This window comes from Aquamicrobium sp. YD-1-mutant5 (assembly GCF_059509755.1).
On sequence record NZ_JCAKKP010000001.1, the window covers coordinates 336489 to 393322 of the forward strand.

Consider the following 56834-nt stretch of genomic DNA (forward strand, 5'->3'; position numbering starts at 1 on the left):
TCATGGTCTCCTTCACTGAGCCGTACTTCCTCGGCCGCCGCATTGCCGCTGGTTTCGATGTCTTCAAGTCCACGCGCGAGTACAGGCGCTATAACAGCGAAGTGACCGGCGCAACCGTCCGCTTCGGCCTGCCGATCACCGAAAACATCACGACGCAGCTTGCTTATAACTACTCGCAGGAGAAGTATAAGTATAATAAGAACTGTGTGACGACCACGGGCTACGATCCTAGTTGCGGAACTCTTCCGCAGGCTATCCATGATGCGATTGCGGATGGGACTTGGAATAAATCATCGGTCAGTGCCAATCTGGTGTACAATACCATCGATGATATGAAGAATCCGCATTACGGTATTTTTGCTAATGTTGGCGCTGAGGTTGCGGGTCTTGGCGGCGATGCCAAATTCGTTAAGTTTACTGCCCGTGGATCGGTTTATCACACTCTGTCTGAGGAGATGGATATTGTGGGTCTTGTGACCGCTGGTGCTGGTCATATCGAGGGCTATGGAAGTAAGGAACTTCGAGTATTCGATCACTTCAAGAGCAATGATCGGATCATCCGCGGCTTTGACTACAACGGGATCGGTCCTTACGATAAAGCAGACTATGACGGCCACCTAGGTGGTACGACCTACTTCCATGCTTCTGCTGAAGCGCAGTTCCCGTTGCCGGCCATTCCCGAAAGCTTCGGCCTGCGCGGAGCGGTCTTCGCTGATGCTGCCACCCTCTATGGCAACAAGACCACCGCAAATCTGGCTTCAGAAGACATGAAGTGGCGTGCCTCTGTCGGTGTGGGCCTGATGTGGGCTTCGCCTTTCGGTCCGCTGCGCATCGATTACGCGGTTCCTGTAGCCAAGGAATCGACCGACAAGGTGCAGGAGTTCAACTTCGGCATGTCGACACGCTTCTAAAACAGCGGATAACGGCGGCTCCGGGCGATCGCGCCCGGGCCGAACTGTCCGGGCAAACAGGATAATTGCTCTCGAATGACCGATCCGGTGTTTTTCGTGCCCGCGCGCCGCTATACGGCGGGTGAGGTGGCCACTCTTACCGGATCGACGCTGGCGAATCCGGCCTATTCCGACACGGTTATCGAAACCATCGCCTCAGCCCTCGAAGGCGGAGACCATGCGCTGGTGTTCGTCGACGGCAAGCGCAATGAAGCGCTGATGTCGAACCTGCACGCCGCTGCCGTTCTCTGCCCCGTCGAACTGGCCGACAAGGCGCCGACAGGCGTGGCTGTTCTCGTCAACCCGCGTGCGCAGCAGGCTTTTGCCCATATCGGGCGGCTGATGTTTCCGGCTGCCGCAACACCCGTTCCGTCTACGTCCGAGCAGGGTGTGTCGCCGCAGGCGCATGTTGACCCCACAGCTGCCATCGAGCCCGGTGCAATCGTTGAGGCGGGGGCGGTCATCGGGCCCGGCGTTGCAATCGGATCGGGGACTGTCATTGCCCCTAACGCGGTGATCGGCGCTTCCTGCCGGATCGGCCGCAACAGCTATATCGGCCCGAATGTGGCCGTTCAGTATGCCCTGATAGGTGACCGCGTCATCATCCATGGCGGTGCGCGCATCGGGCAGGACGGCTTTGGTTTCGTTCCCGGCGCGAAGGGCCCGGAACGCATGCCGCAGATCGGGCGGGTCGTTATTCAGGACGATGTCGAGGTCGGTTCCAATACGACGGTGGATCGTGGCGCGATGGCCGATACGATTATCGGTGAGGGCACGAAAATCGACAACCTCGTCCAGATCGCCCACAATGTGCGCATCGGGCGAGGCTGTGTGATTGCCGGCCAGTGCGGCATTTCGGGATCGGTCACATTGGGCGATTTCGTCATGCTGGGTGGCCGCGTTGGCATTGCGGACCACATCAGCGTAGGTGACCGGGTGCAGGTCGCCGCGTCCTCGGGTCTGATGTATGATATTCCCGCAGGAGAGCGCTGGGCAGGTATGCCGGCACAGCCGATGCGGGATTTCTTCCGTGAATTGTCGGCCATCCGTGCATTCACCAAGTCATCTAAAGGGGAAAAGAATGGCTGACGTTGCCGGCTCCGTGCTTGAGGCCGTTGATATTCAGGAACTGCTCAAGCTCCTGCCGCATCGCTATCCGTTCCTGATGATCGATCGGATCGTTGAGATCGATGGTGACGATTCTGCTGTTGGCATCAAGAACGTCACCGTCAATGAGCCGCATTTCCTCGGCCATTTTCCTGGTCAGCCGGTTATGCCGGGTGTGCTCATTATCGAGGCCATGGCGCAGACCGCCGGTGCGATCTGCATTCGCCTCGCCAATGCGGACCAGCCGTCGCTCGTCTACTTCATGACCATCGACAACGCCAAGTTCCGCAAGCCAGTGGTTCCGGGTGACCAGCTGCGCATTCATGTGCGCAAGATCAAGAAACGTGGCAACATCCTGAAATTCGCTTGCGAAGGCATGGTGGACGGCGCAAAGGTCGCCGAAGCCGAAGTCTCGGCGATGATGGTCGAGAACAGCTGACGAGGCACAATGGAAAACCAGACGATCATACATCCGTCCGCCGTCATCGAGAGCGGTGCCCGGATTGGCAGCGGTGTGCGTATCGGCCCGTTCTGCCATGTTAGCGCGGATGCAACGATCGAAGACAATGTCGAACTTGTCGGACATGTTTCTGTGCTGGGGGCCACCACTCTGGGTTCCGGCACCAAAGTCTTTCCCATGGCAACTCTCGGAGCGCCTCCCCAGAATGCCAAGCATACAGGCGGTCGCACCACGCTGATCGTCGGTGCGAACTGCACGATCCGCGAAGGCGTGACGATGCACACCGGCACCGACACCAGCCGCGGCGAGACGGTCGTTGGCGAGAATGGCAATTTCCTTGCCTACGCCCACATCGCCCATGATTGCGTGGTCGGCAAGAACGCAACCTTTGCCAATGGCGCTACGCTCGGCGGTCACTGCGAGATCGGCGACAATGTCAATATTGGTGGTCTTACCGCCGTTCACCAGTTTGTCCGCATCGGTAACAACGCCTTTATCGGCGGCTGCTCGGCCGTGGTGGGTGATGTCATCCCGTTCGCGATTGCTGTCGGCAACCGCGCCAAGCTGCGCGGGCTTAACATCATCGGGCTGAGGCGCTCAGGGTTGCCGCGCGCTGAAATCCATCTGCTGCGTCGCTGCTACCACACCTTGTTCGATCATAGTCGGCCGGTCGCGGAAAATATCGAGATTGCAAAGTCCGAGTTTTCCGGCTCGCCGACTGCCATGAAGATCATCGACTTCATCGGAAGTCGCGGAAAGCGACACTATACGGTCCCCCCGCTGAAGGGCGGGGCCGGCGACGATGGCGATGACGAGGACTGAGAGCAATCCTCGCGGTCGTGCCGGCGATCCTCACAGCAGGGTCTGCATCATTGCCGGCGGCGGAAACCTTCCCGGTGCGATAGCTGAAGGCCTGGCAAACACAGGCCTGAAGCCGTTTGTCCTGATGGTTGAGGGCGAGCCGGATGCCGAAGCCGGGCTTGAGCGCTACGATCACGAGACAATCGCGCTGGAAGACGCGCCATCGCTTGTTGCGCGCCTTCGCCGGCGTGGCATCACCCACGTGGTGATGGCGGGAGAAATCAAGCGCCGCCCGCGTGTCGCCGCAATGCGTCCCGGAATAGGACTTCTGCGCTTTGTTCCGTCACTCATCCGGGCTCTGGCCAAAGGGGACGATGGCCTTCTGCGCTTCGTGGTCGAATGGCTGGAGAAAAGCGGCTTCAAGGTCGTCGGGGCGCATGAAATCGTTCCGGATCTGGTTGCCGTTGAAGGGACTTTCGGCAACCATTCTCCATCCGAGGCAGACTGGCGCGACATCAAGGCGGCGCGCATCGCTGCGGACGCCATAGGCGCGCTCGACATAGGGCAGGGTGCAGTCGCCATAGGCGGCCGCGCGATCGCGCTGGAAGGCATTGAGGGAACCGACGCCATGCTGGAGCGCGTCCGCGACCTGCGGGATCATGGGCGCCTCGCGGGAAAGAAGCGCGGCGTGCTGGTCAAGTGCGCCAAACCGGGGCAGGAGGCCCGCACGGACCTGCCCTCCATCGGCCCGCGCACGGTGATCGGAGCGCATGCGGCAGGACTGGCGGGCATTGCGGTGGAGGCCGGTCATTCGCTCGTGCTGGACGGGCCGGATATGATCGAACAGGCCGATGCGCTTGGCCTGTTCGTCATCGGCCTGCCGCCTAAGGATACGCCATGAAGGAGCAGCGACCTCTGCGCATCGCCATCGTGGCGGGTGAAGAATCCGGGGATCTTCTGGGCGCGGACCTTATCCGGGAACTGGAAAAGCAGGCCGGACGCAAGGTCGAGCTTGTTGGTGTCGGCGGACGTCATCTGGAGGGGCTTGGGCTGAAATCTCTGTTCAGTTCGGGCGAGATCGCGCTTATGGGCGTCAGCGCCATCCTGCGCGATCTGCCTCGCCTTATCCGTCGCATTGGTCAGACTGCGGCAGCGATTATCGCCGCAAAGCCGGACTGCCTGATCACCATCGACAGCCCCGATTTCTCCCTGCGCGTCGCGAAGAAGGTGCGTTCTGGCGCTGCCTCGATCCCGATCGTTCATTACGTGTGCCCAAGCGTGTGGGCCTGGCGGCAAGGCCGGGCGGCGGCGATGCGACCTTATGTGGACCGCATTCTGTGCATCCTGCCCTTCGAGGTTGGGGAACTGGAGCGCCTTGGTGGCCCCGCCGGCACCTATGTGGGGCATCGGCTGACTCAGGATGCGGGTGTCAGGCTTGCCGCAGCGGGGCAAGACCAGCCGCGGGATATGTCGGCCGGGAACACCAGAACGCTGCTTCTGTTGCCAGGCTCACGACGCGGAGAAGTGAGCCGTTTGCTGGAGCCATTCGGTGAAACGGTGAATGAGTTGCGCGCACGCGGCCACAAGCTGCGGCTGGTTTTGCCAACTGTTCCGCATGTTGCTCCGACGATCGGGAAGTCGACACAGAACTGGGACCAGAAACCGGAAATCGTGACCGAGCCGGATGCCAAGTGGCAGGCCTTTGCAGAGGCTGATGCGGCGCTGATTGCATCGGGAACGGTTTCTCTGGAGCTGGCTTTGTCGGGGGTGCCGATGATCTCCTGTTACAAGCTCGATCCCGTCATCCGGCCTGTTGCGCCGCTTCTGCTGAAAATCTGGTCCGCATCGCTTCCCAATCTGATCGCCGACCGGGCCATCGTGCCTGAATTCTACGATCGCTTTGTGCGGCCCGGAATATTGGCCCGGCAGGTCGAGGCACTGCTTATCGATGGGGGCATGCGCGATTGGCAGAAAGCCGGCTTTGCGGAAGTGCGCCGCCGCATGGCAACCGATCGTCCGGCCGGAGCAATTGGAGCCGAGGCAGTCCTGAACATGATCCAGTAAGAGAAATCAGGAAGACAAGCTCTTATTTCAAAAGAAAAAGGCCGCGAATTTCGCGGCCTTTTTCGTATCCGGTCAGCGCTTGGCGATCGGAATGTAATCGCGCTCGGGCGAGCCGGTGTAGAGCTGGCGCGGACGGCCGATCTTCTGGCGCGGGTCCTCGATCATTTCCTTCCACTGGGCAATCCAGCCCACCGTGCGGGCGACGGCAAACAGAACGGTAAACATGGTGGTGGGGAAGCCCAGTGCCTTCAGGGTGATGCCCGAGTAGAAGTCGACGTTCGGGTACAGCTTCTTCTCGATGAAGTACTCGTCGGTAAGAGCGATCTTTTCCAGCTCCATTGCAATGTCGAGCAGCGGATCGTCCTTGATGCCGAGTTCACCCAAAACCTCATGCGCGGTCTGCTGCATGATCTTGGCGCGCGGATCGTAGTTCTTGTAGACGCGGTGACCGAAGCCCATGAGGCGGAACGGATCGTTCTTGTCCTTGGCACGGTTCACGAATTCGGGAATGTTGTCGACGTGGCCGATCTCGGCCAGCATGTTGAGGGCAGCTTCGTTGGCGCCGCCATGAGCCGGTCCCCACAGGCAGGCAATGCCGGCGGCGATACAGGCGAACGGGTTGGCGCCCGACGAGCCGGCCAGCCGAACGGTCGAGGTCGAAGCGTTCTGCTCGTGGTCGGCATGAAGGATGAAGATGCGCTCCATGGCGCGCGCCAGAACCGGATTGACCTTGTATTCCTCGCAAGGCACGGCAAAGCACATGTGCAGGAAGTTGGCAGCAAAGTTCAGGTCGTTCTTGGGATAAATGAACGGCTGGCCGATGTGATATTTGTAGGCCATGGCCGCAATGGTCGGCATCTTGGCGATCAGACGCATCGAGGCGACCATGCGCTGATGCGGATCGGAGATGTCGGTGGAGTCGTGATAGAAGGCCGAGAGTGCACCGACGACACCGCACATGACCGCCATCGGGTGCGCATCGCGGCGGAAGCCTGAGAAGAATTTCGACATCTGCTCATGCACCATCGTGTGGCGCGTGATGCGGTGATCGAAATCCTCTTTCTGGCTCTTGGTCGGCAGTTCACCGTAGAGCAGGAGGTAGCAGACTTCGAGGAAATCGCCGTGCTCGGCGAGCTGGTCGATGGGATATCCGCGGTGCAGCAGAACGCCTGCGTCACCATCGATGTAAGTGATCTGCGATTCGCAGCTTGCCGTCGAAGTGAAGCCGGGATCGTAAGTGAAGGCGCCGGTGGTCGAGTAGAGCGAGGCGATGTCCACGACGTCCGGTCCGATCGTGCCACTTCGGACCTGGAGTTCGTGAGTTTTGCCGCCAAGCTCCAGTTTCGCAGTTGATCCGGTCATCGCAAACTCCTTGTCAAGTCTCATGCCCAAGCGGCAAAAATCGTTGGTCGATGTTAAATCCGAAATACGGGAATGTTCAAAAGTGCAGCCTGTATAAGGTGCCGAACCGTTTCGGTTCGCGCGCTAATGTTGCACCGCAACACAGGCCTTTCAACGTCAATTTTCGTAGCCGTGTCCCTTAATCGATTTGATCCCCAATGCGTGCGAGGCTTTCTTCACGCCCAAGCACATCCAGCACATCGAACACGCCGGGGGACGTCGCCCGGCCGGTCAGCGCAGCGCGCAGCGGTTGTGCGATCTTGCCCAGTTTCAGCCCGGAACTCTCAGCGTATTCACGGATTGCCGCTTCGGTCGTCTGAGTATTCCACTCGCTGATATCCTGAAAACGGGCCAGCACATCCTTCAGCACGGCCCTTGCGGCGTCATCGAGTATGGTCGTCGCTTTTTCATCCAGCTGGAGAGGCCGCCGGGCGGTCAGGTAATAGGTGTTGTCCGCAAGCTCGATCAGCGTCTTGGCGCGATCCTTGAGCCCCGGCATGGCGCGCAGCAGCCGTTTTCTGGCCGCGTCGTCAAATCCTGCGGCAAGGGCTTCGCCATCCGGCAGATATGGCAGGGCGGACAGGAGAGCTTCGGTGAGTGCCGCGTCATCCATCGAACGCATGTGAATGCCGTTCAGCGCTTCCAGCTTGGCGAAGTCGAAGCGCGCTGCCCCCTTGTTCACATCGGTGATGTCGAACCATTCGATCATCTGGGCAATCGACATCACCTCGTCGTCGCCATGGCTCCAGCCGAGGCGTGCAAGGTAGTTGAGCAGGGCCTCGGGCAGGTATCCCATTGCCCTGTAGGCTTCCACGCCGAGCGCACCGTGGCGCTTGGAAAGCTTTGCGCCATCTGCACCGTGAATGAGCGGGATATGCGCCATCTCCGGCACCTGCCAGCCCATGGCATCATAGATGATGGTCTGCCGTGCCGCGTTGGTGAGATGGTCATCGCCGCGGATGATGTGGGTGACGCCCATGTCGTGGTCGTCCACCACCACTGCATGCATGTAGGTTGGATTTCCATCCGAGCGCAGAATGATGAAGTCGTCGAGATCCTTGTTCGGGAAGCGCACATCGCCCTGAACGAGATCGCGCACGAGGGTTTCTCCCTCGATGGGTGCCTTGATGCGGATTGCGCCGGGAACGCCCGCGGGCGCTTCGGAAGGGTCACGATCGCGCCAGCGGCCGTCATAGCGTGGCGGGCGCCCTTCGGCGCGTGCCTTTTCGCGCATTTCTTCCAGTTCCGCCGGCCTGGCGTAACAGTAGTAGGCCTTGCCCAGACGAACGAGCTCTTCCGCCACCTCGCGGTGCCGGCCGGCGCGCTCATACTGCGATACGGGATCGCCTTCCCATTTCAATCCAAGCCAGCTCAGGCCTTCGAGAATCGCAGCGGTAGCTGCATCTGTGGAGCGTTCCCGATCCGTATCCTCGATGCGCAGCAACATGGTGCCGCCGGTGTGGCGGGCATAAAGCCAGTTGAACAGCGCAGTGCGCGCACCGCCTATATGCAGGAAGCCCGTAGGCGAGGGGGCGAAGCGGGTGACGACCTTGTCAGACATTCAGTTCTCGCGAGGTGACGAAAGCCAGCTGCCGGACTTTCGCTGTTTGCGCGTTCATGTAGCATAGGAGGTGAGGGGTGCAAGGGGGAGGCTTGGTGACTTTGTCGTCGGCCGGCAGTCACGGCGCAAAGAATGCGCCTTTTGACGTCAGTGAGCGAAATCTTTTTGCTCTGCCGGAGGCAACGGCATCGCCGGCGCCGCAGGTGCCCGCCCTTCCGCAGGATACTTCTCCCGCACTTTCTTCCGAGCCTGCTCCACTGCCTTCACGGCAATCGCGATTCCTGCAGGCAGCACATGTCACGCTGCAACTACGCAGATTCGGACGATCTGCTTCAATGGCGTTTGCGCTGGAAATGGAGCGTGGAGCCGGCTTTCTTCTCGTGCCCGTGTTCCTGTCCATTGGCGTCGTATTGTACTTTTCGATGTCTCATGAACCTCGATGGACTGTGCTGCTTGGTCTGACCGGGGCTTTTGCGTTTTTGACATGGGCCGTGCGCAGACATCACAAAATTCATCTGTGTTGCCTGGCTCTTCTGTTTTGCATTTCCGGTGTCACCCTCTCCAAATTTCAGACATGGCGTCTGGATACGCGGGTAATTGGCTCCGACATCACCGTCCGACTCACCGGGAGGGTCGTGGAAATTGAGGACATGGCGAGCGGGCGCAAGCGTCTGACGATCGATGTCGTCTCCACAGAGAGGCCGAAACTACGCTACCAGCCGGAACGGGTACGAATTTCCGCCCGCAACCTGCCGCCGGAGATAGCAGCGGGCTCGGATGTGACCGGTCTCGTCCGCCTGCTGCCGCCGAGCGGGCCGATTCGGCCGGACAGCTACGACACATCCTTTTCCAACTATTTTGGTGGCATTGGCGCGAGCGGTTTCTTTCTCTCCGGACCAAAGCTGTCCGAGCAGACTGTCGCGCCGCTGGCTACCCGCGTCAGTGCAGCGATCGAGCGGGGGCGGCAGGCGGTTGCCGGGCGCATCAGGCACAGCATCGGCGGGCCAGAAGGCGAGATCGCGGCAGCGCTGATCGTCGGGGTGCGGGCGGGCATTCCAGAAGAGATAAACGAGGCAATGCGCAAGACCGGCATCTATCACATCATCTCCATATCCGGCCTGCATATGGCGCTGGTGGCGGGTACGGTGATGGGATTGATGCGCGGATTGTTCGCCGCATTCCCGGATTTTTCCTCCCGTCATCCGGTCAGGAAATATGCAGCCCTTACCGCGCTTTTTGCGATTTTCGCCTACCTGCTGATATCCGGCATGGTGGTGGCTGCCGTGCGCTCGTTCATCATGCTGGCCGTGATGTTGGTGGCCGTGCTGTTCGACCGCAGCGCGCTGACCATGCGCAATCTCGCTATTTCGGCGATCATCGTCATCCTGGTCACGCCCCATGAGGTGGTGGGGCCGAGTTTTCAGATGTCGTTCGCGGCAACGGCGGCGCTGGTCGGCGCCTATGCGGCATGGTCGGACTACAAGGCGCGCCGACCTGTTGCGCGGGTTTACAAAAAGTCCGGTCTCGCTCGGTCGCTGATCCGCGCTCTGGTCACCATGATGGTTGGCCTTGCCGCAACGTCCGTGGTTGCCGGCGTTGCCACGACCCTCTACGCGGCATGGCATTTTCAGCGCATTGCACCGCTCAGCCTGCTGGCCAATCTGGCGGTGATGCCCGTCGTCTCGATCATCGTCATGCCATTTGCCGTTTTTGCATCGCTCGCCATGCCTTTCGGGCTGGATGGCCCTCTCTTGCAAATCATGGGCAAGGGGCTGACGGCAGTGATTTTCCTTTCCGAAAAGATCGCGGACATGTCGCCAGTCGACGCGATCGGGCTGATTCCACCCGAGGCAGTGCTTCTGGCGACGATTGCGCTGGTGATTGCAACGATGACGACAACATGGCTGCGCCTTGTCGCACTGCCATTCGCCATAGGCAGTATGCTGACGCTTGGCTCTGCCCGAACGCCTGACATTCTCATTTCAGAAGATGCCCGGCTGATTGCCGTCGCCATGGAAGGGGGGCAGGTTGCGGTCAACCGCCCCCGCCCGAGTGCCTTCACCATGGATAACTGGAGCCGGGCGATGGATGCAGAAACGATATTGCCGCCAACCCGCGTAAAGCCGCCGGACGAGGGTATTTTTCTGCAGGATTTTATCGCTCCTGCGAGGCAGGAAAGCAAAGCAGCAGGGTTTGTATGCTCCGAGAAAACATGTGCTTTGCGCAGTCCCTCTGGTCTGCTTGTCGTGCAGGTTCAGGATGCGGGTATGGCCGCCAAAGCATGTGCCCATGCAACAGTCATCGTGATCGAGGACGCGGTGATGCGTAACCCGTGCCGAAAATCTCAGGCAATTGTGGTGACCCGTCGGAAGCTGGCGCAAAAGGGAAGTGCCGAAGTCTATCTGGAAAAGGTCGACGCTGCTTCTGGTGTTCCAGTCGGAAATTCATTGCCAATCATCGGAGAGCCAAAGGTGCGCTTCGCAATCGAAGGGGATTATCGGCCATGGCACACCCAGCGCCGATACTCGCGGGAAGCACGTGGCTTGCCGCCCTATGAGAGAAAAGTTGCCTCAGCACCTGCGGAAACGCCTGTTCTCTCAGCCCCGGACAAGATCGAATAAGCGATAAAGACAGGGCGTATCCGGAACGGTTTCCGCCTCGTCTGGCAGGTCCGTTTCTGCGGGTGGATCAAATGCAGACCCAGTTACGCAGGAAAATCGACCATCGTGACAGATAGCTGGACGGGCCGCTCGCCTATGGAGCTAAAATCTGCTCACCGATCGTACAGGTCGTAAAGTGCCCTTTAGCTATCGGCGATCAACGCTTTGAGAGCGCTCAAATGGCGACCTCAACATTTCAATCATTTCCTCAGGATGTTGTTTTAAGATGCTGATAAACAATGTTCCTCAGAACGGATGGAAGGCAAAAAATCCGGTTCGTTCTGTTTCATTTCCGGATCAGTAACGGCGGATCAATCCGACCAGCCTGCCTTGCACCTTGACGCGGTCGGGTCCGAAAATCCGGGTTTCGTAAGCCGGATTGGCGGCTTCAAGCGCGATGGAGGCGCCTTTGCGACGGAACCGCTTCAGGGTTGCTTCCTCCTCGTCAACGAGTGCCACGACTATATCGCCCGGGGTGGCTGTATCGCCGTTGCGGATGATGACGGTATCGCCATCGAAAATGCCGGCTTCGATCATGGAGTCGCCCCGAACTTCGAGGGCATAATGCTCGCCGCCCGACAGCATTTCCGGCGGCACCGAAATGGAATGTGTCTTGTGCTGGATCGCATCGATCGGAACACCCGCAGCGATCCGCCCCATCACGGGGATGGAAACCGCCGAGGCGCTGTCATCCTCATTGCTGGCGATCTGCGGCTTGCGAACATCCTTTGCCGGCTGCCCGAGGCTTCCCTGAATGACGCTGGGTGAAAATTTTCGCGCACTGTTCAGACCGGGGGCAATGGAATCTGGCAGGCGCAGCACTTCCAGCGCACGCGCCCGATTGGGCAGGCGACGGATAAACCCACGTTCTTCCAGTGCGGTGATCAGGCGATGGATGCCCGACTTCGAGGCAAGGTCCAGCGCTTCCTTCATTTCGTCGAAAGAGGGCGGAATGCCACTCTCCTTCAACCGCTCATGGATAAAGAGAAGCAGTTCATGTTGCTTGCGCGTCAGCATAGGTTCCCCCGGCAGCGGCGAATCCAGAATCGGAAAACAAACCCGGAACAAACACTATATGTTCCAGTTGTGTTCCGCAACCGCTTAAAATCAGAACGACCGGGGACGGCTTCAGCCGATCATCATCAACTGGCAGGGATCGCCGATTTCCGATGCCGGCTGGAAGGGGGCGCGTATGACCAGTCCCCCTGATGCGGCCATGGTGCGCAGCATGGAAGAATCCTGCACACCGAAGGGCGTGGCAATCAGCTGGCCGTCGCGTTCCTCAATGGCTGCACGAACATAGTCCTGACGATGGTCGTTGGCTGAAACCGGTGCCCCGAGCGTCGCTGTCCTGATGTCCTGACGGAAAGGGCGGCCGCCAAGGCGGGCGAGCAGAGGTTTCAGGAAAAGCTGCGAGCAGACGAGGCTCGCCACGGGATTTCCGGGCAGGCCCAGACATCTGATGTTGTCCATTCTGCCGAACATCAGCGGCTTGCCGGGCCGCATGGCGATCCGCCAAAAGTCGAGCGTCATGCCTTCGCGCGTCAGAACCTTGTGAACGAGATCGTGATCGCCCACGGAGGCTCCGCCAGATGTGACGATGACGTTCGCACCGGCCGCAACAGCCTGTTTCACCAGCGCCGAGATTGCATCCTCGCGATCTGGTGCGATGCCGAGATCGAGAACATCGGCGCCCACGGCGCGGGCCGCGGCTGCGATGCCATAGCTGTTGGATGAAATGATCTGACCCGGTCCCAGTTCGCTTCCAGGCAGGCGCAATTCGTCGCCGGTGGCGATGATGGCGACCAGTGGCCGTCTGACGACCGTGAGGCGCGCGTGATTGGCCGAAGCGGCGAGCGAAAGCGCGCTGGCGCGCATCAGATGGCCTTTTTCGACGAGAAGGTCGCCAGTCGTGAAATCCAGACCGGCGCGCCGCACATTGCGACCGGCAGCGGTCGGCTCACGCAGGCGGATCACGCCATCTGCCGGCCTGTCGACATTTTCCTGAATAACGACCGTATCGGTTCCCGCGGGTAGGGGCGCGCCGGTGAAGATGCGCACGCACTGGCCGGCTTCGACAGAGCCTGAAAACATGCTGCCAGCGGCCACTTCGCCGATGACGGCCAGCTCACTGCCCGTGATCTGCGCGTCGGCGCCCCGCATGGCATAGCCATCCATTGCCGAGGCGTTGAAGGGAGGCTGCGTGCGCAGCGCCACGATCGACTCGGAAAGCACGCGATCATACGCATCGTTCAGGGGCACGCTTTCACCACCGAGGGGCCCGACATCCTCCAGAAGGCGTTGCAGCGCCGTTTCCAGCGGGACCAGCGCCATGTCAGGCCTCTGCCTTGTAGTCGCCTGATTTTCCTCCGGTCTTGGAGGTAAGCCTGATGTCGGAAATGATCATCGCGCGATCCACGGCCTTGGCCATGTCGTAGATGGTGAGGCAGGCGACGGACGCAGCCGTCAGAGCCTCCATTTCAACGCCGGTCTTGCCGGTAACGCGCGCCAGAGCCTGAACCCTGAGGCCCGGCAGATCGTGATCCGGCTCAATGTCGACGCTGACCTTGGTGAGCAGCAGCGGATGGCAGAGCGGGATGAGCTCGTGCGCCTTCTTGGCGGCCATGATGCCGGCTATGCGCGCTGTCGACAGGACATCGCCTTTCTTGGCGTTGCCTGCGAGGATCATGGCCAGCGTCTCGGCCTGCATGCGAACGCTGCCCTCGGCGACGGCCTCCCGTACGGTCTCGGCCTTGCCGCCGACATCGACCATATGCGCTTCTCCGGAAGCGCCAATATGCGTCAGGCCGGTTCCGGCCGGAGAGGGGCGTTCGCTCACGGCAGCTATGCCTCGCCTGATTCGAGCCCAAGAAGAATGCGCGTGGCACTGGTAACGTCATCCTGACGCATCAGGCTTTCGCCAACGAGGAAAGTGCCGATGCCGCTCCGGGCCAGCCGCTTGCAGTCCTCATTGGTGAAGATGCCGCTCTCGCCGACGAGCAGCCTGTCGGCCGGAATCATCGGGGCAAGACGTTCGCTCGTTTCCAGCGAGGTTTCGAAGGTGCGCAGATTGCGGTTGTTGATGCCGATGAGGCGCGAGGAAAGGCGAAGCGCACGCACCGTTTCTTCCTCGTCATGCACCTCGATCAGTGCGTCCATACCGAGCGAAAAGGCGGTGTCTTCGAGCGCCTGCGCGGTGGCATCATCGACGCTTGCCATGATGATGAGGATCGCATCCGCCCCCCATGCGCGCGCCTCATGCACCTGATAGGTGTCGAACAGAAAATCCTTTCGCAGCGCGGGAAGGCTGACAGCCTCACGCGCGCGGGTCAGATATTCCGGGGCGCCCTGAAAAGACGGTCCATCCGTCAGCACCGAAAGGCAGGCGGCGGCGCCGGCCTCATAGTCCCGGGCAAGGGCGGGCGGATCGAAATCGGCCCGGATAAGGCCTTTTGACGGGCTGGCTTTCTTGATCTCGGCAATGAGCGCGAAGCGGCCGTCGCGATTGCATGTTTCAAGTGCGGAAAGGAAGCCGCGCGGCTTTTCCTGATCTGCTGCCCGGGCTTTCAGCTCGGAAAGGGGCGTGCGCGCTTTTGCTGCGGCGATCTCGTCACGCTTGTAGGCTTCAATCTTACGCAGAATGTCTGACATGGCTAAGCGTTGGAAACCTCGATCAACTTGTTCAGAACTCTGGTCGCATTCCCATTGTCGATCGCTTCGCGGGCTCTGACGATTCCGTCTTCAAGTGTCCTGACCTTGTCGGCAACGACCAGTCCGGCACCGGCATTCATCAGCACCGTATCACGATATGCGCCGGGAGTTCCCGAAAGAACACAGCGCAATGCGGCCGCGTTGAATTCCGAATCTCCGCCGCGCAACGCTTCCTTGGAATGGCGTTGCAGCGCAAAGGCTTCAGGGGTGAGGGTGAAACTGCGGATTTCACCGTTGACGAGTTCGGCAACATGGGTTTCGCCGGTTACAGTGATCTCGTCATAGCCATCGCCATGAACGACCCACACATGTCTGGAACCGAGCGCCTTGAGGGCTTCGGCCACCGGCAGCACCCATTCGGGCGCGAACACGCCCACGAGCTGCCGCCCGACCCCTGCAGGGTTGGTGAGAGGCCCGAGCAGATTGAAGATTGTACGTGTGCCAAGCTCCACCCGGATCGGCCCCACATGCTTCATCGCCGGGTGATGCGATGGCGCGAACATGAAGCCAATACCGGCTTCCTCGATACACCGCGCTATGGCTTCCGGTGCGAGCTCGATGTTGACACCCAGCCGCGTCAGCACGTCTGCGGTGCCCGTCAGCGAGGACAGGCCGCGATTGCCGTGCTTGGCCACCGGCACGCCGCAGGCGGCAATGACGAAGGCGGAGGCGGTCGAGATGTTTACGCTGTGCGAGCCGTCGCCGCCTGTGCCGACGATGTCGATCGCTTCCACCGGGGCCGAGACGGGCAGCATCTTGCTGCGCATCGTGGCGACGGCACCGGAAATCTCGCTGACGGTCTCACCGCGGACACGCAGCGCCATCAGGAAGCCGCCGATCTGACCCGGAGTGGCATCACCCGACATGATGATGTCGAAGGCATCGCACGCTTCATCGAAGCTCAGTGCGTCGCCGGTTGCCACTTTGCCGATGAAGGGTTTCAGCGCGCTCATCTGGCCAGTGCCTGCGAGATGGCCACCTGATCGATCTCCACCGAATACTGGCTCTGCAATTGGGCAACCAGCTGATCGAGGAGATCGCCGGAGAGGCCCGCGGCGAAGGAGTTCTTCACGTCATCCGGAACGGTCTGCGCGTCGGCGGCGGCCGGTTCCACCACCTGAGTGACCTTGAACAGGATTTGCGCGCCGCCGGTCGGCGCCGGAATGACGCCGGACTGGCCTTCGCCGACATCGAACATCTCGGCTGCTCCTTCGCGACCGAAGTCGGCATCGTCAGCGGAGCGTTTCAGGCCGCGCTTGGTCTGCTTTTCGAGCGAAAGCTCGGAAGCCACCACATCCAGCCCGGCCCCTTCCGCAACACGCTTCTTCAGCTCCTCGGCTTTGGCCAGAAGTCTCTTTTCGGTTTCAAGCGCCGTCCAGTCGGCAACAACGCGGTCCTTCACCTCATCCAGAGCGCGATCACGGGCGGGGGTGACGGAGTTGAGCTCATAGAACAGATAGCCGCCATTCGCCGTTTGCAGGGCCTCGTTCTCGGCGCCCGGTTCGGATTCGAAAATCGCGCGGATGAGGTTGGCCGATTCCGGCAGGTCGCGAATGACGTTCTCGTCAGGCGCGCGGCCCGAACGATCGATCGCCTCGACCGTGACAACCTTGAGGCGCTGTTTGGCAGCGGCCTCTTCCATGGTCTCGCCGCCGGCGCGGGCATCCTCATATGCGTCGTGAACTTCGAGCAGCAGGCGGCTGGCTTCGCTGAGGGCGAGGTCTTTGCGTATCTGATCCTGAACCTCGGAGAGAGGCTTGACCACCTCGGGATTTATTTCGGTCACGCGCAAAAGCACCGGGCCAAAAGTACCCTTTATCACATGGCTGACTTCATTCAGCCCCAGCGCGAAGGCTGCTTCCGCCACGGCCTGATCTGCAATCTTGTCCTTTGCCAGCGTTCCGAGCTGAACATCGGATTCGGTCTTGCCCTGCGCGGCATAGACCCGGTCGAAAGTTCCGCCGTTGTTGATGGAATCGCGAGCCGTCTGCGCATCCTGCTCGGATGAGAAAACGATCTGCTCGATCTTGCGGGTGGCAGGGGTGGTGAACAGCGACCTGTTCTTCTCGTAATCCTCGCTCACCTGCTGATCGCTGATCGCGGCAGGATCGGAAATATCTTCAGGTTCGAGGCGAACATAGGAGAATTTACGATATTCGGGCGCGGCATATTTCTGCTTGTTCGCCTCGAAATAGGTGGAAAGCTCGGTCTCGGACGGAGCTTCAACCGGCTCTACCAATGATTTCGGCAGCACCAGGTAATCCACCGTACGGTCCTCACCCTGATAGAGAGCGAATGCCCTGAGGAATGTGTCGGGCACCTTGAGGCCATCCGAAACGGCTTCGATGATCTGCTGGCGCCGGGCGACCTGTGCCCTGTTGTTCAGATAATCTTCCGGCCTCATGCCGACCTGACGCAGCACATAGTCGAACATCTGCCTGTCGAACTGTCCGTTTGCTCCGCGGAAAGCCGGGTCTTCGTGGGTGAGGGCAGCGAGGCGGTCCTGCGAGATGCCGAGACCCATCTTGCGGGCCTGTTCGTCGAGCAGCGCTCCGGACACGAGCTGTGCGATCACCTGACGGTCCAGCCCGAGGGCGTTGACCTGCTCCTGCGTGAGACGCTGGCCGAATTGCTGGGAGAGCGAATTGATCTGCCTGTCATAGGACAGACGATATTCGTTGACCGAGACCGACGTGCCGCCAACGCGCACGACGGATTCGTGGCCGCCGATCACGCCTGCAACCTGACCCGAAATTCCCCAGACAGCGAAGCTCAGCACCAGCATGAGGAGCAAAGTTTTGGCGACCCAGGTTCCCGAGGCTTTTCTCAGACTATCGAGCATGTTCAATTCCGGTTTCAGATGCAGCCAAGGGCAATAGCCTCCTTGTGCGCCAGTGTCGATTGCTTTGTAGCCTGATTTTGATACTGAAGGCGCCCATATGGAAGCTTTCAGGGACAGAAAAGACATGACGCCAGGAATTCGGCCGCTTGTGGCGGGCAACTGGAAGATGAACGGCACCAGCGCTTCGCTTGATGAGCTCAGAATGATCGGCGACGGCTTCATGCGGGGTCTTGATGCCCAGACCGAGGCGCTGGTCTGCGTACCGGCTACGCTTCTGGCAAGGGCTGCTGAAGTCCTGTCCCGCACGCCGGTTCGCGCCGGCGGCGAAGATTGCCACGCCAACAGCAGCGGCGCGCATACGGGCGATATCTCGGCCGAGATGCTGAAGGATGCTGGCGCAAGCCATGTCATCGTCGGCCATTCGGAGCGGCGCACCGACCATGGCGAGAGTGACGCCACGGTTCACGCCAAGGCCGAAGCCGCGTGGCGGGCCGGGCTCGTCGCCATCATCTGCATCGGTGAGACGAACGATCAGCGGCAGGCCGGCGACACGCTCGACGTGCTGTCGCGCCAGATCGAGGGTTCGGTGCCTGAAAGCGCCGGCGCCGCAAATACCATTATTGCATATGAGCCCGTCTGGGCTATCGGAACCGGACTGACGCCAACCGCCGATGATGTGGCGAAGGCCCATGCCCATATCCGGGGCCGGCTTGTGGAAAGGCTGGGCGAGGCTGCGAAGTCGATGCGCATTCTATATGGCGGCTCGGTCAAGCCATCCAACGCCGTCGAACTGCTCGGCGTTGCCAATGTAGATGGTGCTCTGGTCGGTGGCGCGAGCCTGAAGGCGGCCGATTTCCTCGGCATAGCCGAAGCATACGAGCATCTGTGACAGAGAAAAGGCTGGCGCACGGCTTCGTGCGCCCCTACATGGTGGCTTCGAAGGCTAATTCCGGGCCCGGACTTGGAAATGCCATCAAAGCATTGTATTGAGCCGCGTCCTCAGGAACGCTCGCGCAAGCGGGCGCAGGCATTGCCAGGGTAGACCTATGGAAACCGTACTTATTGTCGTCCACCTCATGATCGTGCTCGCCCTTGTCGGCGTGGTACTGGTTCAGCGTTCCGAAGGTGGAGGGCTTGGCATCGGTGGGGGTTCCGGGTTCATGACGGCGCGCGGCGCTGCCAATGCCCTGACGCGCACCACGGCAATTCTCGCCGCTGCGTTTTTCGTCACCTCGCTCGGTCTCTCCATTATTGCTCGTTATGGTGCAAAGCCGACCGATATTCTCGATCGGGTTCCTGCTGCGACCCAGCAGCAGAATGCTCCTGCACAGCAGGGCGTTCTCGATCAGCTTCCGGGTCAGGTCGCGCCGCAGGCGCCCGCAGCGGCCCCGGCCGCTTCTGATGTCCCTGCACCCGTTGCACCTTCTGCTTCCGAACCTGCCGCTGCCGTTCCGGCGCCTGTTGAAGGCGCTTCGCAGCCTGCGGAACCGCAGGTTCCCAACAATTAAGCCTGTTTCAGTGGCCGGGAGCGGCCACTGCCGGCTACTGTTGTTGTTTGAACACAGTTGCCGCAAATGAATTTTATCACGATGATTTGCCGGGCAAGATGCAAAGCCCCGCTTGAGGTGCGCCCGGCCAATCGATTATAGATCAGCAGATGGTTGCCCGTGCGGGTATTGCGGGCAAAGCCACGGGCAACAGCAGTTTTTCTGATCGGATTTTCGCCATGCAGCTTCGCAGCTTCATTTTGATGAGCCTGTGCGCCTCCCTGTATGCGGGTGCGCCAGTTTATGCCGCCCCCATTGCAGCGGGCGCTGGCCCCAAGACCCCTGCCGCTACCGACGTGGTTGAAGTGGCCGCCAAAAGCGCCACTTCCGAACTCAGGACTTTGAAGCGCAAGAAAAAGCCCACCGACGAAGATCTTGCCAGAATCCAGGAACTGGAGAAGCAGGTCAAAATCGAGCAGGCTCAGGCTCGTGCCAAGGCTATCGAGGCCAAGAAGCTGGCCATGCGTGAAGCTGCCAAGGCCAAGTCGGAAGCCGAACGCAAGGCATTTCAGGAAAAGCGCGAGCAGAGCAGGGCGGCGCGAGCAGAGCGGGCACCCGCGCCTGCGCGTCAGGCTCCTGTGAAGCCACAGGTCGTCGCAGCCCCTGCCGTGATCGAAGAAGTCCAGCAGCCGCTGTCCGCCGATGCGATGGCCATTGCACGCACCGGCAACAATGGCGAACTCAGAAGTGAAGCACGCGACGTTCCCCAGCAGCGCAGCGGCGGTCTGTTTGGCGGGCTCTTCAACGCCAGTGCATCGGCCGGCGCTGTTGCCTATCTTCCCGAGACGCGGGCTCTCGACTCCGTTTTGCAGGAACGTCAGGCCAAGAAGAAGTTCAATGTGAAGCCGGAATTCGAGCCGCAGCAGGTGAATTTCACCGGCTATGAGCCGGGCACCATCGTCATCGACACCAATGCGCATCGTCTCTATCTGGTCGAGACGCCCTTCACCGCGCGTCGCTATGCGATTGCGGTTGGCCGCGACGGCCTTCAGTACAAGGGCACCACGGTCGTCGGCGACAAGCAGGAGTGGCCGCGCTGGATTCCCACCAAGGACATGCAGCAGCGTGAGCCGGCCAAGTACGGCCGTTACAAGGACGGTATGCCGGGCGGCCCGGACAATCCTCTGGGCGCGCGCGCCATCTACCTCTATGAGGGCAAGAAGGACACCTATCTGCGCATCCATGGCACCAATCAGCCGCAGACAATCGGCACCAATTCGTCGAATGGCTGCTTCCGCATGATCAACGACCATGTGATGGATCTCTACAGGCGCGTGAAGACCGGCACGAAAGTCGTCGTTCTCTGACAGTTCGCGTCAGCTTTGAAAGGGGCCGGCCGGAGCCGGCCCCTTTTGCTTGAAACACTTAAGCCCGGGAAAACCTTATGCGGCAGGGTTTTTCCACTGGCGGAATCGGTTCGGCCGCGCTAAGCGATGGTTCCCATGGCGCGATATGTTTTTATTACTGGCGGCGTGGTTTCCTCGCTTGGCAAAGGTATAGCTTCTGCGGCTCTTGGAGCCCTGTTGCAGGCGCGCGGCTATCGCGCGCGCCTCAAGAAACTCGATCCCTACCTCAACGTCGATCCGGGCACGATGAGCCCCTATCAGCACGGCGAGGTTTTTGTGACCGATGACGGTGCCGAGACCGATCTGGATCTTGGTCACTATGAGCGTTTCACCGGCAGGTCCGCCAACAAGCAGGACAACATCACCACCGGGCGCATCTACCAGAACATCATCGAGAAGGAACGTCGCGGCGACTATCTGGGCGCGACCGTGCAGGTCATTCCCCACGTCACCGACGAGATCAAGAATTTCATTCTCGATGGCAATGAAGACTATGATTTCGTGCTCTGCGAAATCGGCGGCACTGCCGGTGACATCGAGGCAATGCCTTTCCTCGAAGCGATTCGCCAGCTCGGCAACGATCTGCCGCGCGGGCAGGCGGTGTATGTCCACCTGACCCTGATGCCATGGATTCCGGCTGCGGGCGAACTGAAGACCAAACCCACCCAGCATTCTGTGAAGGAGCTGCGCGCCATCGGCATTGCGCCCGACATTCTGCTCGTGCGCGCGGATCGCCAGATCCCCAAGGAAGAGCGGCGCAAGCTCTCGCTGTTCTGCAATGTGCGCGAATCGGCGGTGATCCAGGCGCTGGACGTGCGCCACATCTACGATGTGCCCATGGCCTATCATAAGGAGGGGCTGGATTCGGAAGTTCTGGCTGCCTTCGGCATCGACCCCGCGCCGAAGCCGCGCATGGAGCGCTGGGAGGCTGTGGCACGGCGTATCCACAATCCTGAAGGTGAAGTCACGATTGCTGTCGTCGGAAAGTACACCGGTCTGAAAGACGCCTATAAGTCTCTGATCGAGGCGCTTTCGCATGGCGGTCTGGCCAACCGGGTGCGCGTGAAGCTCGAATGGATCGAATCCGAGATATTCGAGAAGGAAGATCCGGCGCCCTACCTCGAAAAGGTGCATGGCATTCTGGTGCCGGGCGGATTTGGCGAGCGCGGCTCCGAAGGCAAGATTCTTGCTGCCCGTTTCGCCCGTGAGCGCAAGGTTCCGTATTTCGGCATCTGCTTCGGCATGCAGATGGCCTGCATCGAAGCTGCGCGGTCTCTGGCCGGCGTCGAAAAGGCTTCGTCTACCGAGTTCGGGCCTGCAAGCGAGCCGGTTGTCGGCCTGATGACCGAATGGCTAAAGGGCAACATGCTCGAAAAGCGTAAGGCAAGCGGCGATCTCGGCGGTACCATGCGCCTCGGCGCTTTCGATGCGACGCTTACGGAAGGTTCGAAAATCGCATCGATCTACGGCACCACGAAGATTTCGGAGCGCCATCGCCATCGTTACGAGGTGAACATCGAGTACAAGGAGCGCCTCGAAGAGTGCGGGCTGCAGTTCGCCGGCATGTCGCCGGATGGCGTTCTGCCGGAGACGGTAGAATACCCCGATCATCCCTGGTTCATCGGCGTGCAGTACCATCCGGAACTGAAGAGCCGCCCGCTTGAGCCGCATCCGCTGTTCGCGAGCTTCATCGAAGCGGCCGTGGAGCAATCGCGTCTCGTCTGACGCGTGCTCTGACGCATATCGCCCGAAACCGGGAACCGGTTTCGGGATAAGGACATGCATGAAAACAGAGGCTTAAAGCTTCAGCGAATCTGAAGGATCGCGACATGCTTTAAAGACAGGCAACAAAAAATGGCGGGGACATTCACCGCCATTTTTTGTTCATCGATTTCGCATCAGGCAGCGCTTGCTGTCTGCTTGCGAGGCCTGCGCCGGAACTTGCGCGGCTTTGCGCCATCGGGTGCACGCTCGCCGGAAGGGCGGGGGGCGTTGGCCTTTTCGGGCCAATGCCGGTTGGTGTTGCCGCCGCGCTTTGCGGCATTGGCTGGTCTTGCCTGCCCCTCGGCCGCTCCTGGCTGCCTGCCGTTGCGGCCATTGGCATTGCCGGCGGAAGCGTCAGCTCCGGCCTCGCCACCACGTCTCGGGCCACGATTGCCATTGGCATTGCGCTGGCCGCCGGAAGGGCGGCGATTGCCATCACGCCGTTGCGGACGTGTGTCTTCGCTGTCCGGTCTGGCATCGCTTCCCTGCGGACGCGTCCTGGACTGCGGATCGGGCTCATCGAGGTGATCGGCAAGCACAGGCAGTTGCATGCGGATGATCCGCTCGACCTGCCTCAGCTTGGCGTTTTCAGACGGGTCGACCATGGTGATGGCGACGCCGTCCTGTCCGTTGCGGCCGGTGCGGCCGATACGGTGGACATAGCTCTCGGCCTCGTCGGGCAGGTCGAAATTCACCACATGGCTGATGCCGGGAACGTCGATGCCGCGCGCGGCGATGTCGGTCGCCACCAGAATGCGAACGGAGCCGTCACGAAATCCGTTCAGGGCCTTCTGGCGTGCGTTCTGGCTCTTGTTGCCGTGAATGACGCCAGCCTCGAAGCCGTCACGCTCGAGATCGCGGGTCACGCGGTCGGCGCCATGCTTAGTGCGCGCGAAGATGATGACGGAACGCATCGCTTCATCGGCCAGCATTTTGGAGAGGACCTGCCGCTTCTGCTTCGTGCGGGCAAAGATCACGCCCTGCCTGATCTCGGAAGCGGTGGTGCCCTGCGGAGCAACCTCGACGCGGACGGGATCGTGCAGAAGGCCCTTTGCGAGTTCGGCGATTTCGTTCGGCATGGTTGCCGAGAACAATGCCGTCTGCCTTGCGGGGTGGGTGGCCTTGGCGATGCGGCGAACATCGTTGATGAAGCCCATGTCGAGCATGCGGTCTGCTTCGTCGAGAACGAGCCAGGTCGTGTCGGAAAGGATAAGGTCCTTCTCGCGCACGAGATCCGTCAGGCGGCCGGGCGTTGCGATCAGGAAATCGACGCCGGGGGCGATACGCTTGACCTGGCTGTGACGCGACACGCCGCCAAGCACAAGCGCGGTTGAAATATGCGCGCCCTTGGCGAGCAGCTTCACGGTGTCTTCGATCTGCACGGCCAGTTCGCGGGTCGGCGCGAGGATAAGCGCCCGAGCTGTCTTCGGCCGGCGCTTGGTGCCCAGAGCGATGATCTTCGACAGGATCGGCAGCGCAAAGGCAGCTGTCTTGCCGGAGCCCGTCTGGGCAATGCCCAGAATGTCGCGGCCTTCGAGCTGGGCCGGGATGGCCTGTTCCTGAATAGGCTTCGGTTCTGTGAAGCCGGCCGCATGCGTGGCTTTCAGGAGTTGCCCGGAAATTCCCAGAGCGGCGAAGCCGGTCGGCTCCGCAATGGTTTCATTGGTCAAAATTCGTCTTCTTTCAGGCGACGTGCAGCCGCCAAAACGTACGGCGGAGCGCAATCCACCTGACATAAACATCGGAAACGACAAGGCGGCGGATGGTGTCCGCTCGGCTGCGCTGTCGCGCCCACACGTTTCTGCGTATGGGGCTTTTCATCACCGCGCCGGCAGGCGCAAGGTGTGAAACAGACGCAACCAGTCTCATTCTTCGAGAAAGCCGGATCAACCGGCCCAAGCGCCTATGAGCCGCATATGGAGGAGCGGGGCCAAAATTGCAAGGAGATTATGTTGCGGCGCAAAAACGATGCCTACGCATCATTGTTCCTGCGGGATCCAGCCCGCCCAAAACTCAGAGGGCGCGAAGACCAGCGCGTGAGCCGGTTGATCACCCAATGGCGAACCGGTTGCGGCAGCATACTCGTCAGCTTGAGGCCCCAGACCAGACGCTTTGGGAAGGCGATTTCGAACCCACCGCGGGTGATGCCCCGCAACATGCGGCTCGCCGCATCCTCAGGGCTCATCAGCGCCGGCACCATGGAAGCCGTCTGCTGCAACTGAAGCAATGGCGTGTTTACAAAACCGGGGTTGGCAACCTGAATGCGGATGTTGATCTTGTCGAAATCATATTTCAGAGACTGTGCCATCACATTGATGGCGGCCTTGCTGGCGCCATAAGCAGCGGTGGTCGGCCAACCGAACCAGGCGCTGATCGATCCGAGCAGCACGATATGGCCGAAACCGCGCTTTTGCATTCGGCGAGCTACCGGCACCAGCCCGTTGATGACGCCCTGAAGATTAAGATCGAAGGTTCGCCTGAATTTGCGCACCGAAAGGTTTTCGCCGGCCACCGGCACATAAGTGCCGGCATTGAAGATGGCGAGCACCACCGGACCGGCTGCGCTTTCGATGGCGGCCAGCGTGTTTTCAAGGCGCGCCTCATCGGTAACGTCGCACGGATAGGACAGAATCCGGCCGGAAAGAGGAGCCGATTCAGCTATCAGCGCCTCGATTTCATCGCCTTCGCGTGCGGTAACCGCCACCGTGTAACCGGCTGCGGCCAGCATTTTCGCAAGTGCCCTGCCTATTCCGGAACTGCCGCCTGTGATCCAGACGACGCCGTCTTGGGGGTTGGCCCTGTAGAGTCCCATTCGTCACCATATCTGCATTGCAAAATGGTCTAGCCATCTGCGCCAGTTTAGGAAAGAGGGGATGTGGGAAGGGAACAAGGTTACAGCTTTCGTGATGGAATAATGTCCTAAAAAACTGGATTCATGAGAAAAACTGATCCTTGTAAGGAGCCGGATACACTTCTAGTTTTGGACAAATTCACCAGATCGAAGGAATTTCCATGCACCGCTCGGTGATCGACGCTATCGGCAACACTCCCCTGATCAGGTTGCGGCGAGCTTCCGAGGAGACGGGGTGCGAGATTCTCGGCAAGGCCGAATTCATGAATCCCGGCCAGTCCGTGAAGGACAGGGCAGGGCTTTTCATCATACGCGATTCGGAACGGCGCGGCTTGCTGCGGCCGGGCGGCGTCATCGTGGAGGGAACCGCCGGCAATACCGGCATCGGCCTCACGCTTGTAGCCAGGGCGCTCGGCTACCGAACGGTGATCGTCATTCCCGATACGCAGAGCCAGGAAAAGAAAGACGCGATCCGCCTGCTTGGCGCGGAACTGATCGAGGTTCCGGCCGTGCCTTACCGGAACCCGAACAACTATGTGAAGCTGTCCGGGCGTCTGGCCGCGCAACTGGCGGCGACTGAGCCGAACGGCGCTATCTGGGCCAACCAGTTCGACAATGTGGCCAATCGGGACGGCCACATCGAAACCACCGCAAGGGAAATCTGGGAGCAGACCGGCGGAAAGATTGACGGGTTCGTCTCGGCGGTGGGATCCGGCGGCACGCTCGCCGGGGTTTCGGCCGGCCTGCGCAGTAAAAGCAACGGCATAAAGGTGGCGCTGGCCGATCCGCTCGGTGCAGCCCTCTACAGCTATTACACCAGCGGCGAGTTCGCTGCCGAAGGCTCTTCGATCACCGAAGGCATCGGTCAGGGGCGCATCACCGCCAATCTGGACGGTTTCGCGCCCGATTTCTCCTACCAGATCCCGGATGAGGAGGCCTTGCCGATCATCTTCGATCTGATTCAGGAGGAGGGGCTTTGCGTCGGGGGCTCCACCGGCATCAACATCGCGGGCGCCATCCGCCTCGCAAAGGAACTGGGGCCGGGCCATACCATCGTGACCATTCTGTGCGATTACGGTACACGCTATCAGTCGAAACTCTTCAATCCTGAATTCCTGCGGGCGAAGGACTTGCCTGTTCCGGGCTGGATGGAGAAGAAGGTCGGGATAGACGTGCCGTACGAACAGGTGGAATGATGGAACCCAGCACACACGCCCTCTTTCGCGATGATCCCTATCTGAAGGAGGCGGCGGCAAGTGTGCTGGCGATCAACGATCGTGGCGGCATCATCCTCGACCGCACCATTTTCTACGCGACGTCCGGCGGGCAGCCGGGCGATACGGGATATTTCGAACGCGCCGACGGAAGCCGTGTCGAGATCGCGGCGACCGTCACCGGCCAGACCAAGGACGAGATCATCCATGTTCCCGCACCCGACCAGCCGGCCCTTGCTCCTGGTGAATCGCTCAGGATTTCCATCGACTGGCCCCGTCGCTATCTGCTGATGCGCATGCACACGGCCTGCCATCTGCTCACTGTCGTGTGTCCCTATCCGATCACCGGCGCGGCCGTGTCTCCCGATGATTCGCGGGTGGATTTCGACATTCCGGATGCAAGCCTCGGCAAGGAGGAGGCGACCCAAAAGCTCATGGAGCTGGTCCGGGCCGATCATCCGGTTTTCATACGACAGATCAGCGACGCTGACCTTGCCGCCAATCCGGGACTGGTCAAATCCAAGAATGTGCGTCCGCCGCAGGGCACGGGCAGCATCCGGCTTGTCTGCATCGGCGACGAAGGCCTGATCGACAGCCAGCCCTGCGGCGGCACGCATGTCGCCCGCACCTCTGAAATCGGCGAGATACATATCGGCAAGATCGAGAAAAAAGGCAGGGAGAACCGGCGCTTTCGCCTTCGGTTCGGTCCCCTGCCGGTAGGCTGACGTTTAAAGTGTGTCGCAATCTTTCAGATTCGCTCCTCGCGCTTTAAGTTCCTGTTTTTACGCATGTCGTTGTCCCGAAACCGGTTCCCACTTTCAGGCGACATGCTTTAGTAGCAGAACAGCAACTCAGGGAAGGACACGAACATGGCTGCGGACAGCCCCTTTACGGTGGATGCGGAATGGTTGCAGCAGCGCCTCGGTGAGCCGGGCCTGACCGTTATCGACGCTTCCTGGTATCTTCCCGACCAGAAGCGCGACGCGCGCGCCGAGTATGAAGCCGCACATATTCCGGGAGCCGTGTTTTTCGATCATGATGCGGTTTCCGATCCGAATTCGAATCTGCCGCACACGCTGTCTTCGCCACAGCATTTCGCCCGCTTTGTCGGCACGCTCGGCATTTCCGCCGACGACACCATCGTGATTTATGATGGTCCGGGTTTCTTCTCCGCTCCAAGGGCGTGGTGGATGTTCCGCATCATGGGCGTCTATCAGGTCTATGTTCTGGATGGTGGTTTTGACCGCTGGAAGGCTGACGGCCGCCCCGTCACATCCGACGTCACCAGAATAGCGCCGTGCATATTCCACGCCGAATTCGACGAGAAGCAGGTCGTCAGCCTCTCGGAAATGCGCCGCGTGGTGGAACAGCGCGAAAGCCAGATCGTCGATGCGCGAGGCCCCGGCCGATTTTCGGGAACAGACCCGGAGCCGAGAGCCGGTATCCGGTCCGGACACATGCCCGGCGCACGCAATGTTCCCTATTCGGCCCTCTCGCGAGACGGCGAGCTCCTTCCGGCTCCGGAATTGCGCAAGCTCTTCGTCGATGCCGGTGTTGATCTGGAACGGCCGGTGGTGACGTCCTGCGGCTCGGGCGTGACGGCGGCCGCGCTGATACTGGCGCTGGAGACGCTGGGGCACAGCGACAACCGCCTGTATGACGGCTCATGGACCGAGTGGGGCGGATTGACGGACACTCCCGTTGAGACGGGCGCAGGCCGCATTTCTGAAAACTGATCGTACGATGTCGCAGATGCAGCCAGACCCGATAGATGTGACCGTCATCTTTCTTGAGATGAAGACGCCACCGTCTTCCTATCCGCCGGCGCCTTACAACCGGCAGATCGCGCTTCTGAAGACCGGCAACATTCCGCTGCACTACTATCGCTATCTGACCGACAGGGTCGGGCGGAAGTGGCACTGGGTGAATTCCCTGCGCAAGAGCGATGAGGAGCTGGCTGCGGAACTCCATCGTGAGGGCAGGGAAATCTCCGTGCTCTATCTCGACGGTGCTCCGGCCGGCTTCTTCGACATCAACCGCATTTCACCGGAAATCTCCGATCTGGCGTTCTTTGGCATGATGGAACATGCGATGGGACAGGGGCTCGGCCGCTGGTTTCTGGGGGCTGCCATTGCAGCCTGCTGGGCAACACGCCCTCAACTGGTAACGGTGCAAACCTGTACACTTGATCACCCCGCAGCGCTGCCTTTGTATCAGAAGCTGGGGTTTACACCCGTGGGGCAGTCCAGAGAGACGATCCAGCCCATGAGCTTCGAGGAGCGGAGCGACATGGTGATGCGCTGATGATAAGCGCTTGCGTTCCTGAACGCCTCGTTCATGCCCGCTTCAGGCAACTCCTGTAAGTTCGCAATGAGCCTCGAAGAAACACGTGCGGGGCAGCGACACAAGGAGAAGACCATGCTCAACCGCCGCAGCTTTGCGACCGCTCTTATCGCGGCCGTCATCTTGCCCGGAGCCGCTTTCGCTCAGGCGCAGACACCTTCGGCCGCCACCATCCAGCGCCAGCTTGAAAGCGCGCCCCGCATGCGGCTCAACCAGAACCAGCGCGTCACCGTGGGTGAGTTCAAGCGCCGGCCGGATCTTCGCCGCGCGGCCCCTTCAATCGACATCCAGTCGATCAACTTCGAGTTCGCTTCGGCGGAAATCGCCCCGTCGCAATATCGCAAGGTTCAGAACATCGCCGATGCCCTGAACGGCATTCTTCGCCGCGACCGGCGTGCGCGCGTTCTGATTGAGGGCCATACCGATGCGGTGGGCTCATTCCAGTCCAATCAGGTGTTGTCGGAACGCCGCGCCGAGTCGCTCAAGCGGGTTCTGGTGCGTCAGTTCGGTGTGCCGTCCCGGGCGCTCGAAACGGTTGGCTATGGCAAGGAATTCCTGCTTGTTCCCACGCAGAACGAAAACTGGCGCAATCGCCGCGTTACCCTGCGCCGCATAGACAGCTTCCTTCGCTGACACTTCACGATACCGATATCCTGAGAAAGCCCGGCTTGACGCGCCGGGCTTTCGGCGTGTCTTCTCTCCTTTCAGTTGTGAGGGCGAGCAATGACGATACGAGTTGTTATGGCCGGGGCGACCGGCTGGGTAGGCAAGGCTCTGGTGCCGGCTATCATCACTGCGGATGATCTTGCTCTGGCAGGCGCCGTTGCGCGCCAATCGGCCGGGCAGGACGCCGGGCTGGCGGCCGGTTTGCCGTCGGAAGCAGGGGTCAAAGTATCGGGTTCGCTGGAGGAAGCTCTGCAGGCGCCATCCGATGTGGTGGTGGATTACACCAAACCGGATGCGGTCAAGGCGAACACGCTTCTGTCGATCTCGAAGGGACGTCATGTCGTGATCGGCACTTCCGGACTTGGAGCGGAAGACTATGCCGAGATCGATGCGGCCGCCCGCAGCGCCGGCGTCGGTGTGATTGCAGCAGGCAATTTTTCGATTACCGCCACGCTTCTGAAGCGGTTTGCCCTGATGGCCGCGAAATACGTTCCGGACGTCGAGATCATGGACTATGCCAGCGCCAGGAAACCTGACGCGCCCTCCGGCACCGCGCGCGAGCTGGCAGAACAGCTTGCGCAGATACGAAGACCCGCGACAAGCCTGCCGCAATCTCAGGTCTCCGGCGTGCCTGCGGCGCGGGGCGGCGCGGTCGGGCAGGGCGAGGGCGTGCAGGTTCACTCGCTGCGCCTGCCTTCCTACATCCTTTCCTGCGAGGCGATCTTCGGTCTGCCCGATGAGCGGCTCACCATCCGGCATGATGCCGGATCCTCGGCAGCTCCCTATGTCGCGGGAACGCTGCTGGCGATACGCCGGGTCGGAGCCCTAAAGGGACTGGTGCGCGGGCTCGACGCCCTGATGGACTGAGATGTGTTGCCGTTAACCCTTTGTTAACCATAAGGGCGCACATTGTGAACAACTGTCGTATTGCCGTTACATTGGCGTTCTAAAAGGCAAGTGTCGACAAGGTTGCTGACCGCGGATGTACCGGCGGCGACCGCGACAGACGAGGAAGCGGAGCTCTTGCTCCGCTTTTTTGTTTCTTCCGTTGCCGCCCGGTCGGAATCGCATATTGTGTGCGCGTTTCTCGGGAAAAGACCATGCCGCGCATCGCTTACGTCAACGGGCGTTACATCGCCCATCGGCACGCCACAGTTCAGATAGAAGACCGCGGATATCAGTTTGCCGATGGCGTTTATGAGGTCTGCGAAATCGCCCGCGGCTTCATCGTCGACATGAAGGGGCACCTCGACCGGCTGGACCGCTCGCTCTCCGAGCTTTCCATCGACTGGCCGATGCACAGGTCAGCGCTCATGGTCGTGATGCGCGAGGTCATCCGCCGCAACCATGTGCGCGACGGTATCGTCTATTTGCAGGTCACACGCGGGGTCGCGCCGCGCGATCATCCTTTCCCTGCGGGTGTAACGCCTTCTCTGGTGGTGACGGCGAAGAAGTTCGATGCCGCCAAAGTGCACCAGAAGGCCGAAGCGGGCGTGAAGGTCATCACCGTTCCGGAAAACCGGTGGGACCGGGTCGACATCAAGAGCGTCGGCCTGTTGCCGAATGTGCTGGCCAAGCAGAAGGCCCGGGAAGCCGGCGCGCAGGAAGCATGGTTCGTCGATCTGGACGGCACGGTGAAGGAAGGCGCTTCCACCAACGCCTGGATCGTGACGCAGGATGGCGCTCTGGTCACGCGTCCGGCCGATCATGGCATTTTGCGGGGAATCACCCGGACCACCTTGTTCAAGGTCGCCGAGAGCCTCGGTCTGCGGATCGAGGAGCGTGCGTTTACCGTCGAGGAAGCCTTGGCGGCGCGCGAGGCGTTTTTGTCGTCTGCGACCACGCTGGCAACGCCGATCATCGCAATAGATGGCCATCCGGTGGCAAATGGCCACCCCGGTTCGGTGACACTTTCCCTGCGACAGGCGTTTTTTGACATTGCGGAAAAAAGTCCGGCCTGATAACCGCTGGGTGTAAACAATCGTAAATCTCGTCCTGCTTGCTTTTTTGCAGGCAGGTTTGTTTGCGACGGAATATGCCTGCGTTGCAGGTGTATTGGCGGACAGACAAAAAGGGATCCGGCGGGAAGATAAGAAAAATGGCCGAACGCTCGCAAAATCTTCAGGACCTTTTCCTGAACTCGGTTCGTAAAAGCAAAAACCCTCTTACGATATTCCTCATCAACGGCGTGAAACTGACTGGTGTCGTGACGTCGTTCGACAATTTCTGTGTGTTGCTGCGCCGCGACGGGCACTCCCAGCTCGTCTACAAGCATGCCATCTCCACGATCATGCCGAGCCAGCCGGTTCAGATGTTCGACGGCGAGGAAGGCTGATACTGCTTGGCACGCAACCGCGACGCCGCTGACAAATCCGGAGCGCAAGCTGACAAAGGCGAGGGCGGGGACAAGACCATGCCCGTACGGGCCGTCGTCGTCGTTCCGGTTCTGACGCGGCAGCAGGCCATGGATGAATCATCCCGGCCGCGCCTGACGCGTTCGCCTTCGGCGCGCCATGACGAGGCCGTGGGGCTGACGCGCGCCATCAATCTCGACCCGGTTCACAGTCTGGTGGTGACGGTCAATGACCCGCGCCCCGGAACCCTTCTGGGATCGGGCAAGGTGGATGAAATCGCTGCCCTGGTGAAGGAAAGCGATGCGGAACTGGTCATTGTCGATCATCCGCTGACGCCTGTGCAGCAGCGCAATCTCGAAAAAGAGATGAACGTCAAGGTGCTCGACCGGACCGGGCTCATTCTGGAAATTTTCGGCGAGCGCGCCCGTACGAAGGAAGGCACGCTTCAGGTCGAGCTTGCCCATCTGAACTACCAGAAGGGACGTCTGGTGCGGAGCTGGACCCACCTTGAGCGCCAGCGCGGCGGTGCCGGTTTCCTCGGCGGCCCCGGTGAAACGCAGATCGAGGCCGACCGCCGCATCCTTCAGGACAAGATCGTCAAGCTGAAGCGGGAGCTGGAAACCGTTCGCCGCACGCGCGACCTGCATCGCGCCAAGCGCAGGAAAGTGCCTTTTCCGGTGGTTGCCATCGTCGGCTACACCAATGCCGGAAAGTCCACTCTGTTCAACCGGCTGACGGGAGCTGCGGTGCTGGCCGAAGACATGCTCTTTGCCACGCTCGATCCCACTCTGCGCCGCCTGCGCCTGCCGCATGGCACGCCGGTCATCCTGTCCGACACGGTGGGGTTCATCTCCGACCTGCCGACTCATCTGGTGGCGGCATTTCGCGCTACGCTGGAAGAGGTGGTGGAGGCCGATCTCATCCTTCACGTGCGCGATATTTCCGATCCCGACACCGCCGCACAGGCGGAGGATGTGGAACGCATATTGGGCGATCTCGGCGTCGATGCGAATGACGACCGCCGGGTGATCGAGGTCTGGAACAAGATCGATCTTCTGGACGATGCCAATCGCGAGCGACTGCTTGGCGAAGCGCATCAGGACCAGCGGCAGGGGCCGATTGCCATCTCGGCCATCACCGGAGAGGGGCTGGAGCGTCTTCTGGCGACAATCGAGACTTATGTCTCGGGTGAACTGGCGGAAATGACCGTCACCCTTGTGCCGGAGCAGTTCAGCCTGCTCGACTGGCTCTATCGCAATGGCGACGTCATCCGGCGTACGGACAATGACGATGGCAGCCTCACGCTGGTGCTGCGGGCAACGCAAAGCGCGCGCGAGGAAATCCGCAACCGTGTGCGTGGCGCAGCGAAGGGAGCTGCCGCGGAGGAGGGTTAGACCTTACCCTTCGCCTGCTGCCAAAGCTCTTCCATCTCTTGCAGAGTGGCATCTTCAAGCGATTTTCCCTTTTCATCAAGGGATCGCTCTATGTAGTGGAAGCGATTGCGGAATTTGTCGTTTGTTCCGGCAAGCGAAGCCTCCGAATCCACGCCGAGATGGCGGCCGAGATTGACGAGCGCGAACAGCGTGTCGCCAAACTCATCCCTGATGGCATCCGATTTTCCCGCTGCCAGCGCCTGACGCAACTCGCCGATTTCCTCCTCGATCTTGTCGAGGATCGGGGCGGCAGCCCCCCAGTCGAATCCGACGTGCGCGGCTTTTTCCTGAAGCTTGAGCGCTCGGGTCAGAGCCGGCAAGGGCAGGGGAACGCTGTCCAGATAACCCTTACCGTTGTCTTCCGGGTCCTGCCCGCGGGCAATTCTGGCCGCGCGCTTCTCCGCCTTTTCTTCCGATTTGATCTTTTCCCACATGCCTTTCGCCATGCCGGCGCTGCGTGCATGGTCGTCACCGAACACATGCGGATGACGGCGGATCATCTTGGTGGTGATCGCCTCCACGACATCGGGAAACGCGAATTCGCCCTGCTCCTCGGCCATGCGGGCGTGGTAGACGACCTGCAGCAGAAGATCGCCCAGCTCCTCGCGCAGATCGTCGAAATCGCCGCGCTGGATGGCGTCCGCCACCTCATAGGCTTCCTCGATCGTATAGGGCGCGATGGTGGAAAAAGTCTGCTCCACGTCCCACGGACAGCCACCGACCGGCGCGCGCAGCGCGGCCATGATCTCGATGAGCCGGGAAATGTCCTTTGAGGGCGTCAGCGAGGGAATTGCGCCGTCCTTGTCCAGTTTGCGCGCAAAATACCGGACGGTCTTCGAGCCGCCATGAATGGTTGCCTCGCCAACTTCCCGAAAGCCGAGTCGTTCATGAAACGCATCGGATGCCGGATTGGGCGGATCGGAGTTCACCTCGCACACGATGGTGTCGTGCCCGGCCTTCAGGGCCAGATCGAACAGATGTTCATAAAGCCGTCTGGCATGGCCGCGCCCGCGCGCCGCCTCGCTGACGACAACGCGATCAACATAGAGGAAGCGTGGGTAGTTTTCGCGGAACCAGAGAAAGTTCGGGCTGTCATAGTCGGCATTCTGATCGAAGCTTATCAGAAATGCCTCGGCATCCCCGATGTTCAGCGCGTGGGCCGCGTTGTCCAGAAGGTGGGACAGGCGCTCCGGTTCCAGCCATGAAAGCTCCTGCGCATGGAGATTGTTCAGCTTAAGGATCGCCGCCTCGCGATTTCTGTCCACGGGTTCGATGGGCGGCAGAGGCTGGCTTGACACGATGAAAGTCCATCCTTGTTGGAAAGCGCCCCACGGTTAGCACCGCTGCCGGCGCCGCAAAAGCCCCTTGGGTCAGTATGAAACCCGTTCGAGGCAGTGTTCAGGGCCGGTCCCGATGCGGCGTGGTGATATTTACGCTTTGAAAAACCGGGCCGGATGCGCCACATGTCGGGTCAGGCCGTGGTGTGCGGCTCGCCTTGTTGCCAGAAGAACTCGTGAATGTCTGCGTATAAAGAAAAATTCTCAGTTGCTCCCATGCTCGACTGGACATCTCGCAAATATCTTGTTGAAAATACTTATCTTTTTTGATCGCAAACGGCTCTGGCACAAACTGGGCACACACAGAGGCCAAAAAGCGGTAGAAGATTCAACAAAACGTGTAGTCACTCTGGGCCACGAAAAACACCGATGAAGCCCGCTTGAACATCATGGGCCGGGCTTGGCACAATCCGAAAAATGAGTACCTAGTCTAGCCGGTGAGGGGGAGAGATTGCATTGCCTGATGACTTCTGGACGTGGCTGTTGAACATAGCCCTCACGAGCGGTGTGCTTGGAGTGATCGCCTACCTGCTGCGGGATACGGTAGCGAAGTTTCTGTCCAAAACTGTTGAGCAGCGGTTCGAGAGGCAGATGGAGACATTCAAGGCTGAGATCAGGGACAATGAAAAGGAACTGGATCACATCCGCTCGTACCTAACCTCGGCTCGTCGGGAGCGCGACTCGGCTCTCCAAACGAAGCGTTTTGAGGCTGCGGAGACCTTACTGCGGGCACGCCACAGCCTGTCCCAGCTGTCGATGCTGGTTGAGTACATGAAAATCTTGAACGGTGCGCAGATACTCAAGGACGGCGACGACCCGAAAATCACCGAGTTCATCGAGACCATCATGAAGCCTTTCGATGTCGATGAGAAGATAAAGGCGTTGGGTGCTTTCGACAAAACCGTCGCCAAGCTCTACATAAGCGACAGGGCACTCAAGGTATATGACGCCTACGAGAGTATCATCCTCCAAGCGACTATGATGATGAAGCTCTACAGCATCCGGATGCGGGACAAAGGTAGACTCATCAAAGCCGGAAGCCTGAGCAAGACGATCATCGAATTGGTCCCGGGATCGAAGGAGGGGTTCGACCAATTCGGAGAGGAGTACGCGTACTACTGGACGAAGTACTTCCACGACGAAATCTTGCGATTGCTACGCCATGAGGTGTCCGGCATGGATCATACGAGTCGAGACGTGAAGTCGGCTGAACAGGTAGCCTTCGAGGCGCGCCAGGCGCAGATCAACGTTCGTTCGGCGCTGGCGCAGAAGGGCTTGCCTGAAACTCTGATAAAAACGGACGATAGCGCTGCAAGCTTGTCCGTAGCTGCTGAGTCTAAGGCTTGAACAATTTCGCAGCTATTTGGGCGCCGATCTCTGCTGCTGCTTTAACCAGTGCGCGCCTTGTGGAGCGGGCTATACAGGCGCCGTTCTCCTGTATCGTCGATGAGATTGAATCAGCTACCGAGGCCGACACTGATACGCAGCCATGCCTGTCGATCTTAATAGTTGCTTGAATCGGATAGCTAGAAGGAAGGCGTCCTCGGTGTTGTTGAGCGGGTTCCAGTTTCTCCAGGTGGGTCGCCCGGTGCCGGAAGCGGTGAGGCAAAACAATCCTTTTTGAGTTGCCTGTTTGCGGGGATCAAACTCGTGACCGGATGCGATTGCAGCCATTCTCAGCAGTTCGTTGTCGCTCACTTTCGTTTCCTGGGAGTGCAATGCCTCCGTCTATTGGTGTTGGGCGAGTGTACCAGAGGCGAATTTTTCTATTCAACTATTTGTTGAAAATGCAGGCCTACCGCTGTCGTGTAACAGCCCAGTTCTGTGGGCTGTTCGGGCACAAAACGGGAGTCTTGCCTGGCACAATTTCGGGCACAAACGCAAAATTATCGATCACGCACCCTCAATGGTTTCAAGTGGTTAAACGTGTTAGATAATTGTCCAAATAATAGGCAGGCACAATTGTGCTGTTTTGGCACAAGTAGAAAAAGTTATGAAAAATCAATATCTTATGAGTTCTCGACGCTTCTCAGTTGCGCCTATGCTCGACTGGACGGACCGGCATTGCCGGTTCTTTCATCGGCAGCTCTCCGGCAAGGCGTTGCTTTATACCGAGATGATCGTCGCCGATGCCGCAATTTTCGGGAACAGGGCAAGGCTGCTTGGATTCGATGATAGCGAGCATCCCGTGGCGTTGCAGCTTGGTGGGTCCGATCCGGTCAAGCTGGCTGAGGCGGCCCGCATCGGTGCCGATTTTGGCTATGATGAGATCAATCTCAACGTAGGATGTCCTTCGGATCGCGTGCAGAGCGGCACATTCGGCGCCTGTCTGATGCTGTCGCCACAACTGGTTGCCGATTGCGTGGCGGCCATGAAGAAAGCCGTCCGCATTCCCGTGACCGTAAAGTGCCGGATCGGCGTCGATGAGCAGGATCCGGAAATCGCGCTTGATGATCTGTCTGAGAGAGTGTTCGACGCAGGCGTGGATGCACTGTGGGTTCATGCACGTAAAGCGTGGCTGAAGGGGCTCAGCCCGAAGGAAAACCGGGATATCCCGCCGCTCGACTATGACAGGGTCTACCGCCTGAAAAAGGCAAACGGCGAGCGCTTCATCGGCCTCAATGGCGGAATCGCAACTCTTGAAGAAGCAGCGCGGCATCTGCGCGAGGTCGACGGCGTCATGCTCGGCCGGGCCGCATATCATACGCCTGAAATCCTGACGGGCGTCGATTCACTACTGGAAGGAGAGGAAGCCCCGGATTTCGATTATGCCGCGCTGGTCGAAACCATGGCAGATTATGCCGCGCGCCATCTGGCCGGGGGCGGGCGCCTGGGGCAGGTCACGCGCCACATGGTCGGACTTTTCCACGGCCTTCCCGGCGCCCGTCGCTGGCGCCAGATCCTGTCGACCGACGCCATGAAGCCCGGCGCCGGCTCAGAAATTCTTTTCGAAGCATTTTCAGCCGTGGACCTGTCCGCGAGACAGGCTGCCTGACAGTCTTCGGAGACGGATCGTTACCCAGCTTACTTCGCCTGATCGTCGGCAATCGGCTTCTGATAGGTGAAGCCCATATCCCATGGGAAGTAGATCCAGGTGTCCTGACTGACTTCGGTCACGAACGTATCCACCAGCGGACGGCCCTTGGGCTTGGCATACATGGTGGCGAAATGGGCTTTCGGCAGCATGGCGCGCACGATGCCGGCGGTCTTGCCCGTGTCCGTCAGGTCGTCGATGATCAGGATCGACTCGCCATCATTTTCAAGAAGGCTCGGAGTCACCTCCTTCAGCACCTGCAACTGCCCCTGCGAGCTGTAATCGTGATAGGAAGCCACGCAAACGGTCTCGATGACGCGGATGCCAAGTTCGCGCGAAATCACGGCAGCAGGCACCAGCCCGCCCCGCGTGATGCAGACGATGGCCTTCCACTGCTGATTGGCGCCGGCCAGCCGCCAGGCCAGCGCGCGGGCGTCGCGGTGAAACTGATCCCATGAAATCGGGAAAGCTTTGTCGGGCAGGGACATCAGAACGCACTCCGCAGGCGCGCTCCGGCGCGCAGGTCACAAGGAATGCGAGCGGAATTAGCCGGAAATCCACATGCTTGGCAAGAGGGCCGAAATCACAGGCTGAACCTGTTCAGCGTGAGATCAGGACCGTGACCGGAGACGAACGCAGAATCGAACGCGTGACCCCGCCAAAAAGCAACTCTCTCAGCCATGAGTGGCTGTAAGCGCCGAGCACGAGAAGATCTGCGCCGGTGGCAGCCAGCCGCTCCTGAATGAGCGCCTCCACTGACTGGCTTCCGGATTCCTGCACCGACACGCTGACATTGACGCCGTGGCGTGACAGAGAGGCGGCAATACGGGCTCCGGCCGCCTCGGGCCCTTCTTCTGCCGTATGGGATGGATCTATGATAAGTATGTCGGTCTGTTCAGCATCGATCAGGAAGGGCAACGCATCGAAAGTAGCACGCGCCGCTTCCTTGCTGCCGTTCCATGCAAGCAGAACCCGGCGATAGGAGGAAAGCACCGCGCCGGATTGAGGCACCATCAGGATTGGCCTGCCGGAATCGTAAACGAGGCTTTCCACATCCGTCCCATCCTCGCTTTCCACGTCTCGCTGTGCCGCGATAACAAGGTCGGCCGAGCGGATGCTGGACAGTCCGGATATAGATCCGTCACCGGAAAAGCTTTCGAGGGTGCGCCATTCGAACGACACGCCGGAATCTTCGGCCCGTTCGTGGAAAATCCCCCGCAATTTCAGTGTCGTTTCCTTGTTGAGTTCCGTGGACACCTGAATGAAATCCGTGTCAGGAAAACCAACCGCCGACGTGTATGGAACCGGCAGGACTTCAGCATGGACGCCGACAAGATGTGCTCCGATGCGAGTTGCAAGCGAGACAGCGCAATCCAGTACGCGTGACGATTCCTGCTCACCTTGTAGGATGACGGCGATGGTCCTGTACGTCATGATCTGACCCTTCCGCGTCGGAATACGGCCAGTATAAATGCGTTTGACGGGTTCCGGTTCCGAAATTTTATCAGGCGTCAGCGCTTAACGCCGAGACCATGGCTTTCACATCGCGGCGGGCGGCTTCCAGAATTTCCGGTGACCGGGCGCGCACGACCAGTTCTGTCCAGAACTTGCCGTCCCCGAATTTCGGGTAGGAGCCGATGATGGTTTCAGGGTGTGCCTTCTGGATTTCCGCCAACGGGCCGCCGATCACACCTTCGCCAAGCGCGCAGGGTACGGTTGCCGAAAGCATCTTCACGCCGGTTTTCAGCGTGGGCACGACCTTGTCCAGCATCGCCTGGAACACGGACGGAACGCCAGCCATCACGTGAACATTGCCGATGCGAAAGCCCGGCGCTACCGAAACCGGGTTTTCGATATGGGAAGCACCGCGCGGCATTCTGGCCATGCGCTTGCGTGCCTCAGTGAACTCAAGCTCCCGGCGCGCATAATGCGCGGCCAGCAGAGCATAGGCTGTGTCATCATATTCGCAGGGCACCCCAAAGGCTTTGGCGACCGAATCCGCCGTTATGTCGTCATGTGTCGGACCTATTCCGCCGGACGTGAACACGTAGGTATATCGGGTGCGTACCGCGTTAAGAGCCGAAACGATCTCATCCTCTTCATCGGGAACGATGCGCACTTCCTTCAGGTCTATGCCGATAGCGGTGAGGATATCGGCCAGATGCCCGATGTTCTTGTCCTTGGTGCGCCCGGAGAGGATTTCGTCGCCGATCACGAGCATGGCGGCAGTAACGATCCCGGTCATGGCGACTCCTTGTTGCATAAGCGCAGGACGTCCAATACCGCGTCAAAGCCGCAGGCGCAAAGGCACAGGTTTTGTGAACACTGTGTCGGCATCCTGATACTTTTCCGTGAACGTTCGCTGCCCTAGATTGTTTTTGCAATTCGAGCGGACACTCACGTCCGCCTGCCGCAATCGTGGAGATGAAAATGGCGAAGGTGCTTGTCCTTTATTATTCCAGCTTTGGTCACATGGAGCAGATGGCGAAGGCCGCTGCCGAAGGTGCGCGCGAGGCTGGCGCAGACGTGACGATCAAGCGCGTGCCCGAGCTGGTGCCGCTGGAAGTGGCGAAGGCCGCGCATTACAAGCTCGATCAGGAAGCACCGATCGCCGAACCGCTGGAGCTGGCCAATTATGATGCCATCATTCTCGGCGTCGCGACGCGCTATGGCGCCATGGCCTCGCAGATGAAGAATTTTCTCGACCAGACCGGCCCGCTGTGGGCCAAGGGCGCACTTCTCGACAAGGTCGGGTCAGTGATGGTGTCGACGGCAACGCAGCACGGCGGCGCGGAAATTGCTCTGCTCAGCACGCAGGCTTCCCTGCAGCATCACGGCATGATTATCGTCCCGCTGTCCTATGCCTATCAGGGCCAGATGGGTAATGACGTGGTGCGTGGCGGTGCGCCCTATGGCATGACCACGACCTCGGACGGTGATGGCTCGCGCCAGCCTTCGGCGCAGGAACTTGAAGGTGCGCGCTTCCAGGGCAAGCGGGTTGCGGAAATCACCGCGCGGCTTCACGGCTGAGCCGCGTAATCCCTCCGGAACTGAAAAGAGCGGCCTCAGGCCGCTCTTTTTGCAGGAATGCAGTAATATGTGACGGGACACAGCTATTCCGAAACCTCGGTTTGCGGCCTGTCACGCCCGTCAGACAGTTCCTCATGCCATTTGCCGGAGCTGTCCTCATATTCGATGCCGTCTGATTTGCCGGCTATCTGCTGTTCTCCTGCGGCGCGTTCGGCAGCTCTCACCGCGTCATCGTGAGTGGGAAAGGTCTCCGAATAGGTCGAGCCGACCTGATAGGCCCAGCCTCCGTCATGCTCCAGAATTTTATAGACGACTTTGGTCATTATCGCTCTCCGCATACCACCCTATGAAAGGGATGGATGGAAAACGCGGCCGGCATCCATTGGTTGCCTCGTTCCTTCAGGCGGGCACAACCCAATGGCGCATGGTGGTTATCGAGCGCTGGTATTGCGGAGCGGCTGGAACTTCTGCGCCCAGCGTGGCGGCCGCGCGCCATCCCCAGCGGGGATCAGCCAGAAAGGCACGACCGAGCGCAACCATGTCGGCACGTTCCTGTGCAAGTACTTCTTCGGCCTGTCGCGGTTCCGTAATGAGACCAACGGCCCGAACCGGAATATCGGCGCCCTTGCGTACGGCTTCCGCCAGATGCACCTGATAGCCCGGCCCGCCGGGAAGTTGTTGCAGGGGAGAATTTCCTCCGCTTGAGCAGCAGATATAGGCGAGGCCTTCAGCCTTAAGCGCTTTGGCCACGGCGATCGCATCATCGACATCGAAACCACCGTCCACCCACTCCTTTACCGAAAGGCGCGCGCCCACCATCAGCCCCGGAGCAGCCTTGCCCACGGCGCGTGCCACTTCCACGGCAAAGCGCATGCGATTGTCCAGCGATCCGCCCCAGCGGTCGTCTCGCTGATTGGAGAGCGGCGATAGGAACTGAAAGATCAGATAGCCGTGCGCGGCATGAAGTTCGATGAAATCGAATCCTGCGCGCTCCGCTCTTTCTGCGGCTTTTGCAAACTTCCCGATGACCACCCAGATTTCATCCTCTGTGAGCGCATGGGGTGTTTGCCAGCCCTCGTCATAGGGAATTGCCGAGGCGGAAACGATCGGCCACGGATCCTCATTCCGTTCCAGCGGACCTCCACCTTCCCATGGCCGCCGGCACGAGGCCTTGCGGCCGGCATGCGCGAGCTGCGTGCCGAATACGGTTCCCGCAGGAGAAACGCGTCTGGCCGCATCAAGCGCGCGCCTTGCCGCCGCTTCGTTCGCATCCCTGTAAAGTCCGAGACACCCATGGCTGATGCGGCCCCGACGCTCCACATTCGTCATCTCCACGGTGACCATTCCGGCACCGGACATTCCAAGGTTCATCCAGTGCTGAAGGTGCCAGTCGTTGGCCGAGCCGTCGTCAGCCGAGTACTGGCACATGGGCGCAACGGCCAGACGGTTCGGAACGGCAAGATTGCCAAGCGTGATGGGCTGGAAAAGCGCTGAGGTCATGAGATGCTCCGGGAGAATGTCGGCGCCAATGTAGGCAGGCCGGTTGGCTGTGACCAGTACCGGATATGCACAATCGAAGAGGAGTTTCCGTGGAAAGCTGGAAAGTGGTGCGGACGACGGGAATCGAACCCGTACGGATCGCTCCGAGGGATTTTAAGTCCCTTGCGTCTACCAGTTCCGCCACGTCCGCGCGGCTTGTTTCTCACGGCTCGGACGGCGTTCGTCAACTGATGTTTTCCAACACCTGTCATGAATCGTCATGGCAGGTGTCGTCAGCGTAAGGAGAGGGCAGTTCGCGAACAGCAGGCTAAGCGCATAATCGAATTCCTCGTTGATCAGGTCACGCGGCTTCTGATTCAGCGTGACGATGCCCAAGGATCGATCCGGATCGGTACGCATGGCGGAAGGGGGAAAGGGCCGAAATCTACACGAAGGCGGCCGAAGATCGGACTCTTGCCAAAAACGCCGCAAGGCGTCGGCGTGAAAGGCGGGATGAAGAATAAGGTAATGCCTATCCGATCTGGACCGGATTGGTGTCGATCAGTTGGATGTTTGTGGTCTTTAAGAGCTTGATGATCAAGGGTTTGATGTCCTCGTCACGGTGATTGAAGCGGTAGCAGGTTTCGCCGAGATAGAGATGGAAGAACTTTTTGGGCACGCCGCGGTAAGGGTATAGTCAGTTCTTGGCATATGACCAGAAGCCCTCGATGCCGTTGATGTGGTCGCGGCCGAGCGGCCATCCCTTCTCCTTGCGGATGACGACATGGTCGCCGCGCATGCGCAAGATGGCATAGGCCTGCCACTCATCAGTGTAGTAGAGCGAGCCCTCGCGGCTCTCGGCCTGGATCACCTTCATGATGGAGGCGCGGTCATGGGTGGGGATCGGCTGGGTTTTCACCAGGCCGTTGCGCTTGATGATGCCGAAGACGATGACCTTGCCGGCCGCGCCCCAGCCGCGCTTGCCTTTCCGAGCGCCGCCGAAGGTGGTTTCGTCGCATTCGAGGCTGCCCTCGAACGGCCCGCGCAGCTGCTCGGCATGGGCCATCGCCTTCGGATCAGCCGGTAGAACCGTTCCGTCGCAGGGCGGCCCGCCACCAGCGAGAAGCGCTGGACCAGTTCCGTCTTCACGCGGCTGTCGAGGCGGGAGGCGTCCCACAGAGATCGCAGTCGCCAGCGCTTCCCGCAGCGGCGGCATTTCAGACGGCCGTCCGAAAGACGCCAGCTCCAGCCAAACCCACATTCAGGGCATCCTGACATGGCCAATCCTCAACGATTTGGTCCAACTTGGATAGGCATTACCTAGAATAATGTCCCACTTTTCGACCGCTCGATAAGGATGAGGCAATAGGTGCAAAAAGTAGTATGAAATCAACCATAATAATAATAATGGCGATCCCGGCAGGATTCGAACCTGCGACCATCGGCTTAGAAGGCCGGTGCTCTATCCAGCTGAGCTACGGGACCAGATATACGCAGCTGTACAAAAAGCAGCGCAGTAAAATTCCAGTTGTTTAATGCGTCCAGGGCGTGCGGCGATCGTATCGGAAATTATCCGAATAGGAGATTTGCCTGCGCTTCGGCTGATTGGGCTCCTGCAGGCGGTAAGCCAGACCTTCGCGCTCGGCATAAGCGATGGCTTCTTCCTTCGTCTCGAAGGTGAGGCGAATCTGGCTCTTCATGTCGCCGGACGTGGTGTAGCCCATCAGGGGATCGATCTTGCGCGGCTGTTCGGGCTCGAACTCCAGAACCCAGTATCCGGTCTTGGCTGTGCCGGATTGCATAGCAGTCTTGGCAGGGCTGAAAATGCGCGCGGACATGGAAACCTCTTTGCAGTGCGGCTTACGAGCCGTAGCGTCTCCATACTTCGCAAAACCGGCGGCGGCAAGATCGCAAACGCCGCAGCACCGTCAATCCAAAGCTGAGGTTACATGGTCGGAGTGGCAGGATTCGAACCTGCGACCCCCTGATCCCAAATCAGGTGCGCTACCAGGCTGCGCTACACTCCGGTGACCACCGGCTGTTGTCAGTTTTCACCAACAATTTGCGAGTGGGGATGCCGTATCAGCCCGACTGCCTGCATGCAAGCCTGCATTTGCAACTTCTCGTTCCGCTCGTCTTTCATCGGATTTTTCCACAGTGTTGGCGGTGCCTCAAACCGGCTCCAGCGCGTGAGCCTGCTCGTGGCGGAAGTCGATTTGCACGGGTGTCGGGTTCTGGAGAATATCGAGAACCGGGCAGTGGCGGTCGACGACGCTTTTGAGACGGAGAAGATCATTTTCCGAAGCCGGGCTGTCTATCGTCACCGCGGCGGTGACTCCCTGAAAGCCGGGGCGGATGGATTTGTCGACGTTGAACAGGCCGCGCAGATCGATGTCTCCTTCAAGCCGCACGGAAACCCTGTTCACCGGAATGCCGAGCGCGTCCGCGTAAAGACGGTAGGTGATTTCCTGGCAGGAGCCGAGAGCGGCAAGAATGTATTCGACCGGATTGGGAGCGGTATCGGTGCCGCCAAGCGCCTGCGGTTCATCAACGGCCACGTTGAACTGGCGAATCGCGACGTTGCTGTTGACGCCATCTCCAAGGGTGGAGCGGGCTGAAAATGTAGCGCGCGCATTTTGCGGTGCAGCGGCAAGGGCCGCATTGGTGGAATCGAATGCCGTCTTGAATTTGAAAGTCATCAGCGCGTCCCTGCCGAATAGCCAAGGCACCTTATCGTGCCGCTGAAATTCTGGCTGCGACGGCGGCACGGATAAAGAAAGACAGTGCCTCTTCCCGTTGGGATGGCGAAATGACTTTTCACGAAAGCGACCGGGTGCAGACGATGGTTCCGCCACCCGGCCAACGTTTCCGTTTTCTCTCTGAAGGTATTCCGGAGCGGAAGTATTTATTGCGCCGGTTCAGAGTGAGAACCTGAGGCGAAAACTCAGGCCGATGCGGCAGCGTCGAGCCCGTGCTGCAGGTCCGTCTTCAGATCCTCCACATCTTCCAGTCCGATCTGGAGGCGTATGACCGGTCCCGCATATTTGCCTCTGGCGATCGTTCTGTCAGCCAGCGACACGGGAACGGCGAGGCTTTCATAGCCGCCCCATGAAAATCCCAGCCCGAATATCTTCAGTGCATCAAGGAAGGCGTGCGCCTGCTTCTGGCTGCCGCCGTCCAGAACAATGGAGAAAATGCCGCTCGATCCGGAGAAATCGCGCTTCCAAAGCTCATGGTCGGGATGGCCTGGGAGGGCAGGGTGCAGCACGCTGGCCACACCGGGCCTGCCTTCAAGCCACTCGGCCACTGCAAGCGCGCTGGTGCGGTGATGTTCGAGCCTGATGCCCATTGTACGAAGACCACGCAGAACCTGATACACGTCATCGGGCGCGGAACAGCAGCCCAGCGTGATGAAGCCATCATGCAGGCGCTGCCAGTGCTGCTCATTGGCCGATACGGTGCCCAGAAGCACATCGGAGTGCCCGGCGGGGTACTTGGTGGCGGCATGGATGGAGATATCCACGCCGAAATCGAGCGGCCTGAAATAGAGCGGCGTTGCCCATGTGTTGTCCATCATAACGACGGCACCGGCCTCCTTCGCCACCTTTGAAATCGCCGGAATATCCTGCACCTCGAATGTGTTGGATGCGGGCGATTCGGTAAAGACGACGCTGGTATTGCGGCGCATGAGGGCGGCGATTCCGGCGCCGATATGCGGATCGTAATATTCCACCTCCACGCCCAGTCTCTTCAGCATGGTGTCGGCGAAATGACGGGTGGGATGATAGACGGAGTCCACGATCAGGACATGAGACCCGGCCTCGGCAAAGGCAAGCAGGGGCACGGTGACGGCGGCAAGGCCGGATGGAACGATAATCGTTCCGGCTGATCCCTCCAGCTCGTCCATGGCCGCAGCCAGAGCATCGGTGGTTGGGGTTCCGCGTGTACCGTAGGTGTATTTCTGTGAGCGTCCTACAAGCGTGGCTGAATCCGGGAACAGCACGGTGGATGCGTGGACGACGGGTGGATTCACGAATCCATAAAAATCCCGGGGATTGCTTCCGCAATGGGCAAGGCGCGTATTGATGCCCAGATCGGTGCTGTCTTTGGCCATGTAGAGATCGCTCCAGATGTTGTTTCGCAAGCTTAGTGGCGCACTTATGCACCCGCAACCGTGATACCCCTGAGCGGCTTGCATTTTGCTCGTTGTGCAAAAAGCTGCCGGTAGGGAAAACGACCCCCACGATCGGTGGTCAGGCGACATTTTATGTCGCTTTCAGGACATGAAGAAGCCTTCCGCAACGGAACTATGACGCAATTTCAGGAATGAATTTTGCTTTTACGGCAATGTGTTGAGTGCAAAATGACCAGTGCTCTGGCCCAATCATTCATTTTTCTTGACCTCACGAAGATTATCGCCTTCGATGACGTTCGTGACTGGGAGCGGGTCATAGGTCTTGAAGACTTTACATCCCGAGTAAAAAGCGGTCGGGGGAGATCGCCTGGACACGACGAAACCGGGTCGATTCCCGGATAACAGAAAAGGGTATGTGGGTTATGAAAAAGTTGGCAATCGGTGTACTCGGTGCTGCCGCATTCGGAATGCTGGCGGGAGCGGCCAGCGCGGATACGCTTGACGATGTGAAAGCCAAGGGATTCCTGCAATGTGGGGTGAACACGTCGCTCGCCGGCTTCTCCGCTCCCAATGACAAGGGTGAGTGGATGGGGCTTGACGTCGATTTCTGCCGTGCTGTGGCTGCGGCGGTATTCGGCGATGGAACCAAGGTCAAGTTTACGAGCCTGAGCGCGAAGGACCGCTTTACAGCGCTTCAGTCCGGCGAAGTGGACATTCTCTCGCGTAACACGACGTGGACCATCAACCGTGACACGGCTCTCGGCTTCAATTTTGCCGGCGTCACCTACTATGATGGTCAGGGCTTCATGATCAACGCGAAGAAGCTTCCGGGCGTGAATTCCGCGCTCCAGCTTTCGGGTGCTTCAGTTTGCGTCCAGTCCGGCACGACCACGGAAATGAATCTGGCCGACTATTTCAGCGCCAACAAGATGGAATACAATCCGGTCGTGTTCGAGAAGTTCGAGGAAGCCAACGCCGCCTATGACGCGGGCCGTTGCGATGCCTACACGACCGACCAGTCCGGCCTCTATGCCGTGCGCCTGCAGATGGCGGCACCCGACGACCATGTCGTGTTGCCGGAAATCATCTCCAAGGAGCCGCTTGGTCCGGCTGTCAGGCAGGGTGACGACAAGTGGTTCGACATCGTGAAGTGGACCTATTTTGCTCTTCTCAACGCTGAAGAGGCCGGCATCACGCAGGCCAATGTCGATGAGATGAAGAACAGCGCCAATCCCGACATCAAGCGTCTGCTTGGAACGGAAGCTGAAACCAAGATCGGCACCGACCTTGGCCTCGGCAATGACTGGGTCGTGAACATCATCAAGGCCACCGGCAACTACGGCGAAATCTTCGAGCGTAATGTTGGTACCGGAAGCCCGCTCAAGATCGCGCGCGGCATCAACGCGCTGTGGACCAAGGGCGGCCTGCAATACGGTATGCCGATCCGCTGACGACCAGAAAAGCCGGAGAGTTCACTTCTCCGGCTTTTTCCCTTCCTGCCGGAACACAAAAACAAACACCGGCGGGAATTCAGACACCTGTTCAAGGGGAACCATGTGTCACAGGAAGTTATCAGAGACGAATCCGCGCGGGTCCCGCTGATATATGATCCCAGGGTTCGCAGCATTGCATTTCAGGTTGTTCTGGTCGCGCTGCTGGTGCTTGGCGTGTGGTGGATCGTCGACAACACGATCGAGAACCTGCGCCGCTCCAACATTTCCACCGGATTCGCGTTTCTGCGGGGGCGGGCGGGCTTCGATATTTCCGACCGGCTGATCGACTACACGTCGGACTCGTCCTATGGCCGTGCGCTTCTGGTCGGTATCGCCAATACGCTGATCGTAGCAGCAGCCGGTATTGTGACAGCCACGATTCTGGGGTTTCTCGTTGGCGTCGGCCGCCTCTCCAACAACTGGCTGATCCGCAAGCTGGCGACGGTCTATGTGGAAGTGTTCCGCAACATTCCGCCGCTGCTGGTCATCCTGTTCTGGTATCAGGGCGTGCTGGCCGTGTTGCCAAATGTGCGCGACAGTCTCTCGCTGCCGCTTGGCTCCTACCTCAACAATCGCGGGTTCTACTTTCCGCGGCTGGTGTGGGAACCGGGTGCCTGGCTGATCCTTGCCGGGTTCGTGGTGGCTGTCATCCTGTCCTGGTATGTGGCAAGGCGCGCGCGGGCAAGACAGATGGCCACGGGGCAGCAATTCCCGGTCTTCCTGACCAGTCTTTCACTGATCATCCTGCTGCCACTGCTGGCCTATCTTCTGGCCGGGATGCCGGTCTCGGTGGATTTTCCGCAGAAGGGTACGTTCAACCTGTCCGGAGGCTTCAATGTAAGGCCGGAGTTCCTGTCGCTCTATCTGGCGCTGTCCTTCTATACGGCCTCATTCATTGCAGAGATTGTCCGCGCCGGGATATTGGGTGTTTCCAAAGGGCAGACGGAAGCCTATTCGGCGCTGGGCATGCGTTCGGGACAGGGACTGCGGCTGATCGTAATCCCGCAGGCAATGCGCATCATCATTCCCCCGCTCACCAGCCAGTATCTGAACCTGACGAAGAACTCATCTCTCGCTGTGGCGATCGGCTATCCCGATCTCTACGCGATCGGCGGAACCATTCTCAATCAGACAGGGCAGGCGATCGAGGTGGTGGTCATCTTCATGACCGTTTATCTCGGTATCAGCATCATCACCTCGGTCTTCATGAACTGGTTCAACACCAAAATGGCCCTGAAGGAGAGGTGAGCTATGCAGGAACATGACATATCCTGGGTGCGCACCGAAATGGCTCTGGCCGAGACCGCACCCCGTTCGCAGGTGGGTGCGGCAGCGTGGCTGCGCAAGAACCTGTTCGCTACTCCGATTGACTCGGTTCTCACCGTGCTTGCCTTGCTGGTTGTGGCTTCGCTTCTGCCGCGGGCGCTCGACTGGCTGTTCTTTGGAGCGGTGTGGACCGGCGCCGACCGCACAGCCTGCCTGACCACCGAACAGGGCGGCCAGCTTCCGGCCGGGTGGTCCGGCGCTTGCTGGCCTTTTGTGAGCGGCCGCTTCGGCCAGTTCATGTTCGGCCGCTATCCCATGGACGAGCGGTGGCGCGTGATCCTCACCGGCATCATCTTCGTGGCGCTGCTGGCGCCGCTGTTGATACCGCGCGTACCCTACAAGAAGCTGAACGCCATATTGTTCTTCGGCGTGTTTCCGTTCGTAGCCTACTTCCTGCTGGTGGGCGGCGCTTTCGGCCTGCGTTATGTCGAAACCCCGATGTGGGGCGGCCTGATGGTGACGCTGGTCATTTCCTATGTCGGCATCGTCGTGTCACTACCACTTGGCATCATACTGGCACTCGGCCGGCGCTCGGAAATGCCGATCGTGAAGCTGCTTTCGGTTATTTTCATTGAAACCGTGCGTGGCGTGCCTCTGGTCACCGTTCTGTTCATGGCCAGCTTCATGTTGCCCCTGTTCGTGCCGCCGGGCACCAGTTTCGACAAGCTGCTGAGGGCGCTGATCGGTGTCGCTCTGTTCGCCTCAGCCTACATGGCGGAGGTGGTCCGCGGCGGATTGCAGGCCATCCCCAAGGGGCAATATGAAGGCGCGGATTCGCTCGGTCTCGGCTACTGGCCGAAGATGGGGCTGATCATCATGCCGCAGGCGCTGACACTGGTCATACCCGGCATCGTCAACACCTTCATCGGCATGTTCAAGGATACGACCCTGGTGCTGATCATTTCGATGTTCGATCTGCTCGGCGTCGTGAAGCAGAACATTTCGGGTGATCCCACATGGGCGACCCCGCAGACGGCAAAGACCGGCTACATTTTTGCAGCCGCAATCTTCTGGGTGTTCTGTTTCGGCATGTCGCGCTATTCTCAATATATGGAACGCCGGCTCGATACCGGTCACAAACGCTAGGCAAGAGGAATGGCAAATGGCCACCGAAAACGCAGTCAGCGCTGAAGAGATCGAGGTCGACACCGGCAAGATGCAGGTTTCGGCGACGGAGGTTGCGATCGAGATCATCGGCATGCACAAGTGGTATGGCGAGTTTCATGTGCTGAAGGACATCAACCTGAAGGTGATGCGCGGCGAGCGCATCGTCATCTGCGGTCCTTCGGGCTCGGGCAAGTCGACGATGATCCGCTGCATCAACCGGCTGGAGGAGCACCAGAAGGGCAAGATCATCGTCGATGGCAAGGAGCTGACCAACGATCTGAAGAAGATCGACGAGGTGCGCCGCGACGTCGGCATGGTGTTCCAGCACTTCAACCTGTTCCCGCATCTGACCATTCTGGAAAACTGCACGCTGGCGCCGATCTGGGTTCGCAAGGTTCCGAAGAAGGAGGCCGAGGCGACGGCCATGCACTATCTGGAGCGGGTGAAGATCCCCGAGCAGGCGCATAAATATCCCGGCCAGCTTTCCGGCGGCCAGCAGCAGCGCGTGGCGATCGCACGATCGCTGTGCATGAAGCCGAAGATCATGCTGTTCGACGAGCCGACCTCGGCGCTGGACCCGGAGATGGTGAAGGAGGTTCTGGAAACCATGGTGGGCTTGGCCGAAGAAGGCATGACGATGCTGTGCGTGACGCATGAAATGGGTTTCGCGCGTCAGGTTGCGAACCGGGTGATCTTCATGGATCAGGGCCAGATCGTGGAGCAGAACACGCCGGTCGAGTTCTTCGATAACCCCCAGCACGAGCGCACCCGGCTGTTCCTCAGCCAGATCTTGCATTGATGAAGACAGGCGCGGCATAGCAAATCTGCTGGAGCGTTTTCAGGAAAAGTGGAAGCTTTTCCGGTTCGGAAACGCGACAAATCAAAGACATAGAGCCGCGCAGCTTCCGGAATCCGGAAACGAAGAGGGCGGCTGCGGGTTGTTCAGCGCTCCTGCGGAAGCCGCCACCCATAAAGCCAGTCGAGATCGGTTGCGAGGCTTTGCGGAGAGCGCATCCTGAGCACAAGATTTCTCGCCAGAGCCACCGGCCCTGCTGCATTCCACGCCATTTTGTTCAGTGCGCCACGCCGCGCGACTTTCGACAGCCGCGCTTTACGTTGCTGTTCCCACAAGGATATTGCGCCTTGTTCAGGGACGGTGGGCCCAGCGATATATTGCGCGAGCAGGGCAGCGTCTTCGATGGCCATGGCGGCACCTTGCGCCGCAAAGGGGGTGACGGCGTGCGCGGCATCTCCGATGAGTGCGATTCCCGGCGCGGTCCAGCTGGCCGCCGGGTCAACCGTATGAAGCGGCCATGCCGTCCAATGCCCTGCCATTTCCACCAGACGCGCCAGAGCGGGCGAACTTCGCGCAACGGCATGCAGCAGAATCGACCTTTCCGCCTGCACTGCCCAGCTCTGCGCGATATCCATAGCAGGCGTGAATGCGACCAGGTTGATTTCTGCTCCGGCCCGCAAGGGGTACGCCACCAGATGAAAGCCGGCATGCAGGAAAGTGGTGACACTGTCACTGTCCGCAAGCCTGCCAAACGCTTCCCCGGCAGGACTGTTGGTTTCTATGGTCGTGCGCCATGCGATCTGCCCGCTGAACCGGTTTCGGGCAGACTGTTCGACAAACCGGCGGGAAGCGGACCAGACGCCATCGGCACCGATCAGCAGTTGGCTCTCTGCGGTGGTCGTGTTGCCTTCAGGGTCCCCGAAGCTTGCGATAACATGGCCCGGCCGTTCCCGCGAAACCTCCGCCAGTTTCATGCCCGTGTTGATTTCGATTTCCGGCCGTGAACGCGCCTTCGTCAGCAATGCCTGCTGCAGGTCGGCGCGGTGCGAAACGAGATAGGGTGCATTCCAGCGCTGTTCAGCGAATTTCCCAAGCGGAACGCTGGCAAGCTCGCGCAGCGTGTTGGCGTCTTTCAGTCGCACGGCCTGCGGCTGCACCGCGTGCGGGCGCAGATACGGAAGAACGCCGAGATCTGTCAGGATGCGTGCGGCATTTGGGGAAATCTGAAGCCCCGCGCCAAAGGCTTCCAGTTTGGGGGCCTGCTCGAAAACACGGGTGATGATTCCCCGGCGCGCCAGAGCAATCGCCATGGTGAGGCCGGCAATGCCGGCCCCTGCGATCACGATCGGGCTTTCGCCCCTGTATGCCATGATGGGTTCCGGCCGTTTGCCGCTCAGGCGGCCCGGTCGATATAGGCGCAGCCTGCGGGGATGGTTACGTCTGCAGCGAGGGCCGCATTGTAGCGGTACAGCGTCGAGCAGTACGGACAAACCTTCTCGTCATCCGCCCCCATGTCCAGAAACACATGCGGATGATCGTACGGAGAGGTTGCTCCCACGCACATGAATTCCTTGACGCCGATCTCGATCGCTGCGTGACCCTGATCGTTCTGGAAGTGGGGAATGATACCGCCAGCCATCATCGTCTCCTTCGAGCTGTTATCCAGCGTTTGGATCATAACAGGGTTCTTTGCAAGGCTTGTGAAATCAAACTGTCGTAAAACCCTGCCAGAGGATAATGTGAAACAATGTAGCCGGCTGGCGGTGTGACGGGTTTCACGCCGGCAGAGGCAGGAAAGCGGGGATATGAGCGGATTGAGGCCAAAACAGGCAGAGTTCACGACATCTGAGGTCGCGGCAACAGAGAGCGGCAACCCTGATCGTTTCGTCAATCGTGAGTTTTCGTGGTTGCAGTTCAACCGCCGCGTGCTTGAGGAAGCCCGCAACGAACGCCATCCATTGCTCGAACGTGTCCGCTTCCTTTCCATATCCGCCGCCAATCTCGACGAGTTCTTCATGGTGCGTGTCGCGGGTCTGGCCGGGCAGGTGCGGCAGCGCATCAGCCTGAAAAGCCCGGACGGACGCACCCCGGAGCAGCAGCTCGAACAGGTGTTGCGCGAAGTTGAGCGCCTGCAGGCTGACCAGCAGAAGGTGCTGGCGGAGCTGATGGCACGTCTCGACGCAGAAGGGATCGAAACGGTCAACGTTTCTGCGCTTACCAAGGATGAAAAGGTCTGGCTGGAAGAGTATTTCCGCGAGCAGGTGTTTCCGGTTCTGACCCCGCTGTCGATCGATCCCGCGCACCCTTTTCCCTTCATCCCGAACCTTGGTTTCTCCATGGCGCTGCAGTTGCGTCATCTGCGGGAGGGCGAGGAAATGAGCGCGCTTTTGCGCCTGCCGCCGGCGTTGAAGCGCTATGTCCGCCTGCCTGATCGCAAGACCCGCATTCGGTTCGTTCCGCTTGAAGATGTGGTCGGTCTCTATATCGGACGTCTGTTCCCCGGTTACGAGGTCAAGGGTTCGGGCACCTTCCAGATCATCCGCGACAGCGACATCGAGGTGGAGGAGGAATCCGAAGATCTGGTGCGTCTGTTTGAGACCGCGCTGAAGCGCCGTCGGCGCGGTTCGGTCATCCGCATCGAGTTCGACAGCCGCATGCCGGAAAGCCTGCGCGAATTCGTGGCGGGAGAGCTTGGGGTTGCCGGCAACCGCATCAGCGTCATCGAGGGGCCGCTGGCGCTCAGCCAGATTTCGGAGATTGTCTCCATTGCGCGCGACGACCTGAAATATACGCCCTACAATCCGCGGTTCCCTGAGCGCATCCGCGAGCATGGCGGCGATTGCTTCGCTGCTATCCGCGAGAAGGATATCGTCGTTCACCATCCATATGAATCTTTCGATGTGGTGGTGCAGTTCCTGCGTCAGGCAGCGGTCGACCCCGAAGTCGTGGCAATCAAGCAGACGCTTTACAGAACCTCCAACGACAGCCCGATCGTGCGCGCGCTGATCGATGCGGCCGAGGCCGGAAAATCCGTGACCGCACTTGTCGAGCTCAAGGCACGGTTCGACGAAGAGGCGAACATTCGCTGGGCGCGCGATCTGGAGCGGGCCGGCGTGCAGGTCGTGTTCGGTTTTCTGGAGCTGAAGACGCATGCCAAGATGTCTTCCGTGGTACGGCGCGAGGATGGCAAGCTGCGCAATTACGTGCATCTGGGGACCGGCAACTACCACCCGATCACGGCTCGTATCTACACGGACCTCTCCTTCTTCACCTGCGACCCAAAGATGGCGAGCGACGTCGCTCAGATATTCAATTTCATCACCGGATATGCTGAGCCGACCGACGAGATGGCGATCGCGCTTTCGCCCTACACTCTGCGCAGTCGCATTCTCGGGCATATCGAAAACGAGATCGCCCATGCCAGGGCCGGGCGCCCGGCGCGAATCTGGATGAAGATGAACTCGCTGGTCGATCCTCAGGTGATCGATGCGTTGTACGATGCCAGCAGTGCCGGCGTGGAGATCGACATCGTCGTGCGCGGCATCTGCTGCCTGCGGCCGCAGGTGCCGGGGCTGTCGGAGAACATCCGGGCAAAATCGATTGTTGGCCGCTTCCTTGAACACAGCCGCATCTATTGCTTCGGCAACGGACACGGCCTGCCGTCGGATGAAGCCATCGTCTATATCAGCTCGGCCGATCTGATGCCGCGCAATCTCGACCGCCGCGTCGAAACGATGGTGCCGATCACCAATCCCACCGTGCATGAGCAGATTCTTGGACAGATCATGCTGGGTAATCTGGTGGACAACCAGCAAAGTTTCGAAGTATTGCCGGATGGCACATCGCGCCGGGTGACGATTGAAGAGGGCGAGGAGCCGTTCAATGCGCAGGAATATTTCATGACCAATCCCAGCCTTTCCGGACGGGGTGATGCCTTGAAACTGCATGCGCCGAAGCGGATCGCGCAGTTCAAGCGCCGCAAGAAAACTGATCCGACGACCAGCTGATGATTGCTGCATCTCAGGGCCGGCTTCAGGACCGGCGCCCGGTTTCGATCATCGATATCGGATCGAACTCCATACGCCTCGTTGTCTATGAAGGACTGGCGCGGTCTCCCACCATGCTGTTCAACGAGAAGATGCTGGCGGGTCTGGGGCGCGGCATCGTCTCCACCGGCAAGCTCGATCCTGAGGCGGTTACCAGGGCGATGGAAGAGTTCCGGCGCTTTCGCAGCCTCTCCGAACAAGCGGGCGCCGTTCACATGCATGTGCTTGCCACAGCGGCCGCGCGTGAGGCTGAAAACGGCCCGGATTTCATCCGCCGGGCGGAAGATGTGCTCGGCACGGAAGTTCACGTGCTCAGTGGCCGGCAGGAAGCTTATTATTCGGCGCTCGGCGTCATCTCTGGCTTTGAACCTGCAAATGGTATTGCAGGCGATCTGGGCGGTGGCAGCCTCGAACTTGTCGACGTTGCGGGCACGACCATCGGCGACGGCATTACGCTGCCTCTGGGCGGCCTTCGCCTGCAGGATATGGCAGGCAATTCTCTGGAAGTGGCAACCAAGATCGCGCGCATCGAGGTGGCCAGAGCAAAGCTTCTCAAGGCGGGGCAGGGGCGCACCTTTTATGCCGTGGGCGGCACCTGGCGAAATCTCGCCCGCCTCCATATGGAGAAGACGGGATATCCGCTTGGGGTAATGCATCACTATGAGATCGACCCCGCCAGCGCGATGTCCTTTCTCAAGCAGGTCGCCAAGGGAAATATCGAACGCATCAAGGGCATCGAAGGCGTGTCGAAGGCTCGCCGCGCGCTGTTGCCTTATGGTGCCATCGTTCAGAAGGAAATCATCACCGCGATGAAGCCGTCGCGCATCATCGTGTCGGCGGTCGGCGTGCGTGAGGGCTATCTCCATTCCCTTCTGCCTGCTGCGGAACAGACGGCAGATCCGCTGCTTTCAGCCTGCGAGGAGCTTGCACGGCTGCGCTCGCGCTCGTTCACTCATGTTCGTGAACTTGTCGAGTGGACGAGCGAGTCCTTCCGGACGTTCGGCATCGAGGAAACGGTTAATGAGGCGCGCTACCGGAAAGCCGCCTGTCTGCTGGCCGACATTGGCTGGAGAGCGCATCCGGAATATCGCGGAACACAGTCGCTCAACATCATCGCCCATGCTGCTTTTCTTGGCGTCGATCATCCGGGGCGCGCCTATCTGGCGCTGACGAACCTGTTCCGGCATGAGGGGCTTTTCAGCGGGCTGGCGCCGGCGTTCCATGAACTGGCAACGCCGCGCTATCTTGAGCGGGCGCGGATTCTGGCCGGTGCGATGCGGGTGGTTTACCTGCTTTCGGCGGCAATGCCCGGCGTCATACCGCAGCTCCGATGGCGAAAGCGCGATGACGGCGTTCTCGCTCTGGTCATTCCGAAGAATCTCTCCGGCCTTTATGGCGAGCGACCGGCGGCGCGTGTCACCCAGCTCGGAAAAGTCCTGGGGCTGCGTATGGTTCTGGCTGTTGAAGGGCAACCGGACGTGATCGTCGCCAAGTAAGGCGGCGATCAGGCCATTTCCGGTTTCATGCCGAGCGCTGTGCGATCCACGACTTCACGCAACGCAAAGGAAGAGTTGATGCGCGTGACATGCGGCATCGCCGACAACCACTCCTTGTGGATGCGTTCGTAGTCCGCGAGGTCGCGCGCAGCGATGCGCAGTATGTAATCATACTCGCCCGACATCAGATGGCAGGACAGCACATTCGGGCAGCGTTTGATGGCGGCCTCGAAATCCGACAGCGTCTTTTCAAACTGCCCGGAAAGGGAGATGTGGACGATCACCGTCGTATGGTGCCCGAGCGCCGCGTTCGACAGCCGCGCATGGTATCCCCGGATCGTGCCGGAACGCTCCAGATTGTCGAGGCGACGCGAACAGGCGGACTGTGACAGTCCGACCTTCTCGGCCAGGGCCGCATTGGGAATGCGCCCGTCCTTCTGCAACGTATCGAGAATAGCGATATCGATGCGGTCGAGTGTT

General features: G+C 59.9%; 53 protein-coding genes, 3 tRNA genes and 1 pseudogene (2 of these 57 cut by a window edge). 29 read left to right on the forward strand and 28 right to left on the reverse strand.

What is annotated here, in order from left to right:
- The 6 genes from bamA to lpxB all read left to right on the forward strand — a co-directional run.
- On the forward strand, positions 1–911 hold the end of the coding sequence (gene bamA / locus AC5XE7_RS01635) for an outer membrane protein assembly factor BamA (RefSeq protein ID WP_495364655.1). 1450 nt of this gene lie to the left of the window's left edge; the window shows 911 of its 2361 coding nt (coding positions 1451–2361); its start codon lies beyond the left edge, outside the window; it ends in the stop codon at positions 909–911.
- Positions 912–986: 75 nt separating this feature from the next.
- Positions 987–2039 (forward strand): UDP-3-O-(3-hydroxymyristoyl)glucosamine N-acyltransferase, encoded by a 1053-nt coding sequence (gene lpxD, locus AC5XE7_RS01640; RefSeq protein WP_495364414.1) that lies wholly within the window; start codon positions 987–989, stop codon positions 2037–2039.
- The gene (fabZ, locus tag AC5XE7_RS01645) at positions 2032–2496 is read left to right on the forward strand and encodes a 3-hydroxyacyl-ACP dehydratase FabZ (protein ID WP_287942823.1); all 465 of its coding nucleotides are present in this window, start codon (positions 2032–2034) and stop codon (positions 2494–2496) included. Before lpxD ends, fabZ begins: the two co-directional genes overlap by 8 nt.
- A 9-nt stretch (positions 2497–2505) precedes the next feature.
- Positions 2506–3339 carry an acyl-ACP--UDP-N-acetylglucosamine O-acyltransferase gene (lpxA, locus tag AC5XE7_RS01650; RefSeq protein WP_495364413.1) on the forward strand — a complete coding sequence of 278 codons (834 nt, stop codon included), beginning with the start codon at positions 2506–2508 and terminating at the stop codon, positions 3337–3339.
- Entirely contained in the window at positions 3326–4219 is an 894-nt protein-coding gene (locus AC5XE7_RS01655) for an LpxI family protein (protein WP_495364412.1), read from the forward strand. The genes lpxA and AC5XE7_RS01655 overlap by 14 nt, the downstream gene beginning before the upstream one ends.
- Positions 4216–5382: a lipid-A-disaccharide synthase gene (lpxB, locus tag AC5XE7_RS01660; protein ID WP_495364411.1), complete on the forward strand. Its 1167-nt coding sequence runs from the start codon at positions 4216–4218 to the stop codon at positions 5380–5382. Before AC5XE7_RS01655 ends, lpxB begins: the two co-directional genes overlap by 4 nt.
- A 72-nt stretch (positions 5383–5454) precedes the next feature.
- Here the strand turns inward: lpxB and gltA are convergent, their stop codons facing one another.
- Entirely contained in the window at positions 5455–6744 is a 1290-nt protein-coding gene (gltA, locus tag AC5XE7_RS01665; protein ID WP_183830250.1) for a citrate synthase, read from the reverse strand.
- Positions 6745–6922: 178 nt separating this feature from the next.
- On the reverse strand, positions 6923–8344 hold the full coding sequence (gene gltX / locus AC5XE7_RS01670; RefSeq protein WP_495364410.1) for a glutamate--tRNA ligase: 1422 nt from the start codon (positions 8342–8344) through the stop codon (positions 6923–6925).
- A gap of 95 nt (positions 8345–8439) precedes the next feature.
- On the opposite strand from gltX, the gene AC5XE7_RS01675 reads away from it, so the two are divergent.
- The gene (locus AC5XE7_RS01675; RefSeq protein WP_495364409.1) at positions 8440–10965 is read left to right on the forward strand and encodes a ComEC/Rec2 family competence protein; all 2526 of its coding nucleotides are present in this window, start codon (positions 8440–8442) and stop codon (positions 10963–10965) included.
- A gap of 336 nt (positions 10966–11301) precedes the next feature.
- On the opposite strand, the gene lexA is transcribed toward AC5XE7_RS01675, so the two are convergent.
- From lexA to AC5XE7_RS01705, 6 genes are all read right to left on the reverse strand, one after another.
- Complete coding sequence (gene lexA, locus AC5XE7_RS01680) at positions 11302–12021, reverse strand: transcriptional repressor LexA (protein WP_495364408.1); 720 nt, start codon at positions 12019–12021, stop codon at positions 11302–11304.
- 111 nt (positions 12022–12132) lie between these two features.
- Positions 12133–13338, reverse strand: a complete 1206-nt coding sequence (locus AC5XE7_RS01685; protein WP_495364407.1) for a molybdopterin molybdotransferase MoeA — start codon at positions 13336–13338, stop codon at positions 12133–12135.
- 1 nt (position 13339) lies between these two features.
- The gene (gene moaC, locus AC5XE7_RS01690) at positions 13340–13843 is read right to left on the reverse strand and encodes a cyclic pyranopterin monophosphate synthase MoaC (RefSeq protein ID WP_287942808.1); all 504 of its coding nucleotides are present in this window, start codon (positions 13841–13843) and stop codon (positions 13340–13342) included.
- A gap of 5 nt (positions 13844–13848) precedes the next feature.
- Positions 13849–14655, reverse strand: coding sequence for an indole-3-glycerol phosphate synthase TrpC (trpC, locus tag AC5XE7_RS01695; RefSeq protein WP_495364406.1), 807 nt, complete (start codon positions 14653–14655; stop codon positions 13849–13851).
- Between the two features lie 2 nt (positions 14656–14657).
- Positions 14658–15668, reverse strand: a complete 1011-nt coding sequence (trpD, locus tag AC5XE7_RS01700; protein ID WP_495364405.1) for an anthranilate phosphoribosyltransferase — start codon at positions 15666–15668, stop codon at positions 14658–14660.
- Entirely contained in the window at positions 15665–17557 is a 1893-nt protein-coding gene (locus AC5XE7_RS01705; RefSeq protein ID WP_495364404.1) for a SurA N-terminal domain-containing protein, read from the reverse strand. Before AC5XE7_RS01705 ends, trpD begins: the two co-directional genes overlap by 4 nt.
- Positions 17558–17681: 124 nt before the next feature.
- Between AC5XE7_RS01705 and tpiA the strand changes: the two genes are divergently transcribed.
- The 4 genes from tpiA to pyrG all read left to right on the forward strand — a co-directional run bounded on the left by tpiA (position 17682) and on the right by pyrG (position 22175).
- A complete protein-coding gene (gene tpiA, locus AC5XE7_RS01710; RefSeq protein ID WP_495364403.1) occupies positions 17682–18446 on the forward strand; it encodes a triose-phosphate isomerase in 765 nt (254 codons plus the stop codon).
- A gap of 157 nt (positions 18447–18603) precedes the next feature.
- On the forward strand, positions 18604–19065 hold the full coding sequence (secG, locus tag AC5XE7_RS01715) for a preprotein translocase subunit SecG (protein ID WP_280197440.1): 462 nt from the start codon (positions 18604–18606) through the stop codon (positions 19063–19065).
- Between the two features lie 218 nt (positions 19066–19283).
- Positions 19284–20411, forward strand: a complete 1128-nt coding sequence (locus tag AC5XE7_RS01720; protein ID WP_495364402.1) for a L,D-transpeptidase family protein — start codon at positions 19284–19286, stop codon at positions 20409–20411.
- Between the two features lie 135 nt (positions 20412–20546).
- On the forward strand, positions 20547–22175 hold the full coding sequence (pyrG, locus tag AC5XE7_RS01725; RefSeq protein ID WP_495364401.1) for a CTP synthase: 1629 nt from the start codon (positions 20547–20549) through the stop codon (positions 22173–22175).
- Between the two features lie 173 nt (positions 22176–22348).
- Here pyrG and AC5XE7_RS01730 read toward each other — a convergent pair whose 3' ends face one another.
- Entirely contained in the window at positions 22349–23884 is a 1536-nt protein-coding gene (locus AC5XE7_RS01730) for a DEAD/DEAH box helicase (RefSeq protein ID WP_495364400.1), read from the reverse strand.
- Positions 23885–24186: 302 nt separating this feature from the next.
- Positions 24187–25026: an SDR family NAD(P)-dependent oxidoreductase gene (locus tag AC5XE7_RS01735; RefSeq protein WP_495364399.1), complete on the reverse strand. Its 840-nt coding sequence runs from the start codon at positions 25024–25026 to the stop codon at positions 24187–24189.
- Between the two features lie 200 nt (positions 25027–25226).
- Here AC5XE7_RS01735 and AC5XE7_RS01740 point away from each other — a divergent pair, with 200 nt between their 5' ends.
- The 9 genes from AC5XE7_RS01740 (at position 25227) to hflX (ending at position 33036) form a co-directional block, all read left to right on the forward strand.
- Positions 25227–26261: a cysteine synthase A gene (locus AC5XE7_RS01740; protein ID WP_495364398.1), complete on the forward strand. Its 1035-nt coding sequence runs from the start codon at positions 25227–25229 to the stop codon at positions 26259–26261.
- On the forward strand, positions 26261–27004 hold the full coding sequence (locus AC5XE7_RS01745; RefSeq protein ID WP_280200499.1) for an alanyl-tRNA editing protein: 744 nt from the start codon (positions 26261–26263) through the stop codon (positions 27002–27004). The genes AC5XE7_RS01740 and AC5XE7_RS01745 overlap by 1 nt, the downstream gene beginning before the upstream one ends.
- A gap of 144 nt (positions 27005–27148) precedes the next feature.
- Entirely contained in the window at positions 27149–28015 is an 867-nt protein-coding gene (gene sseA / locus AC5XE7_RS01750; RefSeq protein WP_495364396.1) for a 3-mercaptopyruvate sulfurtransferase, read from the forward strand.
- A 7-nt stretch (positions 28016–28022) separates the two neighbouring features.
- Positions 28023–28583, forward strand: coding sequence for a GNAT family N-acetyltransferase (locus AC5XE7_RS01755; protein WP_495364394.1), 561 nt, complete (start codon positions 28023–28025; stop codon positions 28581–28583).
- A gap of 114 nt (positions 28584–28697) precedes the next feature.
- Positions 28698–29255 (forward strand): OmpA family protein, encoded by a 558-nt coding sequence (locus tag AC5XE7_RS01760; protein ID WP_495364393.1) that lies wholly within the window; start codon positions 28698–28700, stop codon positions 29253–29255.
- A gap of 90 nt (positions 29256–29345) precedes the next feature.
- Positions 29346–30155: a 4-hydroxy-tetrahydrodipicolinate reductase gene (gene dapB, locus AC5XE7_RS01765; RefSeq protein ID WP_495364392.1), complete on the forward strand. Its 810-nt coding sequence runs from the start codon at positions 29346–29348 to the stop codon at positions 30153–30155.
- Between the two features lie 233 nt (positions 30156–30388).
- Positions 30389–31249 (forward strand): D-amino-acid transaminase, encoded by an 861-nt coding sequence (locus AC5XE7_RS01770; RefSeq protein WP_495364391.1) that lies wholly within the window; start codon positions 30389–30391, stop codon positions 31247–31249.
- Positions 31250–31386: 137 nt separating this feature from the next.
- Entirely contained in the window at positions 31387–31623 is a 237-nt protein-coding gene (hfq, locus tag AC5XE7_RS01775) for an RNA chaperone Hfq (protein WP_183830195.1), read from the forward strand.
- A gap of 6 nt (positions 31624–31629) precedes the next feature.
- The gene (hflX, locus tag AC5XE7_RS01780) at positions 31630–33036 is read left to right on the forward strand and encodes a GTPase HflX (protein WP_495364389.1); all 1407 of its coding nucleotides are present in this window, start codon (positions 31630–31632) and stop codon (positions 33034–33036) included.
- Here hflX and mazG read toward each other — a convergent pair.
- Both mazG and AC5XE7_RS01790 read right to left on the reverse strand, forming a co-directional pair.
- Positions 33033–33857 carry a nucleoside triphosphate pyrophosphohydrolase gene (gene mazG, locus AC5XE7_RS01785; protein WP_495364654.1) on the reverse strand — a complete coding sequence of 275 codons (825 nt, stop codon included), beginning with the start codon at positions 33855–33857 and terminating at the stop codon, positions 33033–33035. The two genes, hflX and mazG, sit on opposite strands and share 4 nt — an antisense overlap.
- Before the next feature lie 51 nt (positions 33858–33908).
- A pseudogene (locus AC5XE7_RS01790) lies at positions 33909–34373 on the reverse strand (GNAT family N-acetyltransferase); the annotation flags it as partial.
- Positions 34374–34868: 495 nt separating this feature from the next.
- Between AC5XE7_RS01790 and AC5XE7_RS01795 the strand changes: the two are divergent.
- Positions 34869–35759 carry a hypothetical protein gene (locus AC5XE7_RS01795; RefSeq protein WP_495364388.1) on the forward strand — a complete coding sequence of 297 codons (891 nt, stop codon included), beginning with the start codon at positions 34869–34871 and terminating at the stop codon, positions 35757–35759.
- Positions 35760–36405: 646 nt separating this feature from the next.
- Positions 36406–37407 carry a tRNA dihydrouridine(20/20a) synthase DusA gene (gene dusA / locus AC5XE7_RS01800; RefSeq protein ID WP_495364387.1) on the forward strand — a complete coding sequence of 334 codons (1002 nt, stop codon included), beginning with the start codon at positions 36406–36408 and terminating at the stop codon, positions 37405–37407.
- 29 nt (positions 37408–37436) lie between these two features.
- Here the strand turns inward: dusA and gpt are convergent, their stop codons facing one another.
- The 3 genes from gpt to AC5XE7_RS01815 all read right to left on the reverse strand — a co-directional run bounded on the left by gpt (position 37437) and on the right by AC5XE7_RS01815 (position 39691).
- Positions 37437–37934, reverse strand: a complete 498-nt coding sequence (gene gpt, locus AC5XE7_RS01805; protein WP_495364386.1) for a xanthine phosphoribosyltransferase — start codon at positions 37932–37934, stop codon at positions 37437–37439.
- Positions 37935–38046: 112 nt separating this feature from the next.
- A complete protein-coding gene (locus tag AC5XE7_RS01810; protein ID WP_495364385.1) occupies positions 38047–38880 on the reverse strand; it encodes a universal stress protein in 834 nt (277 codons plus the stop codon).
- A 70-nt stretch (positions 38881–38950) separates the two neighbouring features.
- Positions 38951–39691 carry a competence/damage-inducible protein A gene (locus AC5XE7_RS01815; protein WP_495364384.1) on the reverse strand — a complete coding sequence of 247 codons (741 nt, stop codon included), beginning with the start codon at positions 39689–39691 and terminating at the stop codon, positions 38951–38953.
- Positions 39692–39876: 185 nt separating this feature from the next.
- Between AC5XE7_RS01815 and wrbA the strand changes: the two genes are divergently transcribed.
- A complete protein-coding gene (wrbA, locus tag AC5XE7_RS01820) occupies positions 39877–40476 on the forward strand; it encodes an NAD(P)H:quinone oxidoreductase type IV (protein ID WP_239798798.1) in 600 nt (199 codons plus the stop codon).
- An 83-nt stretch (positions 40477–40559) separates the two neighbouring features.
- Here the strand turns inward: wrbA and AC5XE7_RS01825 are convergent, their stop codons facing one another.
- The 10 genes from AC5XE7_RS01825 to AC5XE7_RS01870 form a co-directional block, all read right to left on the reverse strand.
- Complete coding sequence (locus tag AC5XE7_RS01825) at positions 40560–40799, reverse strand: DUF2188 domain-containing protein (protein WP_183830169.1); 240 nt, start codon at positions 40797–40799, stop codon at positions 40560–40562.
- Positions 40800–40875: 76 nt separating this feature from the next.
- Complete coding sequence (locus AC5XE7_RS01830; RefSeq protein WP_495364383.1) at positions 40876–41976, reverse strand: NADH:flavin oxidoreductase/NADH oxidase; 1101 nt, start codon at positions 41974–41976, stop codon at positions 40876–40878.
- A gap of 105 nt (positions 41977–42081) precedes the next feature.
- A tRNA-Leu gene (locus AC5XE7_RS01835) sits at positions 42082–42166 on the reverse strand.
- Entirely contained in the window at positions 42145–42351 is a 207-nt protein-coding gene (locus tag AC5XE7_RS01840; protein WP_495364382.1) for a hypothetical protein, read from the reverse strand. Before AC5XE7_RS01840 ends, AC5XE7_RS01835 begins: the two co-directional genes overlap by 22 nt.
- A gap of 301 nt (positions 42352–42652) precedes the next feature.
- On the reverse strand, positions 42653–43216 hold the full coding sequence (locus tag AC5XE7_RS01845; protein WP_495364381.1) for a transposase: 564 nt from the start codon (positions 43214–43216) through the stop codon (positions 42653–42655).
- A 147-nt stretch (positions 43217–43363) separates the two neighbouring features.
- Positions 43364–43440 (reverse strand) — tRNA-Arg (locus tag AC5XE7_RS01850).
- Between the two features lie 47 nt (positions 43441–43487).
- Positions 43488–43793 (reverse strand): ETC complex I subunit, encoded by a 306-nt coding sequence (locus tag AC5XE7_RS01855; RefSeq protein ID WP_183829899.1) that lies wholly within the window; start codon positions 43791–43793, stop codon positions 43488–43490.
- Positions 43794–43905: 112 nt separating this feature from the next.
- Positions 43906–43982, reverse strand: a tRNA-Pro gene (locus AC5XE7_RS01860).
- Positions 43983–44126: 144 nt separating this feature from the next.
- Positions 44127–44654: an OsmC family protein gene (locus tag AC5XE7_RS01865; RefSeq protein WP_495364380.1), complete on the reverse strand. Its 528-nt coding sequence runs from the start codon at positions 44652–44654 to the stop codon at positions 44127–44129.
- A 245-nt stretch (positions 44655–44899) separates the two neighbouring features.
- On the reverse strand, positions 44900–46069 hold the full coding sequence (locus AC5XE7_RS01870) for a cystathionine beta-lyase (RefSeq protein ID WP_495364379.1): 1170 nt from the start codon (positions 46067–46069) through the stop codon (positions 44900–44902).
- A gap of 443 nt (positions 46070–46512) precedes the next feature.
- Here AC5XE7_RS01870 and AC5XE7_RS01875 point away from each other — a divergent pair, with 443 nt between their 5' ends.
- The 4 genes from AC5XE7_RS01875 (at position 46513) to AC5XE7_RS01890 (ending at position 50815) form a co-directional block, all read left to right on the forward strand.
- Positions 46513–47541 (forward strand): amino acid ABC transporter substrate-binding protein, encoded by a 1029-nt coding sequence (locus AC5XE7_RS01875; protein ID WP_239798683.1) that lies wholly within the window; start codon positions 46513–46515, stop codon positions 47539–47541.
- 105 nt (positions 47542–47646) lie between these two features.
- On the forward strand, positions 47647–48831 hold the full coding sequence (locus AC5XE7_RS01880) for an amino acid ABC transporter permease (protein WP_495364378.1): 1185 nt from the start codon (positions 47647–47649) through the stop codon (positions 48829–48831).
- A 3-nt stretch (positions 48832–48834) separates the two neighbouring features.
- Positions 48835–49995, forward strand: a complete 1161-nt coding sequence (locus AC5XE7_RS01885; RefSeq protein WP_183829913.1) for an amino acid ABC transporter permease — start codon at positions 48835–48837, stop codon at positions 49993–49995.
- A gap of 16 nt (positions 49996–50011) precedes the next feature.
- Positions 50012–50815 (forward strand): amino acid ABC transporter ATP-binding protein, encoded by an 804-nt coding sequence (locus AC5XE7_RS01890; protein WP_275592311.1) that lies wholly within the window; start codon positions 50012–50014, stop codon positions 50813–50815.
- A 143-nt stretch (positions 50816–50958) separates the two neighbouring features.
- Here the strand turns inward: AC5XE7_RS01890 and AC5XE7_RS01895 are convergent, their stop codons facing one another.
- Positions 50959–52182, reverse strand: a complete 1224-nt coding sequence (locus tag AC5XE7_RS01895; protein WP_495364653.1) for an FAD-dependent monooxygenase — start codon at positions 52180–52182, stop codon at positions 50959–50961.
- A gap of 23 nt (positions 52183–52205) precedes the next feature.
- Positions 52206–52451, reverse strand: a complete 246-nt coding sequence (locus AC5XE7_RS01900; protein ID WP_183831542.1) for a zinc-finger domain-containing protein — start codon at positions 52449–52451, stop codon at positions 52206–52208.
- Positions 52452–52617: 166 nt separating this feature from the next.
- Here AC5XE7_RS01900 and AC5XE7_RS01905 point away from each other — a divergent pair, with 166 nt between their 5' ends.
- The gene (locus AC5XE7_RS01905; protein ID WP_495364377.1) at positions 52618–54819 is read left to right on the forward strand and encodes an RNA degradosome polyphosphate kinase; all 2202 of its coding nucleotides are present in this window, start codon (positions 52618–52620) and stop codon (positions 54817–54819) included.
- Entirely contained in the window at positions 54819–56354 is a 1536-nt protein-coding gene (gene ppx / locus AC5XE7_RS01910) for an exopolyphosphatase (protein WP_183829919.1), read from the forward strand. Before AC5XE7_RS01905 ends, ppx begins: the two co-directional genes overlap by 1 nt.
- Positions 56355–56362: 8 nt before the next feature.
- Here ppx and AC5XE7_RS01915 read toward each other — a convergent pair whose 3' ends face one another.
- Positions 56363–56834, reverse strand: the 3' portion of a protein-coding gene (locus tag AC5XE7_RS01915) for an Lrp/AsnC family transcriptional regulator (RefSeq protein WP_183829922.1). 32 nt of this gene lie beyond the right edge of the window; 472 of the gene's 504 nt are visible here — the last part of the coding sequence; its start codon lies off the right edge, out of view — the gene reads right to left on this strand; it ends in the stop codon at positions 56363–56365.

Excerpts from the sequence above, each read along its gene's own strand:
- lpxD (WP_495364414.1), top strand. The coding sequence starts at position 987 with ATGACCGATCCGGTGTTTTTCGTGCCCGCGCGCCGCTATACGGCGGGT.
- fabZ (WP_287942823.1), top strand. The coding sequence starts at position 2,032 with ATGGCTGACGTTGCCGGCTCCGTGCTTGAGGCCGTTGATATTCAGGAA.
- lpxA (WP_495364413.1), top strand. The coding sequence starts at position 2,506 with ATGGAAAACCAGACGATCATACATCCGTCCGCCGTCATCGAGAGCGGT.
- AC5XE7_RS01655 (WP_495364412.1), top strand. The coding sequence starts at position 3,326 with ATGACGAGGACTGAGAGCAATCCTCGCGGTCGTGCCGGCGATCCTCAC.
- lpxB (WP_495364411.1), top strand. The coding sequence starts at position 4,216 with ATGAAGGAGCAGCGACCTCTGCGCATCGCCATCGTGGCGGGTGAAGAA.
- gltA (WP_183830250.1), bottom strand. The coding sequence starts at position 6,744 with ATGACCGGATCAACTGCGAAACTGGAGCTTGGCGGCAAAACTCACGAA.
- gltX (WP_495364410.1), bottom strand. The coding sequence starts at position 8,344 with ATGTCTGACAAGGTCGTCACCCGCTTCGCCCCCTCGCCTACGGGCTTC.
- lexA (WP_495364408.1), bottom strand. The coding sequence starts at position 12,021 with ATGCTGACGCGCAAGCAACATGAACTGCTTCTCTTTATCCATGAGCGG.
- AC5XE7_RS01685 (WP_495364407.1), bottom strand. The coding sequence starts at position 13,338 with ATGGCGCTGGTCCCGCTGGAAACGGCGCTGCAACGCCTTCTGGAGGAT.
- trpC (WP_495364406.1), bottom strand. The coding sequence starts at position 14,655 with ATGTCAGACATTCTGCGTAAGATTGAAGCCTACAAGCGTGACGAGATC.
- trpD (WP_495364405.1), bottom strand. The coding sequence starts at position 15,668 with ATGAGCGCGCTGAAACCCTTCATCGGCAAAGTGGCAACCGGCGACGCA.
- AC5XE7_RS01705 (WP_495364404.1), bottom strand. The coding sequence starts at position 17,557 with ATGCTCGATAGTCTGAGAAAAGCCTCGGGAACCTGGGTCGCCAAAACT.
- tpiA (WP_495364403.1), top strand. The coding sequence starts at position 17,682 with ATGACGCCAGGAATTCGGCCGCTTGTGGCGGGCAACTGGAAGATGAAC.
- secG (WP_280197440.1), top strand. The coding sequence starts at position 18,604 with ATGGAAACCGTACTTATTGTCGTCCACCTCATGATCGTGCTCGCCCTT.
- AC5XE7_RS01720 (WP_495364402.1), top strand. The coding sequence starts at position 19,284 with ATGCAGCTTCGCAGCTTCATTTTGATGAGCCTGTGCGCCTCCCTGTAT.
- pyrG (WP_495364401.1), top strand. The coding sequence starts at position 20,547 with ATGGCGCGATATGTTTTTATTACTGGCGGCGTGGTTTCCTCGCTTGGC.
- AC5XE7_RS01735 (WP_495364399.1), bottom strand. The coding sequence starts at position 25,026 with ATGGGACTCTACAGGGCCAACCCCCAAGACGGCGTCGTCTGGATCACA.
- AC5XE7_RS01740 (WP_495364398.1), top strand. The coding sequence starts at position 25,227 with ATGCACCGCTCGGTGATCGACGCTATCGGCAACACTCCCCTGATCAGG.
- AC5XE7_RS01745 (WP_280200499.1), top strand. The coding sequence starts at position 26,261 with ATGGAACCCAGCACACACGCCCTCTTTCGCGATGATCCCTATCTGAAG.
- sseA (WP_495364396.1), top strand. The coding sequence starts at position 27,149 with ATGGCTGCGGACAGCCCCTTTACGGTGGATGCGGAATGGTTGCAGCAG.
- AC5XE7_RS01755 (WP_495364394.1), top strand. The coding sequence starts at position 28,023 with ATGTCGCAGATGCAGCCAGACCCGATAGATGTGACCGTCATCTTTCTT.
- AC5XE7_RS01760 (WP_495364393.1), top strand. The coding sequence starts at position 28,698 with ATGCTCAACCGCCGCAGCTTTGCGACCGCTCTTATCGCGGCCGTCATC.
- dapB (WP_495364392.1), top strand. The coding sequence starts at position 29,346 with ATGACGATACGAGTTGTTATGGCCGGGGCGACCGGCTGGGTAGGCAAG.
- AC5XE7_RS01770 (WP_495364391.1), top strand. The coding sequence starts at position 30,389 with ATGCCGCGCATCGCTTACGTCAACGGGCGTTACATCGCCCATCGGCAC.
- hfq (WP_183830195.1), top strand. The coding sequence starts at position 31,387 with ATGGCCGAACGCTCGCAAAATCTTCAGGACCTTTTCCTGAACTCGGTT.
- dusA (WP_495364387.1), top strand. The coding sequence starts at position 36,406 with ATGAAAAATCAATATCTTATGAGTTCTCGACGCTTCTCAGTTGCGCCT.
- gpt (WP_495364386.1), bottom strand. The coding sequence starts at position 37,934 with ATGTCCCTGCCCGACAAAGCTTTCCCGATTTCATGGGATCAGTTTCAC.
- AC5XE7_RS01810 (WP_495364385.1), bottom strand. The coding sequence starts at position 38,880 with ATGACGTACAGGACCATCGCCGTCATCCTACAAGGTGAGCAGGAATCG.
- AC5XE7_RS01815 (WP_495364384.1), bottom strand. The coding sequence starts at position 39,691 with ATGACCGGGATCGTTACTGCCGCCATGCTCGTGATCGGCGACGAAATC.
- wrbA (WP_239798798.1), top strand. The coding sequence starts at position 39,877 with ATGGCGAAGGTGCTTGTCCTTTATTATTCCAGCTTTGGTCACATGGAG.
- AC5XE7_RS01825 (WP_183830169.1), bottom strand. The coding sequence starts at position 40,799 with ATGACCAAAGTCGTCTATAAAATTCTGGAGCATGACGGAGGCTGGGCC.
- AC5XE7_RS01830 (WP_495364383.1), bottom strand. The coding sequence starts at position 41,976 with ATGACCTCAGCGCTTTTCCAGCCCATCACGCTTGGCAATCTTGCCGTT.
- AC5XE7_RS01845 (WP_495364381.1), bottom strand. The coding sequence starts at position 43,216 with ATGTGGGTTTGGCTGGAGCTGGCGTCTTTCGGACGGCCGTCTGAAATG.
- AC5XE7_RS01855 (WP_183829899.1), bottom strand. The coding sequence starts at position 43,793 with ATGTCCGCGCGCATTTTCAGCCCTGCCAAGACTGCTATGCAATCCGGC.
- AC5XE7_RS01865 (WP_495364380.1), bottom strand. The coding sequence starts at position 44,654 with ATGACTTTCAAATTCAAGACGGCATTCGATTCCACCAATGCGGCCCTT.
- AC5XE7_RS01870 (WP_495364379.1), bottom strand. The coding sequence starts at position 46,069 with ATGGCCAAAGACAGCACCGATCTGGGCATCAATACGCGCCTTGCCCAT.
- AC5XE7_RS01875 (WP_239798683.1), top strand. The coding sequence starts at position 46,513 with ATGAAAAAGTTGGCAATCGGTGTACTCGGTGCTGCCGCATTCGGAATG.
- AC5XE7_RS01885 (WP_183829913.1), top strand. The coding sequence starts at position 48,835 with ATGCAGGAACATGACATATCCTGGGTGCGCACCGAAATGGCTCTGGCC.
- AC5XE7_RS01890 (WP_275592311.1), top strand. The coding sequence starts at position 50,012 with ATGGCCACCGAAAACGCAGTCAGCGCTGAAGAGATCGAGGTCGACACC.
- AC5XE7_RS01895 (WP_495364653.1), bottom strand. The coding sequence starts at position 52,182 with ATGGCATACAGGGGCGAAAGCCCGATCGTGATCGCAGGGGCCGGCATT.
- AC5XE7_RS01900 (WP_183831542.1), bottom strand. The coding sequence starts at position 52,451 with ATGGCTGGCGGTATCATTCCCCACTTCCAGAACGATCAGGGTCACGCA.
- AC5XE7_RS01905 (WP_495364377.1), top strand. The coding sequence starts at position 52,618 with ATGAGCGGATTGAGGCCAAAACAGGCAGAGTTCACGACATCTGAGGTC.
- ppx (WP_183829919.1), top strand. The coding sequence starts at position 54,819 with ATGATTGCTGCATCTCAGGGCCGGCTTCAGGACCGGCGCCCGGTTTCG.